The organism is Pandoraea sp. CB10b_02, from assembly GCF_002216225.1.
Classification (GTDB): Bacteria; Pseudomonadota; Gammaproteobacteria; order Burkholderiales; family Burkholderiaceae; genus Pandoraea; species Pandoraea nosoerga.
In genome coordinates this window covers 1-54,735 of sequence record NZ_NJGW02000010.1, presented here as the reverse complement: position 1 = coordinate 54,735, position 54,735 = coordinate 1, and the positions used below count along the sequence as shown (strand labels likewise).

The following is a 54,735-nucleotide window of genomic DNA, read 5'->3' as shown; positions in this document are numbered from 1 at the left end:
TCGCGCTCGCGCTTGCCATGACGATCGTCGGCACGAACGTCGGCATCGGCAAGACGATGGTCGCCGTCATGCCCGTGGCCGCCTTCGGGCTGTGGCGCTTCGTCATTGCCGTGATCGCGCTCTCGCCGCGCTACCGGCCCTCGGCAATGCGTCGCGTCACGCGCACGCAGTGGCTGCACCTGTTCGTGCAGACGTTCTTCGGTACGTTCCTCTTCACGCTGCTCATGCTCTCGGGCGTGCGCATGACGACGGCCACCGCCGCCGGCGTCATCACCGCCACACTGCCCGCCTGCGTGGCGCTGCTCTCGTGGGCCGTGCTGCGCGAGCCTCCGTCGCGACGCGCGCTCGCGAGCATCGCGCTGGCCATCGCCGGCGTGGCGCTGCTCAACGTCTCGCGCGGCGACAGCCACGGCGCCGGCGACACGGCCGACGCGGGCACCGCCTGGCTCGGCAACGCGCTCGTACTGGGCGCCGTCGCGTGTGAGGCGATCTACGTGATCGTCTCGAAGCGCCTCGCGGCCGAACTGCCGGCCATCGACATCTGCGCCTACACGCACCTGCTCGGCGGCGCGATGATGCTGCCGTTCGGCATTGCCGGATTGATGGCGGTCGACTACGCGGCGCTCACACCCGGGCACTGGGCGCTCGTCGTCTGGTACGGGCTCGCCGCGAGCGTCTTCTCGTTCTTTCTCTGGATGCGCGGCATTCGCCACGTGAGCGCCCAGCTCGCCGGCGTCTTCACGGCCATGGTGCCGGTCGCCGCGACCGCCTATGGGGTGATCTTCCTGGGCGAGCGGCTCACCGTGGCGCAGGGCGCCGCCCTCGCGCTGACGATTGCCGGCATCGTCCTCGCCGCGTTGCCGCCCGCCGGCGCGCGCAAGACCGGCAACACGCGCAACACGCTATTGCACGGCCGGGACGGAACGGAACACGGCCCTGGCGGCAAGACGTTGTAAAATGCCGGCCATGCCGGGCACACCGGATCTTGCCGCCCGGAATCCGGGACGCCGGGCGATGCCCCGCGCCATATCGGGTTGGCGTCCGGTCAGTGTTCGGCCGGTATCCGGTTTGCGCGATCTTCGCGTCGCGTTCGTGCATTGAGAGTTTGTGGATTGATAACTACGGCCTGCGGCTTCGGGCGCAGGCTTTTGCCCCCCAACAAGATAGCCATGTCGACTTCCGGTCGTCCGTCTGCCGCGCCGATGCGCCCCCTGCCACGCGTCATCTTCTTTAGCCGCTGGCTGCAATTGCCGCTCTATCTGGGCCTGATCGCCGCCCAGGGCGTCTACGTCTACAAGTTCCTCGTCGAGCTGTATCACCTGGTCACGCACGCCACGACGTTCCACGAGACGCAGATCATGCTCGTCGTGCTCGGCCTCATCGACGTGGTGATGATCTCGAACCTGCTCATCATGGTCATCATCGGCGGCTATGAGACGTTCGTCTCGCGCCTGGGCGTGGAGGGCCATCCCGACGAGCCGGAGTGGCTCGATCACGTAAACGCCGGCGTGCTCAAGGTGAAGCTGTCGATGGCGCTCATCAGCATCTCGTCGATTCATCTGCTCAAGACGTTCATCGACGCGGCCCAGCAAACGCCGCACACGATCATGTGGCAAGTGATCATTCACTGCGCCTTCCTGCTTTCCGCCGTCGTCATGGCCGTGGTCAACAAGATGACCAACGACAGCCATGCGCCGGCGTATGCCAGCCCCCAAGTCATTACAAACACCAGTCCCCACTAAGTCGAGAGCCGTTTCATGTCTACCGTCATTAAAGAAGACGACGTCATCCAGAGCGTCGCCGGCGCCCTGCAGTACATCAGCTACTACCATCCGGACGATTACATCCAGGCCCTGGGCCGCGCCTACGAGGCCGAGCAAAGCCCGGCGGCCAAGGACGCCATCGCGCAGATCCTGACCAACAGCCGCATGTGCGCCGAAGGCCGCCGCCCGCTGTGCCAGGACACCGGTATCGTGACCGTATTCGTGAAGGTCGGCATGAACGTGCGCTGGGACGCCAAGCGCAGCCTCACCGACATGATCAACGAAGGCGTGCGCCAGGCCTACATGCACCCGGACAACGTGCTGCGCGCCTCGATCGTGGCGCCGCCCGAGGCCGGCCGCAAGAACACGAAGGACAACACCCCGGCCGTCATCCACTACGAAATCGTGGAAGGCGACAAGGTCGACATCACGGTCGCGGCCAAGGGCGGCGGCTCGGAGAACAAGTCGAAGTTCGTGATGCTCAACCCCTCCGACTCGATCGTCGACTGGGTCGTGAAGACCGTGCCGACGATGGGCGCCGGCTGGTGCCCGCCGGGCATGCTCGGCATCGGTATCGGCGGCACCGCGGAAAAGGCGATGGTCCTCGCCAAGGAATCGCTCATGGAGCCGATCGACATCCATGACGTGATCAAGCGCGGCCCGCAGAACTGGAACGAAGAACTGCGTATCGAGCTGTTCGAGAAGGTCAACGCGCTGGGCATCGGCGCGCAGGGCCTGGGCGGCCTGGCTACCGTGCTCGACGTGAAGATTCTCGACTATCCGACGCACGCGGCCTCCAAGCCGGTCGCGATGATCCCGAACTGCGCGGCCACGCGTCACGCTCACTTCACGCTCGACGGCTCGGGCCCGTCGTTCCTGGCCGCGCCCTCGCTCGACGCCTGGCCGGACGTGCACTGGGCGCCGAACACCGAGACGAGCAAGCGCGTCGATCTCGACGCGCTCACGCCGGAAGAAGTCGCCAGTTGGAAGCCGGGTCAGACGCTGCTGCTCTCGGGCAAGATGCTCACCGGTCGCGACGCCGCGCACAAGCGCATCGCGGACATGATCGCCAAGGGCGAACCGCTGCCGGTCGACTTCAAGGGCCGCGCGATTTATTACGTCGGCCCGGTCGATCCGGTGCGCGACGAAGTCGTCGGCCCGGCCGGCCCGACCACGTCCACGCGCATGGATAAGTTCACCGACATGATGCTCTCGAAGACGGGCCTTACCGTCATGATCGGCAAGTCCGAGCGTGGCCCGGCCGCGATCGAAGCCATCAAGAAGCACAAGGCTGCGTACCTGATGGCCGTGGGCGGCGCCGCTTACCTCGTCTCGAAGGCGATTCGCGCCGCGCGCGTGCTGGCGTTCGAAGACCTTGGCATGGAAGCGATCTACGAGTTCGACGTCAAGGACATGCCGGTAACAGTGGCCGTCGATTCGACCGGCGTGTCGGTGCACCAGACCGGTCCGAAGGAATGGCAGGCCAGGATCGGCAAGATTCCGGTCGCCGCGGAGTAATTCGCGCGCCGGTTCATTTGCGCGATACCGGCGCCCGCCCGATGGCGCCGCGGCGGGTCATCGTTGCGGCACGCGCCGCGCCGCAACGCCCCGCCCGCTATGGAAAGCCCGGCAACGTCCGGGCTTTTTTTCGTCCGCACGGCGGGGGCATGATCGCGAATGGATCGCGTTACCATTCGCACCTCGGTTCACGAAAAGCCTTGCATGGCTTGGCTTTCCGGGATTTTCCAGCTACATTTCAACCGCTTGCAAACTGCTTAAACAGGGATCCGAAATGAAAGGCGACAAGAAAGTCCTCGAACTCCTCAACGCGCAGCTCACCAACGAGCTCACGGCGATCAACCAGTACTTTCTGCACGCCCGCATGTACAACCACTGGGGCCTCAACAAGCTCGGCAAACACGAGTACGACGAGTCCATCGGTGAGATGAAGCACGCCGACAAGCTGATCGAGCGCATTTTCATGCTCGACGGCCTGCCGAACCTGCAAGACCTCCACAAGCTGCTCATCGGCGAGAACACCGAGGAAATCCTGCAGTGCGACCTGAAGCTCGAATACCTGTCGCAGAAGACCTGCAAGGAAGGCGTGGCGCACTGCGAAAGCGTGAAGGACTTCGTCTCGCGTGAAATCTTCAATGAGATCCTGCACGACACCGAAGAACACATCGACTGGCTGGAAACGCAGATCGAGCTCATCGGCAAGGTCGGTCTCCAGAACTACCAGCAGTCGGGCATGGCGTCGTTCGAAGACTAAGCCCGTCCCACCTGACAACGCATATCACAGGCGCAGCGCCGGCCCCGTCTCGATGAATCGGCCGGCACGGTTTGCGCTAGAATTCCGGGGCCGGCATTTGCCGGCCCTTTTTCATTCGCCATGCCCTCCAACGCGCCGATCGGCGTCTTCGATTCCGGCCTCGGCGGCCTGTCGGTCCTGCAGGCCATCCGCGCCCTGCTCCCTCACGAGTCGCTGCGCTACGTCGCCGACTCGCGCTTCGCTCCCTACGGAGAGCGCTCGGACACGTTCATCGAACAGCGCAGCGTCGCCATCGGTCGATGGCTGCGCGAGCACGGCGCCAAGGCGCTCGTCGTCGCGTGCAACACGGCCACGGCGCATGGCGTGGCGGCACTTCGCGCCGATGCGCCGTGGCCCGTCGTGGGCGTCGAGCCGGGCATCAAGCCGGCCGCGGCCGCCTCCCGCAGCGGCGTGATCGGCGTGCTCGCGACCGCGGCAACCCTGCGCAGCGCGCGCTTCGCCGACCTGCTCGCACGTCACACGGCGCAAGGACAGCGCTTCCTCTGCCAGCCGGGCATCGGGCTGGTCGATCGCATCGAAGCGGGCGACGTCGATTCGCCGCAAGTGATGGCACTGCTCGAGCGGTACGTGGCGCCGATGGTGGCGCAAGGCGCCGACACGCTGGTGCTCGGCTGCACGCATTACCCCTTCCTGATTCCTGCGATCGAACGGCGTTTCGGCACGGCGCTCACGCTCGTCGACACGGGCGCGGCCATCGCCCGCCAGCTCCGGCGCCGGCTCCGGGAGGAAGACCTCGAAGCTCCCGGCGCATGCGCGTCGGCCGGGCAGGCTCCCGCGCGCGGCGACCTGCGCCTCTTCACCACGGCCAACGCCCAGGCGCTGCAAACGATGGCCGATCGCCTGCTCCCCGACTCCGCGCATGTCCAAACGGTGGAGATCGCTTCGGAACGCCCGTCGGCGCTCGACCTGCCGCCAAACCTTCCCATCATTTCTGCCTGAACGACGTCTCTTACTGCGCCATCACGGCCGCGCATACCCGTCCGGTTGCCGTCGAGCGCGGCAACGGTATATCCCTGAGCGGACCATGGGATAGGTCGATGACGCTTGCAAAACGTCCGCACTTAAATAATAATTATTCTCATTAGTGTTACATTTTGACGTTTTCACCATGATCGTCTGCGTCTGCAAATCCGTCTCCGAGCGCCAGATCAAGGCCTGTCTCGACGCCGGCGCCACCACCATGGAAGATCTCCAGATCGACCTCGGCGTGGCCCTGTGCTGCGGCAAGTGCGGTCCCTACGTTCAGGAAATGGTCTCGGGCGCCACGCCGTGCTGCGGCCGCTCGTGCGGCGGTTGCTGCCAGTCGGCCCAGGCGGAAACCCCGGCGGCCGAAGTCGTCAGGCGCGAACTCGCGCTGGCTGCCTGAGCACCGCCCGAAGCGCGCCGGGACTGTCCCGCGCCGCCGGTTGCCGGGCATCATCGATGAGTTTCGCCGTGACGATGCTTCGCGGCGAGAACGGAGCCAGCCATGCGCCAGCCAGCGATTCGTCACCTCCGGAGGTGCCAGATGGAACTCCTGATTGGCTTTGTCTCGACGTTATGTTTGTCGTTTTTCCTGTTTCGAAGGTGAGCCGCAGTCCGGTCTTTGACTCACCGTGTTAGCCGACCGCGCCCCTGGCGCGGTTTTCCTTTGATCGCACGCCCGGCCTATCCGAACCCCGAGCTTCCGCGCACCGCGCTTTACTCACCGTTCATCGCCGCAATCGCAACTAGCGTACTCTTGCCGTTACCATGTCGACTGTGCTTTCCACCGGCCTCGCGAACGTGCCGAGCCGCGATTCCTTAACGTCGCCGCGCGCGATCGCGGTGGCGGCGGCGATCGTGGTCGTTCACCTCGCCGCCCTGATCGGCTTGTCGCATCTGCGCAACGAGCCCGAACAGGCGACGATTGTGCCGACGGTCTTTTCCGCCACCATCATCCCGCCGCAGCCGAAGCCGGCGCCCGTGCAGCCCGCGCCGCCCAAGCCCGCCCCCGAGCCGCCGAAGCCGAAGGTTGCGCCGCCGCCGCCGAAGCCGCGCGTTCAGCCCGACAACGCGATCACGCAGAAGGCCGAACCCGTGGCACCGCCGCAGCAGACGGCCGAGCCCGCGAAGGACACCGCGCCGCCAGCCCCGCCGGCGCCGCCCGCGCCCACACCGGCGGCCGCACCGCCGGGACGCGTGGAAGGCATCAAGGTGGAGTGCCCGGACCCGCCGCTCGTCTACCCGTCGCAGTCGCGTCGCCTGGGCGAGGAAGGCGTGGCCACGGTGCGCGTGGTCATCGGCACGAATGGCCGGGTGACGAGCGCCGAAATCACCAAGTCGAGCGGTTTTCCCCGACTGGACAAGGCCGCCGTCGAATCGGCCTACAAGATGCGCTGCGCGCCCCCGATGAAAGACGGTCGCAATGTGGAGACCACCGCGACCAAACCCTTCGGATTCACCCTGAATAACTAACGTAACGATTCACGAACTGGATCTCCAGAGGAACGCAAAATGCAAGAGTATGGTTTGAGCCACGTCTGGGCGCAGGGCGATTTCGTCACACGCGCCATCGCGATCGTGTTGCTGGTGATGTCGGTGCTGTCGTGGACGGTGATCATCATCAAGGGCACGCAAGTCTTCCGCCTGAGCCGCCTCACGCGCTCCGCCGAGCCCGACTTCTGGCACTCGGAAAACTTCTCCGCCGGTCTGCAGAAGCTGGGCGAATCGGGTCAGAACAACCCGTTCCTCGCGCTGGCGCTCGCCGGCCAGGACGCCGCCGAGCACCACCGCCAGAGCCAGCCGCATCTGCACGACAAGATGGACGTGAGCGACTGGATCACGCGCGCGCTGAAGAACTCGGTGGACGACACGGTCTCGCGCCTGCAAAGCGGCCTGGCCATGCTCGCCTCGATCGGTTCGACCTCGCCGTTCGTGGGCCTGTTCGGCACGGTGTGGGGCATCTATCACGCGCTGCTGGCCATTGGGGCCTCGGGCCAGACGACCATCGACAAGGTGGCCGGCCCCGTGGGCGAAGCGCTCATCATGACGGCCTTCGGCCTGTTCGTCGCCATCCCGGCCGTGCTCGGCTACAACGCGCTCACGCGCGCCAACAAGGGCATCGTCTCGAAGCTCAACCGCTTCGCGCACAGCCTGCACGCCTACTTCCTGACCGGCGCCAGCCTGCATTCGACGCAGTTCGCAAGCAACGTCACGCCGGTGCGCAAGTCCACCTCGGCCAGCGCCAGCTAAGCCGCGGAACGAAACAAGGAGTTCGCTATGGCCATGGGTTCCTACTCCAGCGACGAGAGCGGCGATGACGGCATGATGAGCGAGATCAACATGACGCCGCTCGTCGACGTCATGCTGGTTCTGCTGATCATCTTCATCGTGACGCTGCCGGTGCTCAACCACTCGGTCAAGCTCGACCTGCCGCAAGCAAGCAGTCAGCCCGAAGACACCAAGCCGGCCAAGGTCGACGTGTCGATCCAGGCCGACGGCACAGTCTTCTGGGACAAGCAGCCGGTCGACGAAGCCGCGCTCAAGGCGCGTCTCGCACAGGCTGCCGGCGCGACGCCGCAGCCGGAACTGCATCTGTTCGCCGACAAGAACGTGCGTTACGAGAGCGTCGCGAAGGTGCTCGCCGACGCGCAGACCGCCGGCGTCACCAAGCTCGGCTTCCTCACCGAGCCCGAGACGAAGTAAGCGGCCCGGCGCCGGCCACGGCCGCCCGCCGGACCTGCCACAGCACGGACAGCACGTCCGGGAAAAGCGCGGTGCCGGCCACCGCGCTTTTTTTCGTCCGGACGATCCACGATCCGTCCTGCGGACGCCCATTGCGCCGGCATTGTTCCACTCAGGTAACAATCCTTCCCCGCTTGCGGACTACTCCTCGTGCCGTGCGCCCCGATATAGTGAGGACATGACACCGGACATGCGGGCGCCGCCGGCGCCCCGGTCCCCACAGGAGATATGCCTCATGAGCACCCCCCACGCCCGCCCGGTCGCCCGTGTATTCACCGCCGCGCAAACGCAAGAAGGCGCCGGCTTCCACGTGAATCGCCCCTTCCCGACGCGCATGCTGATGGACTTCGATCCGTTCCTGCTGCTCGACGAAATGGGCCCGATGCAAGTCGCGCCCGGCAACGCCAAGGGCGCCCCCGACCACCCGCACCGCGGCTTCGAGACCGTGACGTATCTGCTCGCGGGCGAGATGGAACATCGCGACTCACAGGGCCACGCCGGCAAGCTCACGCCGGGCGACGTGCAATGGATGACGGCCGGCGCGGGCGTGATTCACTCGGAGATGCCGTCGCAGGCGTTTCAGGCGCGCGGCGGCGAGATGCATGGCTTCCAGCTGTGGGTGAACCTGCCGAGCGTCGACAAGATGATGACGCCGCGCTACCAGGAACTGCCCGCGGCGCGCATTCCGAGCGCATCGAGCGAAGACGGCAAGGTCAGCGTGCGCGTGATTGCCGGTGAGGCCCTGGGCACGCACGCGGCGATCGAGACGCGCACGCCGATCCTCTATCAGCACTTCACGCTCGAGCCGCAGGCGCTGCTCGACCATGCGGTGCCGGCCGATTTCAACGTGTTTGCCTACGTAATCGACGGTGAAGGACGTTTCGGTCCTGAGACGACGCCCGCGAAAGCGCACCAGATGGTCATCTTCGGCAACGATGGCCAAAGCGTGACCGTGCGCAACGACAGCGACACATCGATGTCGTTTCTGCTGATCGGCGGCAAGCCGATCGGTGAACCGGTGGCGCGTTACGGTCCGTTCGTCATGAACACGGAAAGCGAGATCCGTCAGGCGATTCTCGACTTTCAGGCCGGACGCATGGGGCGAATTCCCGCCACCGGTCCGAACGCCTGACGAGCGACGGGCGCCCGCCCCGTATCACGCGTACCGAGCGAGTCAAATTGGGTCACAATGGCACCTGAAGTGCGTTGTGACCCAGTCTTTTTCTAGGTCGGCCGTCTTCGTCATTCCACACAGGAGTCGTCATGGCAGCAGAAGCCACTGTTACCGCCCATCTGGGCGCCGCCGGATACACCACGCATCTCACGGACGGCAAGCATGAATGGATTGCCGACGAACCGGTGTCGCTCGGCGGTGCCGATCTCGCCCCCGCACCGGCGGCCCTGTTGCTGTCGAGCCTCGGCGCGTGCACGTCGATCACGCTGCAGATGTATGCACGGCGCAAGGAGTGGCCGCTAGAGAACGTAAAGGTCACGCTCGAGATGAATCCCGGCGGCAAACCGCCTGCGGGCGCAACGCAGATCACGCGCCGCATCGAGCTGGCAGGCGATCTGTCGGAAGCACAGCGGCAGCGCCTCTTGGAAATCGCCAACGCATGCCCAATTCACAAGGTGCTGTCGGGCACCATCGCCATCGACAGTGCATTGGCAGAGTGACATTCGATGCCCGCCCGCGCGTGGCGACATGGCGCGGGCCGCCATCGGCGGCCGACAGCCGGAGTCGACAGGAAAAGGAAAGGAAAAGGAAACCGTCTTGCAGTACGAACATCTGATCGAGGTCAACGACCTCCTGAATCCGCTGGCTTTTGCACTGTCGCGCGAACAACTGTGGCGCGGTCTCGTGCTGCGCGCCGAACAGCCGGAGACTTTCGTGCTCGGGCTGGACAAATGCATCGTGCATGAGCGCACGGACGACACGCTCACCCGCGAGCTGCGTTTCGGGCAAACCGTCGTGCACGACCGGGTCGTATTCGAAGCGCAGCAGTGCGTGCGCTACGAGACGGCCGCGACCGAGGAGCACGCGGGCGGCACCCTCACCATGCGTATCGAAGAACCGACGCCGACCCATTATTTCGTGCGATTCACGTACAGCACGACCCTGCCGGAAGACGCCGCGACCGCCGATACGCGCTACAGCGAGTTCGTGAAATCCGCCTACCGCGAAGCGGACATCGACACCGTTGCGCAGATCCGAGCCCTCGCCGAACAAGGCGCGCTCGACTGATACGCCGGTCGCGAGGTACAGGCTTGGGCTGTCCCGCGACCCGTCGTTTAGCGAGAAGCTATGCGACGCACTCGCGTTATAGCCAAATTCAAATACAAATGGGAATGATTCTCATTTAATATTCATCTCACAGTCAGCCACACGGATGAGCGAGATGACCGCAAGCCACACCACTGCCCGCCAGACCCCGCCCGCAACTGCACCGCGCCGCACGCTGTCGGTGCCGCGTACGCCGGCGGCGAGCACGGCGGCAGCCAAGCCGGCCGCTCACGCCACGGGCCGTGTCCTGACCAGCGATCATCTGCTGCAAGGCACGCAGTGCGTGAACATCCTGCACAACGGACAGACGTATCAGCTGCGCGCCACGCGTTACGGCAAGTTGATCCTGACGAAGTAAGACACCGAATTTTGACGACGGCATGGCCCCGACCGCGCCGCCGTCTTCACCGAGTTTTGTGGGGACCACCTCGCCCAAGAGGTGTTTGGCAGTAGCCAGCGAACGCAACGCGATCCCATGTAGTTACGGCAAGCCCCTCTCTACCTGCGTTGCGCGCCAGCCAAGCCGCTTTTTTTGTCCAGCCACAAGGATTTCATTGATGTTCTCCTCGTGGTCCAGCCTGCCAAGCCTCAGGTTGCGACCATCCGGCCTGACAAGCCTTTGACCCGTCCCGCAAGGACGGGTTTTTCTTTGGGGCTCGCCCGAGCTCAGGCGCCGGTGACGGCGGCGATGCCCGCGCGCGCGATTTGCGCGTCCTGCGTGGACTTCACGCCCGACACGCCGACGGCGCCGATCACGTTGCCGTCGACGATGATCGGCACGCCGCCCTCGAGCATGGCCGTGTTGGGCGCGCTGAGGAATGCAAAACGGCCGCCATTGATCATCTCTTCGAACGCCCCGCTCTCGCGACGCCCCACGGCCGAGGTCTGCGCCTTGCCCAGCGACATCATGGCCGTGCTGGGCGCTGCGCCGTCCATGCGGTGCAGCGACAACGCGTGGCCGCCGTCATCCACGATGGTGATGCACACATTCCAGCCGTTCGCCGTGGCTTCGGCCACGGCGGCGGCGTTGATCTTCTGCACGTCTTCTGCGGTCAGGACAGCTTTCGTCTTCATACGTCTCTCTCGTGTTTCCAGGGTTGCAAAATGGCAAGCTCGCGACGCCGCGAAGCTCGCCTCGGCATACGCGCCTGTGATGCCGGGCTTGACGACATCGGTAAGGCCGCGTGCGGATCAATGCCCTACGGCCAGCGCCATCCACTCGCGCATGGCGCGGCGCGTATCGCGCAGACCGTCGATGGTGGGCCACCAGCCCGGAATCGCCTCCGGGTCGAGCGCGGCGGCGTTGCAACACGGCGCGGGTACCACCGTGAGTCCGGCACGCTCGAACTGATCGCGAGCACGGCGCATATGCCAGGCGCTCGTGACCAGATAGATGCGCGTGACGCCGACGTTGGCCAGCATGCGCGCACTGAAAATGGCGTTTTGCGCCGTATTGAGCGATTGGCCCTCGGTCCAGCGAACCGGTGTGCCGAATTCTTCCGCGGCGACCCGCGCCATCGATCGCGCCTCCACCGGCTTGCCCGACGGGCTGCCGCCCGAGACCAGCACCGGCAGCGCCGCGTGGCGCGCCAAAAACAAGCCATAGCGCAGGCGGGCGAGCGTTATGTCGCTGAGATCATATCCCGTGTCCCGCCCGTCGCCTCCCCCCCGCCCGAACTCGGGGCTGCCGACGCTCATGCCGCCGCCGAGAATGACGACGGCCTGCGGCAGCTTCGCGGTTGCCGCCGCAGCGGCGGGCGCGGCGGGCGTGGGCGATGTACCCGGGCTGTCGGGGCTGCCGGGGCTGCCGGGGCTGTCGGGGCTGTGGAGGCCGCCGGAGGCGCCGGAAGTCGCGGGCAAGCCCCGGGCGGCCTCGAGCGCGCGGATGTCGACCCGGGTTCCGACTTCGAGCGGGCGCGAGATCTGTCGCGCGAACCATGGCGAGGCCTGCAGCCACAAGCCGAGTGCGGCCAGCACGGCCAGCGTCTTGCCGACACGCGCCCAGCGCCGCCCGCACACGAGCGCAAGCCCTGCGAGCACCAGCACGTTGACCGGCGGCAGGAACACGCTGACGATGAGATTTCGGATGAGCCAATCGATAGGCATCCGGCGAGTGTACTGGACTGCACCGCCGAGTGCATCCTTTCTCTATGACGTTCCCCGCCCGATAGCGCGCGATGCACGTTGCGCAGGCTGCGTCGCCGCCAGGGGCCAACGAAAACGGAAAACGCCCATGCAAGGCATGGGCGTGTGAGAGGCGCGCCCGCCCCGGCGGACGCGGGCGACACGGCTCGGCTGACTCACGCGAGCAGGCTGCGCAGCATCCACGCGTTCTTTTCGTGGATCTGCATGCGCTGCGTGAGCAGGTCGGAGCTCGGCTCGTCGGAGGCCGCCTCGACCGTGGGGAAGATGCCGCGCGCGGTGCGCGTCACCGCCTCCTGACCTTCGACGAGTTGCCGGATCATCTCCTCGGCCGGTGGCACGCCCTCAGCCTCGGGAATCGAGGAGAGCTTCGCGAATTCCTTGTACGTGCCGGGTGCCGGATAACCCAGCGCGCGGATGCGCTCCGCGATCTGGTCGACCGCCTGCGCGAGTTCGTTGTACTGCGCCTCGAACATCAGATGCAGCGTGTTGAACATCGGCCCGGTCACGTTCCAGTGGAAGTTGTGGGTCTTCAGATACAGCGTGTAAGTATCGGCGAGCAGATGGCTCAAACCGTCGACAATGCGCTTGCGGTCCTTGTCGCTGATGCCGATATTCACGCTGGCCACGTTGTTCTTCTTTGCCATAGTCACTCCATTTGCTGTGTGGCTCGCTGCGCCGCCGCTGCCTTGCCGCGAGCGCACCGAATTGAAAATGTCGCCGTCGGAACCGTGTTTCATTGCGGCGTCGACGGCCGGTACGAGTACGAGAATCGCGTGGCGATCGCCGCACCTGCGTATCCGATGGGGCAAATCGCACGAGGTTCCGTGCCGCTCGATCTCGGTACTTTCCTCATGACGTGCGCACCCGCGTTCCGGTTACACTGCGCCCATGCCTGCCGACCCTGCCCGCCACCCGCCGATGTCCGGCCCGCCTTGCGGCGCGTCGCGCGTGACCGATGTCACGAGCGGCGCCCCCGCCGCAGCGCTCCCGCGCCAATTGCTCGTGACGCCCGACGTCACCTCCCGCGCGCAGATCGCCGCGTTTGCCTCGCAGCTCGCGCAGGCGCTGGCGCGCGGCATCCGGCTCGTGCAACTGCGCAACCGCTCGCTCGACGCCGACGGCTATCGCGCACTGGCCGAGAGCGCGCTGGCGCTCACGCACGCGGCCGGCGCGCAGCTCCTGCTGAACCCGCCGCACGAGGTGGCGGATCTCTGGCTCGATGCGCTCGGTGCGCCCGGCGGGGCGCACGCCGGCACCGTTCCCCAGGCCGACGGCTGGCACCTCACCAGCGCCCGCCTGATGGCTTCGCGCGAGCGGCCTGCCGGCTGGAAGCGGGTGAGCGCCGCCTGTCACGACGCCGCGCAGCTCGCGCAGGCCGCGCATCTGGGACTCGACTTCGTGACGCTGTCCCCGGTGTTGGCCACGGCCACGCATCCGGACGCCGCGCCCCTTGGCTGGGCAGCGTTCAGCGCGCTGGCCGCGCGCACGCCATTGCCCGTGTTCGCGCTTGGCGGCATGCGCGCCGACATGCTCGCCAGCGCGCGTAACGCCGGAGCCCATGGGATCGCCGCGATCCGTGCTTTCTGGCCCGCGGCCTGAAGCGCGCGCGGCCATACGGCCCCTTGCGCGTGCCCACGGGCACGCCCGTCAAGCGGCCCGCGCGAGATGGCGGGTTGCCGATACCTCGCCGTCTCGCGAGCCGCTCGGCGCACTACCCGTGCACTGCCCGCGCACTACCCATGCACTACGCGGTGCAATAAGCCATGTACTGCGCGCCATGCACTAAGCCGCCAACGCCTTGCGCGCCGCGATCACCCCTGCCGCGTAAGCCGGATCGATCTTCGCGAAATGATCGATCTGGCGCTGCACCACGTCGTCCGGCACGCCGTTCATCGACGCCGCGATGTTGCCGAACAGACGCGCTTTCTGCCCTTCGTCGAACAGATTGAACAACGCGCGCGGCTGCGAGTAGTCGTCGGCATCCTCGCGATGATCGAAGCGGTCCGCCACACCTCCCAGGCCCAACGGCGGCTCGCGAAACTCCGGCTGCTCGGCAAACGCGCCGTAGCGGTTCGGCTCGTAGTTCGGTGCGCTGCCGAGATTGCCGTCGACACGCATTGCGCCGTCGCGATGGAAGCTGTGGTGGAACGGGCACTTCGGCGCGTTCACCGGAATCGCGCTGTGGTTCACACCGAGGCGATAACGCTGCGTGTCGCCGTAAGAGAACAGGCGCCCCTGCAGCATACGGTCCGGTGAGAAGCCGATGCCCGGCACGACGTTGGCCGGATTGAACGCCGCCTGCTCGACTTCCGCGAAGTAGTTCTCGGGGTTGCGATTGAGCTCCAGCACGCCCACATCGATCAACGGATAGTCCGCGTGCGACCACACCTTCGTGAGATCGAACGGATTGATATGGTACGTCGCGGCCTCAGCCTCGGGCATGACCTGCACCTGCATGCGCCAGCGCGGGAAGTTGCCCGCCTCGATGGCGTCGAACAGATCGCGTTGCGCGCTCTCCCGATCGTGGGCGACGACTTGTGCCGCCTGCTCGTTGGTCAGGTTCTCCACGCCCTGCATCGACTTGAAGTGAAACTTCACCCAGAAGCGTTCGTTCGCGGCGTTGACGAAACTGAACGTGTGCGAGCCGAAACCGTGTTGCTGGCGATAGTTCGCCGGCAAACCGCGATCACTCATGAGGATCGTCACCTGATGCAGCGACTCGGGATGCCGCGACCAGAAGTCCCACACCGCCGTCGGGTTGCGGAGGTTGGTCTTGGGGTCGCGCTTTTGCGTATGGATGAAGTCGGGAAACTTGAGCGGATCGCGCACGAAGAACACGGGCGTGTTGTTGCCCACCAGGTCCCAGTTGCCCTCATCCGTATAGAACTTGATGGCAAAGCCGCGCACGTCGCGCTCGGCGTCGGCGGCGCCGCGCTCGCCGGCCACCGTCGAGAAGCGCAGGAACACCGGCGTTTCCTTGCCGATCGCCTCGAACACGCGGGCGCGGCTGTACTTCGTGATGTCGTGGGTGATGGTCAGCTTGCCGTAGGCGCCCGAGCCCTTGGCGTGCACGCGGCGCTCGGGGATTACTTCGCGATCGAAGTGCGCGAGTTTCTCGAGGAACCACACGTCCTGGAGCAGCGCGGGACCGCGCGGGCCGGCCGTCATCGTGTTCTGGTTGTCGGGCACCGGTGCGCCGGCGGCGGTCGTGAGTTTCTTCGTATCGGACATGTGACGCTCTCCTGTTTGCTGATCGGTGGGTCGACGGCCATCGAAGGCTATCGACGGGAGTCAAAGGAAGTGAAGGAAGCCGGCGGGCTTAGGCGCCCGTCAGGGCGCAGTCAGGGCGCAGTCAGGGCGAAGTCGGCAAGCAAGCGTTCCAGCGTGGTCTCGATGTCGTGCAAATAGGCCTTCAAGTTGGTCATTCGGGCACCTCGAATGCGTCGCGTGCTATGGAGGCCACGGCCGTTGTCCCGCCATGGTTGTGCGCAGCGTCTGATGCCCACCGCCTGAAGGGCCGGCTGTCAAACGCATGGAACGATATTAATTATATTTATTGAATCAGTCGAATTGATCGTTTTTATATATTCGATAGCGAGACGCAATACGTGCCCGGCGAAGGGTTGACGTAACGGCGGGCGAGACGTGCCACCGCCCGTGCAGAGCGATGGGAACGGTGGAGGCGATCCCCCGCGCGCTGATGCGGCCGACGACAGGTGCGATGACTCAGACGCGCACGGGGGATACGGGGGATACGGGGGACAAGCGAATATGGCGGGGGCGGAATGCCCCCGCCGGGGGACGCCTCAGTTGGACGTCGCGGGCAGATCGAGCGGAATCACGCCCGGCAGGTCGCACCGCGCGATGGCCTGCGCCACGGCGTCGATGGCCGGCAAACGTGTAAAGCTCTTGCGCCAGGCCAGCACCACGCGACGGTCGGGCACCGGCGCCGAGAACGGCACGTAACGCAGCAGGCTGTCCGGCGCATGGGTCTGCGGCACCGACGTCTTCGGCAATACCGTGATGCCCACACCGCTCGCGACCATGTGGCGAATCGTCTCGAGCGAAGAGCCTTCGAACGTCTTCTGGATGCCGTCGGCGTTCTGCGAAAAGCGCATGAGTTCCGGGCAGACGCCCAGCACGTGATCGCGGAAGCAGTGGCCGCTGCCGAGCAGCAGCATCGTTTCCTGCTTCAGATCCCCGGCGTCGATCTGCGCGCGCTCGGCCCACGGGTGCGAGCGCGGCAGTGCGACAACGAACGGTTCGTCGTAGAGCGGGCGCACCATCAACCCACTCTCGGGGAATGGCAACGCCATGATGGCCGCGTCGATCTCACCCTGCTTGAGCAACTCGATGAGCTTGAGCGTGTAGTTCTCCTGCAGCATGAGCGGCATTTGCGGCGTGGTCTCGATCATCTCCTTGACGAGCGCAGGCAGCAGATACGGCCCGATGGTGTAGATCACACCCAGGCGCAGCGGGCCGGCGAGCGGGTCGCGCCCCTGCTTGGCGATTTCCTTGATGGCGATGGTCTGCTCGAGCACGCGCTGCGCCTGTGCGACGATCTGCTCGCCGAGCGGCGTGACGCTCACTTCGGCGGCGCCGCGTTCGAAAATCTGAACATTGAGCTCGTCCTCGAGTTTCTTGATGGCCACCGAGAGCGTCGGCTGGCTGACGAAACAGGCTTCCGCCGCGCGACCGAAATGGCGCTCGCGCGCCACCGCCACGATGTACTTGAGTTCCGTGAGGGTCATGTCGTCCTAACCTGTGTCATTAATCGAATCACTGCGACCGATAGATTTTGTTTTTTATAGCACAATCGCGCGGCGATTGCCCGTTTTCGGAAGACGCGCGTGGCGTCTTCCCGGATCGCGGCCATCGCTTCGGCTGCGCCCTGCCCCGGCGGCGAACGCCGCTTCGCGCGGCCCGCACGCGCGGCGCCGGCAAAGCGACGGCATGCGCTCACGCCTTCAGATAGTCCTCTCGCGCGCCCAGCCAGCGCTCCAGATGCGCGGCGACTGCGGCGGGATGCGACTTGAGCAGCAGCTCGGCCGCCTCCTGCGCGCCGGGAATGAGCCAGCCGTCCTCGTTGAGATCGACGAAGCGCAGCATGGCCGCGCCCGACTGCCGCGCGCCGAGAAACTCGCCCGGCCCGCGAATCTCGAGATCGCGCCGTGCGATGACGAAACCGTCGGTCGTCTCGCGCATCGTCTGCAGGCGCGCCTTCGCGCCCATCGACAGCGGCGACGCGTACATCAGCAGACAGACCGATTCGGCCGACCCGCGGCCGACGCGCCCGCGCAACTGGTGCAACTGCGCCAGCCCGAAACGCTCGGCGTGCTCGATCACCATCAACGACGCATTGGGCACATCCACGCCCACTTCGATCACCGTGGTCGCCACCAGCAGATGCGTGTCACCGCGCGTGAAGTCGTCCATCACGGCGGCCTTCTCCGCGGGCGTGAGGCGTCCATGCACGAGACCCACGCGCAGCTCCGGCAGCGCCGCGACCAGTTGCGCGTGCGTATCGACCGCCGTCTGCAGTTGCAGCGCCTCGCTTTCCTCGATGAGCGGACACACCCAGTACACCTGGCGCCCCGCGAGCGCCGCCGCGCGCACGCGGTCGATCACTTCGGGACGGCGCGTGTCGCTCACCAGCTTGGTGACGACCGGGCTGCGACCCGGCGGCAGTTCGTCGATCACGGACACGTCCAGATCGGCATAGTAGGTCATGGCGAGCGTGCGCGGAATCGGCGTGGCGCTCATCATCAACTGGTGCGGCATGGCGTTCTCGCCCATGCCCGCCGTCTGCATCTTGCTGCGAAGCGCGAGACGCTGCGCCACGCCGAAGCGATGCTGCTCGTCGACGACCGCCATGCCGAGCCGCGCAAAGGTCACGGTATCCTGAATGATGGCGTGCGTGCCGATGACCAGTTGCGCCTCGCCGCTGGCCACGCGCGCAAGCGCCTCGCGTTTTTCCCTGGCCTTCATGCTGCCCGCGAGCCAGGCCACCTCCACGCCGAGCGGGGTAAGCCACGCCGAGAGCTTGCGCAGATGCTGTTCGGCCAGGATTTCCGTGGGCGCCATGATCGCCGCCTGGTAGCCGGCGTCGATGGCCTGCGCGGCCGCGAGCGCGGCGATGATCGTCTTGCCGCTGCCCACGTCGCCCTGGAGCAGACGCTGCATCGGATGCGGCTGCGCCAGATCCGCCCGGATCTCCGCCCATACGCGTTGCTGCGCGCCGGTCAGGCGAAACGGCAGCGCCGCCTCGAAGCGCTCCAGCAGCCCGCCGGGCGCCCGGGTGCCGAGCGCGGGCGCCGCGAGACGCCGGCGCGCCGCCTGCGCCCGCTTGAGCGACAACTGCTGCGCCAGCAATTCCTCGCACTTGATGCGCAGCCACGCCGGATGCGAGCGCTCGACGAGCGCCGTCTCCGATACGTTGGGCGGCGGGGCGTGCAACAGTCGCACGGCCTCGGCAAGCGCGGGCAGCGGATGATCCGGGCCGATGGCCCGCTGCAGCAACCCGGGCGGCAGCAACTCGGGCAGTGGCGTGCGCTCCATTGCGTTGTGGATCGCCTTGCGCAGGTACGCCTGCGACAGGCCGGCCACGCTGGGATAAACGGGGGTGAGCGATTCCGGCAGCGGCGCGGCGGCGTCCTGCACCACGCGATAGGCCGGATGCACCATCTCCAGCCCGAAGAAGCCGCCGCGCACTTCGCCACGCACCCGCACGCGCGTGCCGACGGCAAGCTGCTTTTGCTGGCTGCCGTAGAAATTCAGAAACCGCAGCACCAGTTCGTGCCCCTCGTCGGCGATGCGCACGACCCACTGCCGACGCGGCCGGTACGCCACTTCGCTCGACGTGACGACGCCCTCGACCTGCGCCGTCTCGCTCGGCAGCACCTCGCCGATCTTGCGCAGCGTGGTCTCGTCCTCGTAGCGCATCGGCAAATGCAGGATCAGGTCGATGTCGCGCTTCAGGCCAAGCTTGGCGAGCTTGTCGGCGCTGCCCGAGCCGGGCTTGGCTGCGCTCTTGCGCGTCGCTTGCTTCGTGGCTCCCACGAGATCGGCTGGCTCGTTCTCACGCGCGTTGGCGGGCATTGTGCGTTCGGTCATGCAGTCGCGGGTCGGGAGTTGTCCGTCCCGAAGCCTCGCCGTGCCGGCAGGCCTTCGGACGAACCAAGTAAAATGTCGGTCTTTGGGGCCCGCTCACCGTCATTCCGGGAAGTTCGACGGGAGCGCGTCCTGCCGGGCGCCCGGCGCCGCCGCGCCAGCCTTGCGGCCAAACACGTTCACGAACCCGGTACCCAGGTGAACAGACCCTGAGCATTGTAAACGCTGATGTATACCCTTTCCGATTTCGATTTCGACCTGCCGCCCGAGCTCATCGCGCAGACGGCGCTCGCCGAGCGCAGCGCCAGCCGTCTGCTCGAGGTGGACGGCAGCGTCACGCCGCCGCATCTCTATGACCGGCATTTCGCCGACCTGCCCGGCCTGCTCGCCCCCGGCGACCTGCTCGTGTTCAACGACACGCGAGTGATCAAGGCGCGCCTTTTCGGCCAGAAGGCGAGCGGCGGCAAGATCGAAGTGCTCGTCGAGCGCGTGGTGGACGAGCGCACCGCGCTCGCCCAGATCCGCGCGAGCAAGTCGCCCGCACCGGGCACCGTGCTGCGTCTGGCGGATGCGTTCGAAGTGACCGTCGGAGAGCGCGTCGAGCCGTTCTACACGCTGCACTTTCCGCACGACTGCTACACGCTGCTCGAGACATACGGCCGCCTGCCGCTGCCGCCCTACATCACCCACGACGCCGACGCCGCGGACGAGACGCGCTACCAGACCGTCTACGCGCGCAACCCGGGCGCGGTTGCCGCGCCGACGGCCGGGTTGCACTTCGACGAACCCCTCTTCGCCCGGCTCGACGCACTGGGCGTCGAGCGCGCCACGCTGACGCTGCACGTGGGCGCCGGCACGTTCCAGCCGGTGCGCGTGGAGAACATCGGCGAGCACAGGATGCACTCGGAGTGGTACGACATCACGCCCTCACTCGTCGACGCCGTTGCCGCCACGCGCGCCCGTGGCGGACGTGTCATCGCGGTGGGCACCACGTCGATGCGGGCGCTGGAGTCCGGGGCCCAGGCAGCGCTGGCCGCCGGCGGCGCGCCCGGCTCGCTGCGCGCGGGCAGCGCCGAGACGGACATCTTCATCACGCCAGGCTACCGCTTCCTGCTCGTCGACCGTCTGATCACCAACTTCCACCTGCCCAAGTCGACGCTGCTCATGCTGGTCAGCGCGTTCTCGGGCATGGAGACGATTCGCGCCGCGTATCGCCACGCGATCGAACAGCGCTACCGCTTCTTCAGCTACGGCGACGCGATGATCCTCTCGCGCGAAGCGATTCACCACCCGGCGAAAGCCGTCGCCTGAACGGTCATCGCATATCCGGACGGGCCCCCGCGGGGCGCCGCGCGGGATTGCCGGGACTTCCCGGTACAATAGCGGCCTGGCCGCGCATGGGGCGCGGCCGCTCCTTTTGACGTCCCGCGCGGGCGCTGGCTTGTTTTGCCGGTGGTGCCGGGGCGCGCGATACATGCTCAAGTTCGAACTCATCACCACCGACGGGCAGGCCCGCCGGGGGCGCGTCACGCTCAATCATGGCGTGGTCGAGACGCCCATCTTCATGCCCGTGGGCACCTACGGCTCGGTCAAGGCGATGTCGCCCGCCGAGCTCGTCGAGAACAACGCCCAGATCATCCTCGGCAACACCTTCCACCTGTGGCTGCGCCCGGGGCTCGAGACGATCGCCGCCCACGGCGGGCTGCATCGCTTCATGGGCTGGGACCGCCCGATCCTCACCGATTCGGGCGGTTTTCAGGTATTCAGCCTTGGGGAGTTGCGCAAAATCAGCGAAGAAGGCGTGAAGTTCGCGTCGCCCGTCAACGGCGATCGGCTCTTCCTGTCGCCGGAAATCTCGATGCAGATCCAGCGCGTGCTCAATTCGGACATCGTCATGCAGTTCGACGAATGCACGCCCTACGAGATCGGCGGCCGTCCGGCCACGGAAATCGAGGCCGGCCAGTCGATGCGCATGTCGCTGCGCTGGGCCAGGCGCTCCATCGACGAATTCCACCGCCTGGAGAACCCGAATGCGCTGTTCGGCATCGTCCAGGGCGGCATGTACGAGCATTTGCGCGACGAATCGCTCGCAGGCCTCTCGGAGCTGGGCTTCCACGGGTATGCGATCGGCGGGCTGTCGGTCGGCGAGCCCAAGGAAGACATGATGCGCGTGCTCGAGCACGTGGCGCCGCGCCTGCCGGCCGACAAACCGCACTACCTGATGGGCGTGGGCACGCCGGAAGACCTGGTGGCGGGCGTGGCGGCCGGTGTCGACATGTTCGATTGCGTGATGCCCACGCGCAACGCCCGCAACGGCTGGCTGTTCACGCGTTTCGGCGATCTGAAGATCCGCAACGCATCGCACAAGAGCGATACCCGCGCGCTGGACGAAACTTGCGGCTGTTACACCTGTCGAAACTTCTCGCGCGCCTATCTGCACCACCTGCAGCGAGCCGGGGAGATTCTGGGCGCGCGGCTCAACACCATCCACAACCTGCATTACTATCTGACGCTGATGCAGGAAATCCGGGATGCCATCGAAGCACACCGTTTCGACGCGTTCGTCACCCGCTTCCGGGCCGATCGCGCGCGCGGCGTGCAATAACGGCCGGGGCCCGGACTGCGGGCGTCGACGACATGGATTCCTCCCGGGGAACGGGGTCGGGCGGTGGTAAAATGCCGGGCTTGGATCGTGCGTCCTCGCACCGAAACAACATGCCGCGCGCGACCGGGCAACCGGTCGCATGCGGCTTTTACTCGTCTTACACATAAGGAGAACCGAACGTGCTGATTTCCGAAGCCTTCGCTCAGACGGCTGGCGCCGCCAGCCCGACCAGCAACCTGATGAGCTTCCTGCCGCTCGTGCTGATGTTCGTGGTGCTGTACTTCATCATGATCCGTCCGCAGATGAAGCGTCAGAAAGAAGTGCGCAACATGCTGGCCGCGCTTGCCAAGGGCGACGAAGTCGTGACCTCGGGAGGCCTGGCCGGCCGTATCTCGAAGGTCGGCGAAACGTTCGTCACCGTGGAGATCGCCGAGAACGTCGAGATCAACGTGCAGAAGGGCGCCATCACGACCCTGCTGCCGAAGGGCACCATCAAGGCGCTCTGACCTTCGCACAACCGCACGCGGCCGCCCTTCCGGGCGGCCGCAGTGCATGGCGCCGCCGGTCCTCGCGGCCGGCGCTGTCATGCGAGCCGGTCTGCAGCACGGTTTGCCACGAGGCATCACCCTAGCCCGCCGCTATGAATCGCTATCCTCTCTGGAAATACATCATCATTCTGGTGGCGCTCGCCATCGGGGTGCTCTACACGCTGCCGAACCTCTTCGGTGAAACGCCGGCGGTACAGATTTCCAGCGTCAAGGCGACCGTCAAGGTCGACCCCACGACGCTTTCTCGCGCCGAAGACGCGCTGAAGTCCCAGAACATCGCCTACCAGGGCGCCGTGTTCGACAGCACGGGCAACAACCCGAGCGTGCGCATTCGCTTCGCCGACACCGACACGCAACTGCGCGCGAAGGACCTGCTCCAGACGGCGCTGAACGCCGATCCGAGCGACCCGACCTACGTCGTCGCGCTGAACCTGCTCTCGGCTTCGCCGGAATGGCTCGCCAAGATCCACGCGCTGCCGATGTACCTCGGCCTCGATCTGCGCGGCGGCGTGCACTTCCTGCTGCAAGTCGACATGGCTGGCGCCATCACGAAACGTCTGGACGCGGCCGCCGCCGACGCCCGCACGCTCCTGCGCGACAAGAACATCCGCCACAACGGCGTGACGCGCACGGACAACGGCATCGAAGTCGCCTTCTCCAGCCAGGAAGACGCCGAGCGCGCCCGTGGCGCCCTGGGCGACGGCCTGCCCGATCTGTCGTACACCACCCAGGCGGGGCCCAACGGCACGTTCAAGGTCGTGGGCGCCTTTACCGAGGCGGCGCGCCGCGCGGTGCAGGACAACGCCGTCAAGCAGAACATCGTCACGCTGCACAACCGCGTGAACGAACTGGGCGTGGCCGAGCCGGTGATCCAGCAAGAAGGGCCGGACCGCATCGTGGTGCAGCTGCCTGGCGTGCAGGACACGGCCAAGGCGAAGGACATCATCGGCCGCACCGCAACGCTCGAAGCGCGTCTGGCGGACCCGGACGCACCGCGTCTCGTATCGGCCGACACCCCGGTGCCGCCGCAGGATGAACTGTTCCTGCACGGCAATGGGGCGCCGGTGCTGCTCAAGCGTCAGGTCATCTTCAGCGGCGATCGCATCACCAGCGCCGCCGCGGGCTTCGACGACCACCAGCAACCGTCGGTCAACATCAAGCTCGACGCCGCCGGCGGCCGTGTGCTGCGCGACGTCTCGCGCGACAACATCGGCAAGCCGATGGCCATCGTGCTGTTCGAGAAGGGCAAGGGCGAAGTGCTGACGGTGGCGAACATCCGCAGCGAACTCGGCCAGAGTTTCCAGATCACCGGCATGGGCTCGGCGCAGGCGGCCAACGACCTCGCGCTGCTGCTGCGCGCCGGCTCGCTCGCCGCGCCGATGGAAATCATCGAGGAACGCACCATCGGCCCGAGCCTCGGCGCGGACAACGTGCAAAAGGGCGTGGACTCGGTGCTGTACGGCCTGGTCGCCATCGCCGTCTTCATGATGCTGTACTACATGCTGTTCGGGGTGTTCTCGGTGATCGCCCTGCTGGTCAACCTGCTGCTGCTCGTGGCCGTGCTCTCGATGATGCAGGCCACGCTCACGCTGCCGGGTATCGCGGCTATCGCGCTCACCCTCGGTATGGCCATCGACGCGAACGTGCTGATCAACGAGCGTATCCGCGAGGAACTGCGCGCGGGCGCGTCGGCCCAGAAGGCGATTTCGCTCGGCTTCGAGCACGCCTGGGCCACGATTCTGGACTCGAACGTGACCACGCTCATCGCCGGCCTGGCGCTGCTGGCCTTCGGCTCGGGCCCGGTGCGCGCGTTTGCCGTGGTGCACTGCCTGGGCATTCTGACCTCGATGTTCTCGGCCGTGTTCTTCTCGCGCGGTCTGGTCAATCTGTGGTACGGCAGCCGCCGCAAGCTCAAGACGCTCGCGATCGGTCAGGTCTGGCGCCCGGACGGCGCCGCGAACACCCCCGGCGCACGCGACGCAGGCGAGCAATAAGCGCAGGCGCGAGAGGAAACAGTCATGGAATTTTTCCGTATCAAGAAAGACGTGCCGTTCATGCGGCACGCCCTCGTCTTCAACATCATCTCGGCGCTCACATTCGTGGCGGCGGTGTTCTTCCTGCTCACGCGGGGCCTGCACCTGTCGATCGAGTTTACCGGCGGCACGGTCATGGAAGTGGCCTACACGCAGGCGGCCGATCTGGAGAAGATCCGCGGCGAAGTCGGCAAGCTCGGCTACCGCGACGTGCAGGTGCAGAGCTTCGGCACCTCGCGCGACGTGATGATCCGGCTGCCGATTCAGAACGGTCCGGACGGCAAGCAGATCACCAGCGCGCAGCAAAGCGACGCCGTGATGACCGCGCTCAAGGCGGACGCCCCCGACGTGTCGCTGCGTCGCGTGGAATTCGTCGGCCCGCAGATCGGGCATGAGCTGTTCACCGACGGCTTGCTGGCGCTCACGTTCGTGGTGGTCGGCATCATCATCTACCTGTCGTTTCGCTTCGAATGGAAGTTCGCCGTGGCCGGCGTGATCGCCAACCTGCATGACGTGGTGATCATTCTCGGCTTCTTCGCCTACTTCCAGTGGGAGTTCTCGCTGGCGGTGCTCGCGGGGGTGCTGGCGGTGCTGGGCTACTCCGTGAACGAATCGGTCGTGATTTTCGACCGGATTCGCGAGACGTTCCGCAAGATGCGCAAGGCGAGCGTGCAGGAAGTGATCGACCACGCCATTACCACGACCATGTCGCGCACGATCATCACGCACGCGAGCACGGAAATGATGGTGCTGTCGATGTTCTTCTTCGGCGGCCAGACGCTGCACTACTTCGCGCTGGCGCTGACCGTGGGTATTCTGTTCGGCATCTACTCGTCGGTGTTCGTGGCCGCCGCACTCGCCATGTGGTTCGGCGTGAAGCGCGATGACCTCATCAAGCACACTAGCAAGGACGGCGAGGAAGGGATGGATCGCAACGATCCGAACTTCGGCGCGCGGGTCTGATCGCTGCGGGCACCGGTCCGAAGCCGATCCCAAGCCAATCTGAAAAAACCGCCGGCGCGTCCGGCGGTTTTTTTGTCCGCGCGCACGAGTCTCGCGCGGGTCTTTCGCACCCGTCTGTACGGCACGGCGACTTGGTAATCCAGCGAACAGGCCAGCATCGCTGTCTGCCGCGTGCACGACGCACGGGCTTGCGGTAATCTCGCGGGATTCGCCCATTCCGACACGTCTTGCCATGAAGCCGATCCGCATCTGGGACCTGCCCACCCGTCTGTTCCACTGGTCGTTCGTCGTGATCGCCGTCGCGGCCTATGTGACGGCCAAAACCGGTGGCAACGCGATGGTCTACCACTTCTGGTGCGGCTACGCGATTCTCGCCTTGCTGATTTTCCGCGTGGTGTGGGGCCTTGCGGGCCCGCGCTACGCGCGCTTCAGCGCCTTCCTGACCGGCCCGCTCACGTTCGTTCGGTCGCTGCGCGACGCCGCGGCCACCGACGCGCGTTTTGCCGGGCACACGCCGCTGGGCGGCCTGTCGGTCATCGCCATGCTGCTCTTCTTCGGCATCCAGGCCGTGCTCGGCCTGTTTTCGAACGACGATATCTTCAACGACGGGCCCCTCGTCAAATTCATCGACAAGGACCTGAGCGACGCCCTGACCGGCTGGCATCAGCGCAATCAATGGGTGCTCGTGGCGCTCGTGGCGCTGCACGTGCTGGCGATCGTCTATTACCGCGTGGCGCGCAAGAAGGATCTGATCACCCCGATGATCGGCGGCGACAAGCATCTGGCCACGCCGGCGCACCCGGCGCGTGACGATTGGCGCGTGCGTGCCGGCGCGCTGGTGCTGATCGCGCTGGCCTCGGCGCTCGTGTACCGCATCGTCCATCTGACGCCGGCCGTCGCGTCGCTCCCGTCGTATTGACGCGTCGGGCGCAACGTCGGGCCCCGAATGCAAAAAGCCGGTCGCGTTGCACGCGGCCGGCTTTCCTGTTTTCCCGTGGCGAGAACAGCCCGGGAGCGATTTACTTCGCGCGGAAGTTGTCGTGGCAGCTCTTGCAGGTCTGCGCCGCTTCGCCGAAGGCCGTCTTGATCGAGGCGAGGTCGCCGCCCTTGGCCACGGTGTTGAGCTTGGCAACCGCGGTTTCCATTTTCTCGGCCGCTTGCTGGAACTTCGCCTTGTCGGAGAAGACCTCCGGCTTGGCCTTGCTCTTTGCCGTCGTCTGGCCGCCCTCGAAGGCGGGCCACGGCAGCTTCGAGAGCGTGGCGACGAGTTCCGCGTTCTTCGCCACGTCGTCCTTGTTGAACGGGGCGTCGCCCTTGACGACGGCGCCGATGCGGCCAAAGTGGTTGCCGAGCAGGAAGAGTGCGGACTGGCGGTATTCCACGGCGTCCTCGGGCTTGGCGAACTGGGCTTGTGCGAGGGCCGGCACGACGGCGGCGGCGAGAGCGGCTACGGCGAAAGTCAGCTTCATCGAGGGGATTCTCCTTATAGATTGTGCGGCTATGATACACAGCAACCCGACGATGTGTGTGACACCTCGCGGCGCCCGGCGCGCCAGGGTCGCGCCCATGAAAAACGGGCCGCACCGGCGGCCCGTTCACTGTCCCCGACAGAATGCCTTCGCGCGTCAGACGCGCTTGGCGAGCGACTCGGCGATACCGACGTAGTTCGCCGGCGTCATCTCCAGCAGGCGCGCCTTGGCGTCTTCCGGAATGGCCAGTTGCTTGATGAAGGCCTGTAGCGCTTCACGGGTAATGCCCTTGCCGCGCGTGAGTTCCTTGAGTTGCTCGTAAGGATTGGGCACGCCAAAGCGGCGCATCACCGTCTGCACCGGCTCGGCCAGCACTTCCCACGTGTTGTCGAGGTCTTCGTCCAGACGCTGCGGGTTCACCTCGAGCTTGCCCAGACCGCGCAGGCACGAGTCATACGCCAGCAGGCTGTACCCGAAGGCCACGCCGATGTTGCGCAACACGGTGGAGTCCGTCAGGTCGCGTTGCCAGCGTGAGACCGGCAGCTTGTCGGCCAGGTGACGCAGCACGGCGTTGGCCAGCCCCAGATTGCCCTCCGAGTTTTCGAAGTCGATCGGGTTGACCTTGTGCGGCATGGTCGACGAGCCGATCTCGCCGGCCTTCGTCTTCTGCTTGAAGTAGCCGACCGAGATGTAACCCCAGATGTCGCGGTTCAGGTCGAGCAGGATCGTGTTGGCACGCGCCACGGCGTCGAAAAGCTCGGCCATGTAGTCGTGCGGCTCGATCTGGATGGTATACGGATTGAACGTCAGGCCCAGACGCTGCTCGATGACCGCCTTCGAGAACGACTCCCAGTCGTACTCCGGATAGGCCGAGAGGTGGGCGTTGTAGTTGCCGACCGCGCCGTTCATCTTGGCGAGCAGCTCCACACGGCGAATGCGCTCGAGCGCACGGGCCAGACGCACGGCCACGTTGGCGAGTTCCTTGCCGAGCGTGGTCGGCGAGGCGGGCTGGCCGTGGGTGCGCGAGAGCATCGGCTGGGCGGCGTGTTCGCGTGCGAGCTCGCCGAGCTTGGCCACCAGCGATTCGAGCGCCGGCACGAGCACCTTGTCGCGCGCGCCCTTGATCATCAGGCCGTGAGACGTGTTGTTGATGTCTTCCGACGTGCACGCGAAGTGGATGAATTCGCTCGCCTTTTCGAGTTCCGCCTGACCCTGGACCTTTTCCTTGAGCCAGTACTCGACGGCCTTCACGTCGTGATTTGTGACTTTCTCGATGTCCTTGATGCGCTGGGCGTCGGCGTTCGAGAAGTTGGCGGCCAGCTCGAGCAGGAACGTCTCCGCCGCCGCCGAGAACGGCGCGATCTCGGCGAAACCGGCCTTCGACAGCGCGATCAGCCAATGGATTTCGACCGTCACGCGGTGACGCATGAATGCCGCCTCGGACAGCCACGGGCGCAAGGCGTCGGTCTTGCTGGCATAACGGCCGTCGAGCGGGGAAAGCGCGGTCAGGGGGGAGAATTCGTCAGACATGGCACTGGGCACCGAAAAAGAAAACCGGGGGAGCCGGCGTGGCGCCAACTCGGAAAGACCGCCATTTTACCATTCCCGGCCCCCGGGCATCCGCACGCCGGCCCGCCGCCGTTGCCTGGGCGATGTCCGCGGCCCTGCCCTGGCGGGCGCTTCCTGCTTCCCGGGCGCGCCGCCTTCCTCCATGCTTTCCCCGCGCCGCTCGCGGCACTGCTCGGCCGCCTCGGGCCGCACGTTATACTCTCCCCCGCGCTACAGCGATTTATGAAGGAAACACATGAAGTTGATCGGTGCCCTCGCCAGTCCCTACGTTCGCAAAGTCCGCATCGTGCTGGCGGAAAAAAAGCTCGACTACAAGCTCGAGCTGGAGAATGTCTGGGGCGACGACAGCCGCGTCCACGAGTCCAACCCGCTGGGCAAGGTGCCTTGCCTGGTGATGGAAGACGGCGAAGCGGTGTTCGACTCGCGCGTGATCTGCGAATACCTCGACACGCTCTCGCCCGTGGGCAAGCTGCTGCCGCCGTCCGGGCGCGAGCGCGCCGAAGTGCGCTGCTGGGAAGCGCTTGCCGACGGGCTGACGGACGCCGCCGTGCAGATTCGCGTCGAAACGATGTTCCATGACGAGGCGTCGCGCTCGCAACGGCTCATCGACCGGCAACTGCGCAAGATCACCGAGGGGCTGCGCGCCATGGAGCTCGGACTGGCCGAGCGTCAATGGTGCGCCGGCAATCGCCTGACGCTGGCCGACGTGGCCGTGACCTGCTCGCTGGGCTATCTCGACTTCCGTTTCCCGGAAGTGCCGTGGCGCGACGCGCATCCCAACCTGGCCCGTCACTTCGAGCGCATGTCCGCGCGCCCGTCCGTGGCCGACACCGTGCCGGTGGCCTGATCGGCGTCATCCGCCCTGACGAGGCGGCATCACGACGGCCGGCCGATCGCGATCGTCCATGCGCGCCGACGGGCTGCGCGTCATCCATTCCCCCAGACCCCGCAGCAGGCGCCAGGCGCGCTCGGCCGCCGCGTCCGCGGTGGCACGCGGCGACGGGGTGCGTGCGTCAGTCGGGTCCCGGTCCGGCTCCCGCGACGACCCCGCACCCGCACGGCTCGGGGCGACGGCCGCGCGCGCCACGGACGCCCCGGCCTGAACGGCATGCGCGCCTTCGCCCGGCTCGCGCAGGATATCCGCGAGATCGCTGCCGGCAGGCGGCCTCGTCGCGACGCCTGCGGCGGCTGCTCGCACCCTGAGCGATTCGCGTCGAAGGGGGCGTTGTGCCGGCGACGCCCGCTCGCGACGCCATGCATCCTGATCGTGCGACGGGTCCGCATCGGCCAGACGCGAATATCCCGCCATCACTTTGCGCACGTAGTTCTGCGTCTCGGGGAATGGTGGAATCCGGCGGCCGTGTCGCAACACGGCCCCCTCGCCGGCGTTGTAGGCGGCGAGCGCAAGAACGAGTTCGCCGTCGAAACGCTCGAGCAGCCAGCGCAGGTACGCCGCGCCGGCGCGCAGGTTCTCCGCCGGGTCCTCGAGACGGCGCACGCCGAAGCGCGCACCGGTGCGCGGCAGCACCTGCATAAGACCGATGGCGCCGCGCGGCGACACCGCCAGCGGATCGTAGCCCGACTCGGTCTCGATGATGGCGTGAAGCAGGGCCGCCTCCAGCGACGCCGCACGAGCCGCGTGCCGGACGAGGGCATCAAAGGGCCGTGCATCAAAGGGCCGTGCTTGCGAAATCGACGAGGCCGCCGCGCTCGTGTCGGAGACGATTCGTTCCGGGACACGCGCCTGCGAAGCCGCCTCGGCGCGCGGGACGACGCGGGGCGCGGGCACCGCCAGCTGCGCGTCGGCAACGCGCGGGTGACGCGGCAGCAGTCCCGGTGTCGAAGCCGTTGCCGACAGCGACACCAGCCCCGCGCCAACGGTCAACGTCCATGCCGCGAACCGGCCGGCCCGGCGCCGCGGCGCGGTCATGTCGCGCCTCCCGGTCCGGCGACGTTCCTTCCCGTTTGCGCCCCACCCTCACGTCGACCGCCTGGCGCGTCCGCCGCTGCGCCGTGCAGCGCGTCATCCGCGGCGCCGTCCACTTCGTAAGGCAGGTCGAGCGCGAGACGCAAAATCGCGGCCACGGCGTCGAACAGATCGGCGGGAATCGGCGCGTCGACGTCGACGTCGTCCATCAGTCGCCGCGCGACCGGAATGTGCTCGATCACCGGCACCCCTTCGCGCTGCGCGAGCTCGACGATACGCCGTGCGCGCGCATTGCGACCCTTCTCGATCACCAGCGGCACGGCAGTCTCTCCGGGCACGTAGCGCAGGCACACTGCAATACGCGTCGGATTGCGCACGACGGCCGTCGTGCGCCGGACGTTGTCCGACAGGCTGCCGCTCTCGATCGTCTCCCGGTGAATGTCGCGACGCTTGTTCTTGATTTCGCGGTTGCCCTCGACTTCCTTGAGCTCGCGCTTGATCTCCTCGTGAGACATCATCAGTTGCTTGCGCAGTTGATACTTCTGGTACGCGTAATCGAGGCCGCCGAACACCACGTAGGCCGCCACGAGCGCCGACATCAGCCAGAACAGCAGGCGCGCGGTGAGCGCCAGCCCGCACGAGGGTCCGCACATCGGCAACACCGCGAGCGAAGGCGTGTACTGCCGCACGAGATAGAAGAACACCACGCCGAGCACCGCCACCTTCATGAGTGATTTGCCGAACTCGAAGAGCGACTGCATCGAGAACAGTTGCTTCGCCTTGGCGACGGGATCGATGCGCTCGTATTTCGGACGGAGCACGTCGGGCGCCACCAGCGCGCCGATCTGCAGAATCACGACGAGCCAGGTCGTGACGACCAGCAGCAGCGCGAGTCCGCCCGCGAAGCGCAGAAACAGCAGCAGCGAAGGGGCCAGCATGCCGCGCACCGCCTCGTCGACCGGCTCGCGCAGCACGAGCAGCATGCGCGCGACGAGCGCCTCGAGCGCGGCATACAGCGCGGGCCCCTCGAACACCAGCCATGCCAGCACCGCGCCGAGCTGCACGCATACGCTGAGATCGGCGCTCTTGGCGACGCGCCCCTTCTTGCGCTGGTCCTGGATCTTCTTGGGTGTGGGCGGCTGATTCCTTTCGCTCATGTCAGCCTCACGGTGCCGGCAACGCCAGTGCCTGCCACGCGCGAAACATCTCGGGCAGCCGATACCAACTGGCCAGTGGCACGCCGATCGCGAACGGCAGACTCGCGACCGTCACGAGCAGCGCCATGGCGCTCTTGACGGGCATCGCGAGAAAGAACACGTTGAGCTGCTGCGCCGCGCGGTTGATGAAGCCCATCGCCAGGTCGACGAGCACCATCACCACGATCGCCGGCAGGGCGACGGCCAGGCACATGAGCTGCATTGCCTGCCACAACGACAACAGCCAGGCCGCGCTGTCGTCGCTCCAATGCCAGGCCGCGCCCACGGGCAGCGCGGTGTACGAGTCGTACAGCGCACCGAGCAACGCATGCGCGGCCGGGGTGATGAAGAACAGCACGCACAGCATTTGCGTGAGCGCGATGCCAAAGACCGAGGATTGCGCGCCCATGAGCGGGTTGAGCACGCTTGCCATTGACGCGCCCCGCAGGGTGTCGATCACGTAACCGGTCATGTCCATCGCCCAGAACGGCAGCGCGGCGGCGAACCCGAGCAGCCCGCCGACCCCCAGCTCGCGCAGGACCAGCATGGCCCAGCCGGTCCATTGCGCCGGCATCTCGGGTGCGGCATGGACGAGCGGCACCGCCGGCAGCGCCAACGCGAGCACCAGGGCGTTGCGCAACAGGCCCGCCCCCAGCATGCCTACGGAGAACACCGGCAGCAGCATGGCAATGCCCAGCGGGCGCAGCATCGCCACGCCCCAGGCGAGCGCCCAGTCATGGAGCCCGGTCCAGACGGGCGGGAGCAGCGCATCGGCGGCGGGCGCCAGGCCCGGGAGCAGCGTGGGAGTCATTGGCGCTCACCGCATCCGGCTGATCTGTTCGAACGCGCCGCCCGCATAGTTGAGCAGGACATGGCCCATCCACGCGTAGGTTGCAGCGAGCGTGACCGATACGGCGACGAGCTTGATGAGAAACTGCACGGTCTGGTCCTGCACCTGCGTGAGCGCCTGCACGAGCGAGACGAGCACGCCGACGACGGCGGCCACCACGACCGTGGGCAGCGACATCAGCAGCGTGAGCCACAGCATTTCGCTGGTGAGTTTGACGACGATGGCTTCACTCATGCACACACTCCCGAAGCCGTCATGCGTAGGAGAGCATGAGCTGACGCACCAGTTGCTCCCAGCCGTTCATCATCACGAAGATCAACAGCTTGAACGGCAACGCGATGGTCATGGGCGAGACCATCATCATTCCCATCGCGAGCAGGATGTTCGAGATCACCAGATCGATCACGACGAATGGCAGGTACAGCAGCAGGCCGATCCTGAACGCCTCGGCGAGCTGGCTGAGCGCAAACGCGGGCATGAGCACGAGCAGCGAATCGGCGCCCAGGCGCCCGCGATGCGCCTCCGGCCACGTCCGGCCGGCGATACCGGCGAAGAACTCGCGCTGTCGCACGTCACTGTGGCGCGAGAGAAAGGCACGGTAAGGCGCGAGCACGGCGGCGTCGACGTCGGCCACGAAACTGGGCGAGGACATCGCGACGGGGCGACGCGCGAGATTCGTTTCGATATCGAAGGCGACGGGCGCCATGATGAAGCAGGTGAGCACGAGCGACAGGCCGTAGATGGCGATGTTCGGGGGAATCTGCTGCGTACCGAGCGCGTTACGCAGCAGCGCGAACACCACGGCAAGCTTCAGGAATGCAGTGCCCAGCACCACCAGCAGCGGCATGATCGACAGCAGCGAGAGCACAACGACAAGCTGCACCGGGTGGTCGAGCAGGGACATGCGAACTCCAATGGGCGTCGTGGGCGGGCGGCGCGGCAAACGACGTCGACAAGACGGCACAAGCGAGGGGCTTGCGAAGGAATGCCGCGACACCGTGCCGGCGGTGTGTCGGGCGTCGGGCGATGTTAGGAATGCCGCGCGCGCATGCCCATCCGGTCACCACCCGAGATTGCGGAGAGCACGGCGACTTGCGTACCCACATCGGGTCAGGGGCGGATTTCCGTGGCTTCGGTGGCTTCGGTGGCTTCGGTGGCTTGGGCGGCTTGGGCGGCTTCGGCAGCGTTGGCCGCGTCGGTGGGCTCGTCGCCCGCCGCGGCGAGCGCGCCATGCGCGGCGCCGAGGCGTGCGGCCCATGCGCCGCAGCCAAAGCGCAATAAGCGCGCCGCGGCCCACGGCATGCCATCTCGCCACAACACGACGTGCGAGGTGGACAACGTATGGACCTCGGAGACGGGCGGCCGGGCGTCGACGCGTCCGGCGCGCCAGGCCATCAGCAGGGGGACAGGAAAAGGCCGCTCCCCGATGACGGCGATCAGGCGGGTCATGGAAGACGCGGGCGGTGCGGCGTTCGGTCGGTCGGCGCGGGCGGGGCCGATGTCGGGAGGACCGTCGATAGGGTCGCTGCCGTTGATGGGAGGGATGGGGTCGATGGGGGCGAGCACGACGCTTCGCCCGAGCGGCGCAGCGTCGCGGATCGCAATCGCGAAGTCGCCGTCCAGCAGCCATGCTTCGCCATGCTCGACGTCCGCGGCCACGTCCAGCAGCACGGCATCGCCTTCGCGCAACGCATCGCATTGCCGGCTCGCGAGCGTCGTCCATCCCGCAGCGAGTGTGCAGCGGCGCTGCGGGAGCCCTGCCGGATCGAGCGGTGCGTCGCTCTGGCGCGCCGCCTGACAGCGTGCGGACAGCCACGACGTTGCGCCGTCGAGATAGCTCAGCGCCAACCGGCGGCCGTCGCGCTCGAGGACCATGCCGACGCGCCACGCCGCCGCCGCGCAGCCCGGCGCCACGTTCGTCACGTGCGGCCATGTGGCGAGAGCCGCGGCGCTCGCCACGGGGTCGCCATCACCGCCACCGTCCTCATCATCGCCATCGCCGGCAATGGCGGGAGCCAGGGTCAGCGACGCGGCAATCTCCGCCCAGTCCGACGCAAGTGCCTCGTGCAGCGGCACCGGCAAGCGCGGCGCGAGCCAATCGTGCCATTGCTGCGCGTCGCACCAGAAACGCACCGGGGCCATGACGCCGTCATCGACGCGGGCGCTCACCACGAGGCCCTCGCCGCCCGAGCGAAGCCACCCGACGCTTACGTCGATGTCCTGCACCGCGAACGCGACGCAGCCCGAAGCCCCCGTCAGCACACCGTCGAGCGGCCCCGCGGCGATCGGCAACGCCCCCGGCTCAAGGTACATATCGCGCCTGCACTTCGACGGTCACCGCCAATCCGAGGCGCGACGTCAGCGCGCGCGACAGTTCTCCACGATGCGCGAGCAGCCGCCGGTACAGCGCCAGGCGCACGCAGATCAGCGAGACGGTGATGCCCAGCCGCCCTCGCCGCGCTTCCACGACCAGACCGTCGAGCGCCCCGCCGTGCACCGCGACGCGCAGCGAACTCACGCCCTCCCAATTCTCGCTTTGGCGCTCGCGCCACACGCGCAGCCACCGCAGCACGTCGACAGGGCCGCTCACCCGCACCACCCGCTCGCGCGCCAACGTGAACGGGCGTTCGTCGGACTCGTCGCGATACCCCGAGCGGCGGGCCCCGGCGTCGTGATGCGACTTCACCCGTTCGCCGGACAGGCCGGCGAAAGGATCGGCGGAAACGGCACTGCGTGGGACGGTACTCATGGTGTGCTCCTCATGGTGACGAAGGGGTTGCTGCATCGGGGGCGCGCCAGCCGTCGCGCGGCTTGCAAGGCGCGGGCGGCCAGAGAGCGTGCGGCATGGCGTCAACGCCGTTGCGCGAGCAACGCGCGCAACTTCTCCTGCTTGCGCGCGTTGGCATACAGCCGTTCGCGCTGCTCCTGCAATTGCGCCTGCACCTGCTGCCACTGCGCGTGCGCCGCCTGTGCTCGCGCACGGGCATGCGCGAGCGCTGCGCGCGCCTGCTCGACCTCGCGTGAGACCTGCGCCGCCTCCCGCCGCGCGTACACGCCGCCGCGCGCCAGGGCTTGCTGCCAGACCTCGCGCAGCCGGGCGTGCTCGCGCTCGCTGGCCGCGAGTGCGTCGCCGGCCTCGCGCGCGGCTGCCGTCAGACGCGCCAGGGCGGCCCGCAGACCGGCTTCGCGCCGCGCCGCCAGCGACGTTAGTGACACGAGTGACGTTAGCGATGCTGGAGACGTCAGCGCGAGGGCGCCGTCCCGATCGCTCATGCCACCAGTTGCGCGAGCCAGTCGCGCGTATCGTCGAAGGGCGCCACTTCGCCTTGCGGCTGGCACAGGAACGCACGGATGTCGGGCGCGCGCGCCAGGGCGTCGTCGGTCTCGGGATCGTTGCCCGGCTGGTATTCACCCACGCGCACGAGCAACTCGACCTCGGCGGCCAGCGCCAGCGCGCGCCGCACTCGCGCCGCGCACTCGACGTGCTCGGCGTCCGCGACCTGCGTCATCACGCGCGACAGGCTCCTCGATACGTCGATGGGCGGATAGTGGCTCTCCTGCGCCAGACGCCGCGACAATACGATGTGCCCGTCGACAATCGAGCGCACTTCGTCGGCCAGCGGCTCGTCGAGGTTATCGCCCTCGACCAGCACGGTATAGAACGCGGTAATGCTGCCGACGGCGCCGGTGCCCGCGCGCTCCAGCAGCCGCGGCAAGCGCGCGTAGAAGCTGGGCGGCAGCCCGCTTGTCGCGCCGAGCGGCTCGCCCGCGGCCATGCCGATGTCGCGAACGGCGCGCCCGAAGCGGGTGAGCGAATCCATCAGCAGCAGCACGTCCTTGCCCTCGTCGCGGAACGCCTCGGCGATCGCCGTCGCCGTGTACGCCGCCTTCATGCGCTCCAGCGCGGGACGGTCCGACGTGGCGACAACGCACACGGTGCGCGCCCTCGCCTCGGGCGCGAGGGAGTGCTCGAGAAACTCGCGCACCTCGCGGCCGCGCTCGCCGATGAGCGCGAGTACGATGACGTCGGCCTGCGCGCCCTGGCACATCATCGCGAGCAGGGTGCTCTTGCCGCCGCCCGCCGCCGCGAAGATGCCCAGACGCTGCCCCCTGCCGCAGGTGAGCATGCCGTCGATGGCGCGCACGCCGACGGGCAGCGGCGTGGTGACGGGTGCGCGTACCATCGCCGGCGGGGGCGGCGCGTCGAGGGCGCGCCACGCCGCATCGGGCGTAGCGGCGACGGTGTCGCGCGCGTGCTCGCCGCCTGTCGTCCCGGACGCGAGCGGCCTGCCGAGCCCGTCGAGCACGCGGCCGACCAGATGGGGGCCGACCGCTACGCGCGACGCCGTGCCCAGCGCCTGCACCAGCGCTCCGCTGGCCACGCCGTTCGGCTGCGCATACGGCGCGAGCCATACGTGACGTCCCTCCACCGCGATGACCTCGGCGTCGAGCGCGGGCGAGAGCACCCGGCACTGCTCGCCGAGCGCGGCGCCGGGCAGTCGCGCCCGCATGGCATTCGGCGTGATCTTGTCGATGCGTCCGTAGCGCGCCGGCTGCGCGGATTCGCGTTGCCAGGCTTCGCACGCGCCGCGGCGGGAGTCCAGCGTCCGTGCGAGCGCGTGGGCGATGCGGGTCTCGTCGGGCCGGCGCATGTCAGTAGGCGGCCTGCAGGTCGATGGTGCCGAGCACGCGCAGATGCGGCTCGTCGGCCACTTCCTGGAATGACAGCACCGGCAGGTCGGCGCGCTCGCGCTCGATCAGCTTGCGCAAGAAGCGCCGCACGTCCATCGCGGTAAACAGCACGGCGGGCGTGCCGTCGTGTGCGAGCCATGCCGCGTCGATCGCGTTGAGGATGGCGTCCGTCTGTGCGGGGTCGAGATCGGCGTAGGAGCCCGACGACGTCTGACGCACCGCTGCCCGCACCGTGTCCTCGATGCCGCGCCCTACGTTCCACCCGGCGATGTGCGCCATGCCGCGCCGGAAGCGGCGCGTGATATGGCGGCGCAGGCTGAGGCGCACGTACTCGGTGAGCATGATCTGGTCGCGCTCCTTGGGCGCCCACTCGATCAGTGCCTCGAAAACGCGTCGCAGATCGCGGATCGACACGCCCTCCGCCACCAGCCGCTGCAGAACCTCGGCCGTGCGGCTGATCGGCAACTGCCGCTGCAACTCCTTGACGAGTTCGCCATAGCGGTCTTCCATGGCGTCCATCAGGAAACGCGCTTCCTGCACGCCCAGGAAGTCGGCGGCATGCGCGTCGATAACCAGCGAGACGCAGTGCGCAACGCGCTCGGCCCCCTCGATCACCGTCCCGCCAAGCGCGCGCCACTCCTCAGCCTGCGGGCCATCGAGCCAGAACAATGTCTGTCCGCCAAACGGCAGCGGCATCTCGCGCGGAGCCCCGGCCGAGAGCGCGCGCAGCGCGGGCAGCGGGTGCGCCGCGTCGTGATGCGCCAACGCCTCGAGCGGCGCGACGTCGATGGACATCACGCTTTCGTGGTACAGCGCGATATCCAGCCGGTGCTCGCCCAGCGTCTTGTCGACGACGATTTCCGCTTGCGGCATCGGCACGCCAAACTGCTCGAACTTCCGGCTGCGCAGGGCATCGACGCACGCCGCAAGCGCCGTCGGCCCGCCGCACGCCTGCGCGAGCGCTTCGCTCACGCGGGCCTGCAACGGCTGCGCCCCTGGGCGCCCCTCCAGGGATTTGGCGGATCCGGCGGTCGTCGCGCTCTCGCCCGTGGCCCCGTCGTCGCCGGCCTTCGTGCCCGCCTCGCGCGCGAGCCGCGCGACCCACCACGCCGCGCCGCCCGCCAGTGCGCCGAGCAAGGCGAAGTAATGCATCGGGAAGCCGGGAATCAGCCCGAAGAGCAGAAGCACCACGGCGGCAAGCATGAGCGAGCGCGGCTGGGCGGCCAACTGATCGGTCAGTTCGCGCGCCAGGTTGCGGCGCTGCTCGCCGGGCACACGCGTTACGATGATGCCAGCCGTCACGGAGATGAGCAGCGCGGGAATTTGCGACACGAGACCGTCGCCAATCGAGAGAATGGCGTAGATGGCGGCCGCGTCGCCCGCGCTCATGCCGTGCATGAAGACCCCCACGCCAATGCCGCCGAGCAGGTTCACCACGATGATCACGAGCCCCGCAATGGCGTCGCCCTTGACGAATTTCATCGCGCCGTCCATTGCGCCGTAGAACCGACTCTCTTTCTGCACCGTGCGACGCAGCCGCCGGGCTTCGGCCGCGTCGATCGCCCCCGCGCGCAGGTCCCCGTCGATGCTCATCTGCTTGCCGGGCATGCCGTCGAGCGAGAAGCGCGCCCCCACCTCGGCCACCCGTTCCGAGCCCTTGGTGATCACGATGAAGTTGACGACCGTGATGATGAGAAACACGATCATTCCCACCACGATGTTGCCGCCGGCCGCGAAGTCGCCGAACGTGTAGACGATGTCTCCCGCATCGGCGCGCAGCAGAATCAGCCGGCTGGTGCTGATGGTGAGGCCGAGCCGGAACAGCGTGGTCATGAGCAGCACGGAAGGGAACGCCGAGAAGTCGAGCGGCTCGTTGATGTAGAGGGCGACCATGAGCAGCAGCAGCGACACGCCGAGATTGAGCGCGATGAGCAGATCCATCACCGACGGCGGCATCGGGATGATGATCATCAGCACCGTCACGAGCAGCAGGCTCGCCAGCACGATGTCCTGGCGCCCCGCGGCGATGCGCAGCCATGTCAGCGGGCGGCTCACGCCCGGGCCTCCGGCGTCTCGCGTTGCCGTCGCGCGTCGATGTGCTCGAGCACACGGCGCATGCGCGTCACGCAGGCCAGCCAATCGGTGGCCTGGGCGTTACCGCTCGCGGGCGGCGTGGCGATCAGCATGGGACGGCCCTGCGCCACGCAGGCCCGCACCGGAATGCCGGGACTCCACTCCGGCACGCAGACCTGCAACATGTGCAGGAGCCAGCGGTACGCGCCCGGGCCGGGGCGGCGCAGCGTCATGACGAGCGTCACGCCGTCCGTGCCGGCGTCGGTCATCAACACGCACGAGACGCCCAGCGCAAGGCGCATGCGCGGCGCCACCCGCTGCGCGGGCAGCGCCAGCAGTTCGAACAAATGCTCCAGTTTGCGTTGCGTCTGAGTGTCCATCGACGGGCGCCGCGCCGGCTTGGAGCCGGCGGTGCGGGAGAGGAGACAAAAAGTAGCGGCGATGGTCACCCAGGCATGCGCCGCGCGCCTATCCGGCGCGGACCTGAGTTTTCGCAACCGGCGCGCGTGCGCCGCCGCCGCGGTGCCGGGACATGTCACATCATCATGCCGAGCCGGTGCGCCCAGTTCACGACGTCCGCCACGTTGTGCGCGTCGAGCTTGCGCATCATGTTCAGGCGATGCGTCTCGACCGTCTTCACGCTGATCGATAGCACCTGGGCGATGTCCCGGTTGCGTTGCCCTTCGGCCACGAGCTTGAGTACCTGCCGCTCGCGCAGCGTCAGCGACTGTTCGGGGGTCTCGACGTCGCACGCGCGTGTCGCGCGAGGCGTGTGCGGCTTGCGCACCGTCTCGAGCGCGCCGCCGAAGACGGCCGGATCGACGAAACGGTGGCCGCGCATGACCTGTTGGGCGGCGTGAACGAGCGTTCGGCGCGGGCTGCTCTTGAGCACGAACGCGCGAGCACCTGCGTCGAGCGACTGCCGCGCGCGCTCGCTGTCGTCGCTGGCCGAGTTCACGAGAATGCGCAGGTCAGGCCAGCGCTGCATGCATTGATGAATCACATCGACGCCGTCCATGCCGGGCAGGCCCAGATCCAGCAGCATCAACGCAGGACGATGGACCTGGCAGGCCCGGTACACGTCGAGACCGTTGGCAACCCTGGTGAGGACTCGCCAGCCGAGATCGCACTCGACCAGCCGGCACAGGCCGTCCGCGAGCAGTTCGTGATCCTCGACGACGATGACACCGACGCACCCCGTCATTCGTATCTCCTCGATAGTTAGTAGTTCAAATCCATAGGGATTCTTGATCACTCTCTTTCGAAATTTGTCCAGGCGGCCGATTCTTGTGCCATCGCCCCGCGCCCGGTGTAGGAAAACTCGGGAAAGTGGCGTCGCACGACGTCAGTTCAGGTCAGGGCCCGATGGCGTGACGTAACGTTCGCCGGATAATTTCCGTCTTCACCGCGACGCCCCGTCGACGTGTCGGCGCGGGTGGATTTCGAAAACGCATGTTTTCCCGGCGCCCCGGTGCCGCCTCCTTCCGATACTTATGCGTTTGCCATTTGCGCTTGCCGCACTCGACTGGATTTCCCCGCGAGACGTACAAGGCGCCCGCATCGCGCTCGAGCTCGACGGCCAGCCGGGCTGGACGTGCCCGGCCGGCGACGGCTTCTGCGTGGCAACGGCCGTGCCGTGGCCGGGCGCACTCATCACTGCGCACGGGGCTTGCCCGCGCCCCCCCGGCACGCGCGCGCTCGATGCGGCACTGCGCGACGACACGCCGCTCTCGCGTTGGCTGATGCACCTCGCGCTCGTGCTGGCAGCCTCGCACGAGCTGCGTGACGACAGCCTGTGCATTGCGAGCGACACCGTCTGGTGGCTGCATCGATTCGACGCCAAAGCGCCCGTTGCGTGCGTAGAGGCGCAACTTCGCCGTCAGTTGCTGGCATGTGCGATGCTCGCCTCACGGGACGCACGCCCGGCGGCGCCGAACGCAGCCCCGCCGCGAATCCACGGCAGCGCGCGACTGCCGGATGCGCGACGTTGCTGATCGTGTCAGCGCTGCGCTCGCGCCGGATCGCCTCACTGCTCGCCGCGCCCGTGCTGCGCGCGACGGGTGCGGCGATCGCCGCCGTTGCGGCGATGCCGGCGGTGTCGGCAGCCGCGCCGGCGCCAACCCCATCGAACGCACTGACCGCAACCATGGCGTCGAGCGCAACGAATGCGGCGAACCCAACGAATGCGGCGAACGTACCCTCCACGTCCCCCGGTGCGAACCCTGTGTGGCGCGGCGGCCCGTTCGTCTTCCAGAGCGCGGGCACACCGCTTGCGGAGCTGCTGCGCGACTTCGGCGCGCATCATGGCATTCCGACGGTCGTCAGCGCACGGGTCGACGACCGCTTCATCGGCACACTGCCGCCGGGCGCCGCGCAGACCACGCTCGACGCGCTTTCGGAACGTTATCGGCTTTCGTGGTACTTCAACGGCCAGACGCTGAACATCTATAAGGCCAGCGAAGCGACCCGGCGCGTCGTGCCGTTGCGCTACGCGCCGCCCGACGATCTGCTCGCGCACCTGCGCGGGGCCGGCGTCCTCCATGCGAGACACTGTGTAGCACGGGCGATTCCGGCAACCCGTGCGCTGGAGATCGCGGGCGTGCCGGCGTGCATCGACACCGTGACGATGCTCGCCCGATACGTCGAGCGCGACGCCCGCGAACAGCAAGAGAGCGAAGAGACCATCAAGATATTTCCCCTGAAATTCGCGACCGCCGACGACACAAGGTACTTTTATCGCGGGCAGGAGGTCGTCGTGCCAGGCGTTGTCAGCGTACTCAAGGACCTGATCCTCGGCGCCGGCCCACTGGTCGCCACCGCGGCGAGCGCGTCTGTCGACGGGAGCGAGGCCGACTCGGCCGCCGCCGTCGCGACGGCCGCTCGCGCCGGCACGCCGCGCTTTTCGGCGGACCCTCGCCGCAATGCGGTCATCGTGCGCGAGCGCCGCCGCAACCTGCCGATCTACGGCGACCTGATCGCGCAGCTCGACGTGCGGCCGCGTCTGGTCGACATTTCGGTGGCCATCATCGACGTGAACGCAAGCGACATCGCCGAGCTGGGCGTGGATCTTTCCGGCAGCGCGCGGCTCGGCGGCTTCGGCAGCGTCGCCCTCAACGGACCGACGCAGGAGGGCGAATCGGGCACGTTCACCACGGTGATCGGCGACACCAACAGGTTCATGCTCAATCTGAACGCGCTGGAGCGCAATTCGAAGGCGCGGGTGCTGTCGCGGCCATCGATCGTCACGCTCGACAACATGCAGGCCGTGCTCGATCGCAGTGTCACGTTCTACACGAAGGTTGCCGGCGAAAAGGTGGCCAAACTGGAGAGCGTGACGACGGGATCATTGCTGCGCGTCACGCCGCGGCTCGTCCCCGGCGAAGAGAAAGGGCGCGAGCAGGTGATGCTCACGCTCAACATCGAAGACGGCGGCGAGGCGCGCAATGAACGCGCCTCGCGCAGTGAGGTGCCGTCGATCCGCAACTCGTCGATCGCCACGCACGCCACGTTGCAGGCCGGGCAGAGTCTGCTGCTCGGCGGCTTCGTGCAGGACGCGCAGCACGAACACGAACGCAAGATCCCTCTGCTCGGCGACCTGCCGTTCATCGGCCGGCTGTTCAGTTCCACGAGCCATCGCAACGACAGCGTGATGCGGCTGTTTCTCATCAAGGCGGAGCCGGCCGCCGGCCTGCCGGGTGCGTGATCATGCTGACGCTGACGTTGCTAGAAGGCCCCCTCGCGGGACGCCCGCTGCCGATGCCGCCCGGGACATTCACGCTTGGCGACGGCGACTCGGACATTGCCGTGGCGCTCGAAAATGGCGTGCGCATTGCGTTGCACGTGGACGCACAGGGCGTAGCGCTGACCGGTGAGCCGCCCGTGTGGATCGACGGACGCGCGCTGTGCCTCGCGAACGAGCCGACCGGTTTGGAAGCCAGCGCCGAAGCGGAGGTCTGCCCACCCCCGGCGCATCGGCTCCCGCTCCACACCCCCATCGACCTCGCCGGACTCGGCGTCTGGTTCAGCGACGGCAGCAAACCGCTGCCCGTGCCGCTGCCGCGCCGCCCGGCGCGCCAGCCGGAAGCGTCGCAAACGTCATCGCCCTCGCCGCGCGGCGCCGCCGCGAGCCCCCACGGGCCGGCGCCCGAGCGCGGAAAAAGACGCAGGCGGCAACGCTCCCGCGCCGCGTGGATCGCCATCTCGTGTCTCACGCTGATGATCGCCTCGGCGGGTGTGGCGGTCTGGCGCACCGGCACGGCCAACGTCATCTCGGTCCCGCCGCAACCCGACAGCCTGAGGCTCCTGGCCGCCCGGATCGCTCCGGGCGCCACGCTTCGCATCGCCGGCGACGCCGTGCATCTGGGCGGCGGGTGCTTCGACGAGAGCGTGCTCGCCCGTCTGCGTGCCGAAGCACGCTGGCTCGGCAAGGCGCTCAACGATGAGACGTGGTGCCCCGAGCATGCCGCGCAATCGGCCGCCACACTGCTGCGGCTGCACGGCTATGGCGCAGCGCAGGTGAGCGTGGCCTCGGACGGCGCTGTCGTCGTCGGCGGCGTGTTGGTGGCCGACGCGCGCTGGCGTGCGGTATCCGACGCGCTGGACGCGCTGGCGCTCCCGCATGGCTGGCGTGTGGCCGACGGCACATCGCACGGCTTCGACGCGCTGGTCCGGACGTTGCGCGACGCCCGCCAACTGCATGGCATCGACATCTCGCGCGATCGCCACGGCTGGCGCCTCACCGGCGCGATGACGGCGGGCCGGCAAGCGTCGCTCAAAGGCATCGCCGACGCGTGGAGCGCTGCGGCGCGGGGCCTGCCCGTGCGCATCGAACCGTTGCCGCCGCCGATCCCGACGCTTGCCGAAACGGGCTTTTCCGCGCCGCTGGTCAGTATCGGCGGCGCGCCCGACTCGCCGCAGCTCACGCTCGCCGACGGCACGCGCCTCGCCCAGGGTGTTCGTCTGCCCGGCGGCACGCGCGTGGTCGAGATCCATCCCGACGGGGTCTCGATCGGCGCGCACGACCGGCTCTTTTACCTGCCATTGACCCCGGAGATTCGCCATGACGACCCGTCTGACGCACCTTGAAGACCGGCTCGCCGCGTCCCCCGACACCGTCGCCCGGGAGCTCGGCGCCCGCCTGGACGCGGCCGACGCGTCGTTGCAGCACGCGTTGCGAAAGCCCCTCGCGCCAGCGCAGCATGCCGCGCTGATCGCGCAATCCCAGGCGCTGCGGGCGGCGCGCACGATCCTCATGCGCATGGCAAACCGCTACGGCACGTCTTATGGCGCGTCGTCAAAGCGCTCCGGGTAATGCGCGTGCGCGGAAGCGACAACCGGGCTCAGACGACGAAAGCCCCGCTTCGCCGGCCATGGCAAGCTTGCGTGTCTTGCCTCGCACACATCGTCGTCCCAGTCTTCGTCTGCCTCGCCGAATGGCCTACACGCGGGACACGGTACCGACTTCCTCCACGCTTGCACCCACATCATGCCAAGTCACGACCTAGCTCAAACTCTTGTCGAAGCGCTGAAGTTGATCGGCTGCGATCCGAGCCGGATCGACGCCGTCGACAATCATTCCCCCATCGAACTGACGTTTACGGCCTCGCCGACGATCGTCGTCGAGACGCTCGAGAACCGGGCGTGCGGCATCCACGCGGTCGTGGCGAGCGACGAAGCCGCACGCCTGCACCGCGCCAACAGCGAACGCCTGCTTCAGTTTCTCATCGAGCCCGCGGACTGGGCTGTCACGGGCCACGTTCAGTTGCGCGAGCGCGGCAACCAACTCGTATTGCACGCCCAGATGAAGGAGGAGACGACGGCCGATCCCGAGCCTTTCGCCGTGGCACTCACCGATTTCTACGATCGCATCAAGATCTGTCAGGAACACCTGCGCGCCTGAGTCGCAACGGCGACGTCCATTCTTGCGCATGCGCCGTGCCCCGATGTGAGCCGATGTGAGCCGATGTGCACCGGCGCCCGCCCGTTCCTGCTCCCGCCCCCCGCCCCCCCGAACCTCCGACCTCAAGCGTTTCCGTCCTCGCGTCGCGCGAGCGCGTGCATCTCGCCCCGGGCTCATGCGCCCACCGCCCCGCCCTCCTCCGCCAGCCCCGAGCGCCATTCGTCCAGCGCTTCACTGATCGCCTCCCGTTGTGTCTCGTCGCGAAAGCACCCCTCGTGCGCTGATTGCACCAGCCACGTCAGTTCGCGGGCATACGCATAGCGCGCTCCTGCCGACGGAATGCCCAGATGTGCCGCGCGCTGCACCAGCCATTCGACGCCAACCCAAGGTTGATCCAGCAGCGTCAGCACCTCGACGATCATCTTGTCCGCATCGCAAGCGCGCCATCCTGCGGCATGGACCGCATGTGCGGATTGCGCGCAGCCTGACTCCAGCGTGAGAAACAGCACCACGCGCCGAACGTCGTCGATCACAGCCGCAAGACGCGCCATGTCGGCGTCGGCGCGCTGCGCGCCCAGCTCGAGGCCCAATGCCTGCAGCAGCGCTCGCAGGCGAGCTCGTCGTTCCGGAAGCCGGCGACACTGGTCGAACCATTGCGCGAGGGACCGTTGCGTCGTGCGCGCCTGGCGAAACAGCGTCCTGAGTTGCTGCAACAATTGAGGACTGACCGCCCCTGCGCCGCCACACTCCAGCGCGGCGAACGCCTCGATCGCCCAGTCCTCGCCCGCCGTCAGCGTCTCCAGGGTTTGATTGAGACGCTTGCGCGCGCCGGCGTCGAGCGCGTCCGGCGCGTCTTGCGCAAGCCACGCCGCGACGATCAACGCCGCATGCCCGGCCGACAGTCCCGCCTGCCGGAGCAGTTGCAGCGGATCGGGAACGAACGGCAGGTCGCGCATCTGTTCGCGCAGCGTTTCGAATTGCACGCCGCTCACGCGCGCGAGCCGATAGATCTGCTGTTCAAAGAGCGCACGCGCGCGGTCCTTGTCGTCGCGCACGCTGTGCTCGCCGCCGCGGCGGAATCGAACGCCAAGCGCAAAGCCGAGATTCTCCTGCGACTCGGCAACAGCCGCTTCCTCGCTCTGCGCGATCGCCGCCTCGATCAGGGCGAGATGGCCGCCCGGCGCCACGCACGACGCGCTTGCGCTCGCGCGTGACGATGGCGCGCCGTCACCGTCGAGCCCCTCCCATTCGTCATCCGGAGCGCGCGCCGGCGCGGTATTCTCCCGCGGCGCCGCGCCGACACTCCCCAGTGCGCCAGATCCCGGCAGACGGTCAACCATTGGCGACCTCCAGACTCGGACCGTTACGCTGCAGGCGCTCGACGACGGCGGCCAGATCGGCCTCCAGATCGAGGCACACGGTGACCCATTCGCTCTCGAGGCGTGCCTGATGCCCGGCGAGGGTCTCGTCGGGCTCGCAGGCGAGGACGATGTTGGCGCCTCGCAACGCCGCGGCAACGGCCTCCCTCTGCGCCGGCGGCACGCGCAGGACGAGCGCCCCTTCGCGCACGAGCGAGGGCAACGCGCGCGCTACGCGCTGGGCGATGCGCGCGCCGACATCCTGCGACTCGACGAAGTTCGTCAGCGCCTGCGTCAGCGTCTGTGCAATGCGGCGCTCGAGCGAGCACACGATCTTGCGCTCGAGCAGCGCCTCGTCGACGAGCCAGTCGACGGCTTGCATTACCGCCGCCTGGCGAGCGGCTTGCGCGTTCGCCGCGGCTTCCCGCCGGGCAAGCTCACGCGCCTGGGCCAATGTGGTTTCGCGCAGCGTTCGCGCATCGCGCTCCGCCCGGGCCCGCGTTTCGAGCGCGCTGTCGCGTTCGGCCCGCGCTTGCTCCAGCCATGCGGTGCGCTGGCGCGTCTCGTCGCGCAGGCGCACCAGTGCCTCGCGCAAAACGACTGGCCCCGCCGGAGCGGGGCCGTCCATCCGCTCGATGGCGGTCAAGGCAAAGTCGACGACATACATAACATCTTCTCCAGCGCGGCGAAGCGTTGCCAGATTCCGTCAACGTCCGCCTGCGCGACGCTCGCGCGCGCCGCAACAGGCGCCGGCGGCAACAGAATGCGCGCGGCAGCCCCTACGGTGGCGACATCGTCACGCGACGCAGCGGCAGCAGCGTCCAGGCACGCTCCCGCGGTCGCCAACGCTTCAGCGACCAGCGCCTCCGGAACAACCGACGAGCGCGCCGGCCACTCGCTGCGCGTGAGCAGCAGACGATCGCATTGCCAGGCATCCAGCCACGGCGACAGCGCCCGTCGGAAGCTGCCAAGCAGCAGGTAGTCCGGGCAGCCCAGCACGCGCAGACCGTAAGCCAGCGCAACGCGGCGAAGGCCGGGCACGAGGCGCAGCATCGCGCGCGCCGCGTCGCTGTGCGGCGGCACGCAGCAAGGCGCCCGCGCCGAGGACGGCCAGCCGCGCCGCGCGACCAACATCGCGTCGATGCGGGGCCGGCACGCCGGATGGCGGCGATAGGCGTCGCGCCACGGCGCCATCTCGAAGGTGCGCCACCAACCCTCGTCCATGCACGCGCCGGGCTGCCAGATCAGCCGGCCGAGCCTGGTGAGCCCGGCGCCCGTCGTTTGCCTCATGGCGTGTCGTCCGTGCGCCGCCTCCGCCGCAGCACACGCGTGAGCCACGCGCCGCGCCGGTGCAGGATTACGGCGCCGCCGCCCAGCAGCGCCGCGGCGGCGCCGGTCAGCGCCACCCACGACCAGCCGTCCGTAACGAAGCGCCGGCCTTGCCGCGCCTGTTGCGCATCGAGCGCCGCGCGCGGCAGACGATAGTCGGCAGGCTGCAGCACGATGCTGATGCGCTCTGGCGTCACGCCCGGCACGCTGTCATGCACGAGGCTGCGGATATCGGTCATGCGCTGCGTCATGTTGATCTCCGGGCTGTACTTCAGGAACACCGCGACGCCCGGCGGCAGCGTCGCCCGTCCCGCCGAATCGGTCGGAACCTGCGCGATCGACACTTCCGCGGCCATCACGCCGTCGAGCGACGCGAGCATGCGCTCCAGTCGCTGCTCCTTGAGGAACGCCAGCTTCGCCTGCTCCTGCACGGGTGAACTAACGAGCTGCCCGGCGGGAAAAACGTCGGCCACCGAGGCGCGCTTTTCTCGCGGCAATCCGTGCTGGCGAAGCACCTCCACGCCGCGCACGAAATCGCCCCGCTCGATGCGCACCGTCACGCCATTCGCATCGGCGCGCTTGTCGGCCTGCAGCCCGGAGACGAGCAGGAGTGCCAGCATCTGATTCGCTTCCGTCTCACTGAGCGATCGGTGCAGTTCCACCTTGCAGCCCGCGAGCGTCAACGTCAGCACGACGGCGAGAAGCCGTCGCCCCAGTCTTTGCGGCGCACCGCGCACGCCGTGCCGCGCACGCGCCGTCGCCCGCAGCGGGCAGGCGCGGGTCGTCATTGCATGTGCACCAGCTTGTTGATGCCCTGTGTGCTCGCACCCGCGACCTTCGCGACGAACTCGAGCGCCAGCACCCGCTCGGTCAGATGGCGCTGCATGGCGAGCAGATGCACGGGATCGCCCACGGCGCTGTCGTCGGCCGTCACGCGCTGCACGAGATGTTGGGATTGGCCCGCGAGCTTTCCCGCCGCGCTCAGCAGATGATGTTCGGGCAGCGCCGGTGCACTCGCCAGCGCATGCCCGAAACGGGCGGCGTCCGTCGGCCCTGGGGGCGCAGCCTTGGGGGCCGGAACGGCGGGCGCCGCTGTGGCGGCAGCGTGTACGGCAACGTAGGAAGCGGAAGCAATCGTCATGATGGAGACCGGGGAGAGAAGAACAAGGGGGACGATGGAGACGATGGAGACGATGAGAACGAGGAAGGCGAGGCGGCGGGAGAGACGGCGGAAGCGGCGACGGAAGAGGCGGCGGAAGCGGCGACGGAAGCCGCGGCGGAAGAGACGAAGGAGCCGTTCGCGTCGACCTGGGCCGGCGCCGCCTCGGCAAGCCACCGGGCGAGCACCGCGACGCTCGGCGTCACGCGCCCGTCTGCGGCCTCGAAGCGCGCGAGGCAGGCCCGTGCCGCGTGCGTGTCGCCGAGCGCGATGAGCAGCGCGGCGTGCAGCCACTCGCGCGTCTCGCGCTCGGGTACCAATGCGGGGAGCGCGTCCAGAATCGTGCGCGCCTCGCCGTGCATGCCGTGCTGCGCGCCGGCGAACGCCAGTTCCACCACGGTCTGCCGCGTGACGGCGTCCAGGGACAGCTCGGGCGCCGTCGTGCCAATGCCCCGCACGCGCTTCATGCGATCTTCCCGATGATTCCCATCACCGTGTCCTTGATGAGCTTGATGGACGCGCTGTGCAGCCCGACCATCGTCGAGAATTGCTGCAGCTTGAACTGCACCTCGAGCATATGGCGCGGATCGTTGGCTTCGCCCGAGCGAAGCGCCTGTGTGGCCTCGTCGGACATGCGCCGCACGCCCTCGGACATGCCGCGATGCACTTCTTCGACGTTCATTGCACACCTCCATCGGCCGCGACCCCGTGGCCGCCCACGAGGTCGGCGCGCATCGCGGCGTAGGCATCGGCGCGCGGCATCGCTATCCTTCGCCCGCCGCGCTGCGGCGGCGTGCCGAGCCGGATTTCCGTCGGCGCACAATCGAAGCGCTTGCGGAACGTATCGGTGAAATGGGCGTGATTGGTGAAGCCGCACTCGAGCGCGATGTCGAGCACCTTGTGGCGAGTGGAGAGCAGCAAATCGCGCGCGAGTCGCAGCCGCCGCTCCAGCAACCACTGCTTCGCGGGCATGCCGTAGGTCTGCTGGAACAGATAGCGAAACTTGCGCAGCGGCATGCCGAACTCCTCGGCAAGACGCCCCACCGGCCACGGACGATGAAAGTTCGCTTCGACGAAGTCGAACAGCGAGTGGCTGCCCGCAATGCTCTGGCGCAGCATGGCCGAGTAATACCGCTGATCGCGGCACAGGCAGTAGACGTAGAAGAAGCGAAGCATCGCCATGCGATCGACCTGCTGCAGTGTCATGGCGACGTCGACCATGGTCGGCTCGAGGATGAGCGTGCGCGCCGCCTGCCGGTGAAAGACGCCGAGCGGGCGGCGGTCGAGCAGATCGACCACGTCCGGGTACAGCGCCTGCAGATCGCAGGCATGGAAGTCGTGCGACACCACGGGGCCCGCGCATTCGACCGTGGCGTCCGGACTGGTCGCGGTCATGCTTCCGGCTGGCAGCGTTTGCACAAGGCCGTTCACTTTCAGCTTGATGTCGTAGCGGCTGATCAGAAATCGCACTGTACTCATAGGCTCCTCCTCTCACGACAATCCGTCGGCGGGATGACAAAGTCGAAGGCCACAAGATAGGCGAGCACGCTCGCGAGCATCATCGGGTGGACACCTTAATGTGAGGCGCGTCCCCGCGAGGTTTTGGTTTTTGGGAGAAAAACTATCGCGAAAATAAAAAACCCGACGCAACGACGCGTCGGGTTCGGGGCGGTGATGGCCCGGCAGTGCGCCGCTCAGGCGAGCGCGGCGGGCGAAAAGCTGTCGGCGCGCGCCATCGGCCAGTACTTTTCGTAGAGCTGATAGCGGAATTGCCCGCGCAGCAAATCGCCCGGCTCCAGATACTTGAGCGATTCGGACATGAGACGAATCTCATTGGACGACACGCGTTTGACGATGTGATGGGCGCGCAACTCCGAAGGATGCGACAGCCCGGCCGCCTGAATCAGCTCCTGCAACGCGTGCAGCGTATGTGCGTGGAACTGCTGGACACGTTGCGCCTTGTCCGGCACGACGAGCGCGCGCTGACGCAGCGGATCCTGCGTGGCCACCCCGGTCGGACAACGATCGGTATGGCACTTCTGCGACTGGATGCAGCCGATCGCGAACATGAAACCGCGCGCCGAGTTGCACCAGTCCGCGCCAATGGCGAGCGTGCGCGCAATGTCGAACGCCGTGATGATCTTGCCCGACGCCCCGATGCGAATTTTCTCGCGCAGGCCCGCGCCGACGAGCGTGTTGTGCACGAGCAGCAGCCCTTCCTGCAGCGGCGCGCCCACGTGATCGGTGAACTCCAGCGGCGCGGCGCCGGTGCCGCCTTCCGAGCCGTCCACGACGATGAAATCGGGCAGGATGCCGCTCTCGAGCATGGCCTTGACAATGCCGAAGAACTCCCACGGATGGCCGATGCACAGCTTGAAGCCCGTTGGCTTGCCGCCCGACAGGTTGCGTAGCCGATCGACGAACTGGAGCAAGCCGAGCGGCGTGGAGAACTCGCTGTGACGCGACGGCGAGATGCAGTCCTGCCCCATCGGCACGCCGCGCGTGGCCGAAATCTCGGGGGTGATCTTCGCGGCGGGGAGCACGCCGCCATGGCCGGGTTTCGCGCCTTGCGAGAGCTTCACCTCGATCATCCTGACCTGCGGCGTGGTGGCCTGCGCCGCGAATTTCTCGGCGTTGAACGTGCCGTCGTCGTTACGGCAGCCGAAGTAGCCCGAGGCCACCTCCCAGATCAGGTCGCCGCCCTGCTCGCGATGATGCGCGGAGATGGAGCCCTCGCCCGTGTCGTGAATGAAGTTGCCGAGCTTGGCGCCGCGATTGAGCGCGCGGATCGCGTTGGCCGATAACGCACCGAAGCTCATCGCCGAAATATTGAAGATCGACGCGGAGTACGGCTGCGCGCGGTCCGGGCCGATGATGATGCGAAAGTCGTGGTCCTTGAGCACCGTCGGCGCGAGCGAATGCGCGATCCACTCGTAGCCGGTGGCCTTGACGTCGAGCTCCGTGCCGAACGGACGGCTGTCGACGTCTCCCTTCGCACGCTGGTAGACGATACTGCGCTGCGCTCGCGAGAACGGCGTCTCGGAGGTGTCGTCCTCCACGAAATACTGGCGAATTTCCGGGCGGATGAATTCGAACAGAAACCGGAAGTGGCCCCACAGCGGATAATTGCGCAGCACGGCATGACGCTGCTGCACCACGTCCCACGCCCCGAGCGCTGCCAGCGCCGCGAACGGCAACGGCCAGAACGGGTGCCAACCGTCGAGAAGCACCAGCGCAAGCGTTGCGACGAGCAACGCCACGGCGAGCCAGAGAGCCAGGAATCGGCGCGAAAACATGGAACCTCCTTGCTTGTGGGGGGGACACGCGCCGGCACGCCGCCGGGTGTCCGCCCGGCAAGCGCCGGCGGCTTCAGTGCGTGTTGAGAATGGTGCGCTTGCCGGCAGCGCCCGTGCCGGCAGTCTTGCCGGCGTCCGGGACCTGCGCGGCCGTGGTCGAGGCGATGATGCCTCCGCCCAGGCAGATCTCGCCGTCGTAGAGCACGGCCGACTGCCCCGGCGTGACGGCCCACTGCGGCTCGGCGAACGACAGCGTGAGCGCCTGCGCGTCGGCGCGCGCGACCTCGCAGGCGGCGTCGGCCTGACGGTAGCGTGTCTTGGCGCCGACGCGCGCACCCGCGGCGGGCGGCTCGCCCGCGACCCAGGACAGGTCCTCGGCGTCGAGCGCGGCCGAGAGCAGCCACGGGTGGTCGTGCCCCTGGACCACGTACAGCGTGTTGCTGGCCATGTCCTTGCGCGCGACGAACCACGGCTCGCCAGAGCCCTCGCGGCTGCCGCCCAGACCAATGCCCTTGCGCTGGCCCAGCGTATAGAACGCGAGCCCGACGTGCTCGCCCACGACGGCGCCATCGGGCGTCTTCATCGGCCCCGGACTGGTGGGCAGATAGCGATTGAGGAAGTCGCGAAACGGCCGCTCACCGATGAAGCAGATCCCTGTCGAGTCCTTCTTCTTCGCGTTCGGCAAGCCGATCTGTGCGGCGATCTCGCGCACCCTGGTCTTCGGAATCTCACCGAGCGGGAACATGGTGCGCGACAGTTGCTTCTGGTTCAGGCGATGCAGGAAGTAGCTCTGATCCTTGGTGTGGTCGAACGCCTTGAGCAGTTCGAACCGTCCGTCGCGTTCGCGCACGCGCGCGTAGTGACCGGTGGCGATCGTCTCGCCGCCGAGCGCCACGGCGTGGTCGAGGAATGCCTTGAACTTGATTTCCGCGTTGCACAGCACGTCCGGGTTTGGCGTGCGCCCGGCCGAATACTCGCGCAGGAACTCGGCGAACACGCGGTCCTTGTATTCGGCGGCGAAATTGACGGCTTCGACGTCGATGCCGATCAGATCGGCGACCGAAACCACGTCGATCCAGTCCTGCCGGGTCGAACAATATTCGCTGTCGTCATCGTCTTCCCAGTTCTTCATGAACAGGCCGACGACGTCGTAACCTTGCTGTTTGAGCAGCCATGCGGTGACCGACGAATCCACGCCGCCCGACATGCCCACCACTACGCGCTTTTGACTCATGTGTTGCCTTGCCCGCCGGCCAGTGCCGGATGGGTCTGAAGTATGGCGAGGTCGTACCGCACGCCCCGCAGGTAATCGTCCACGCACTGCTCGAGAATCGGCGAACGATGCCGTGCGCGCTGCGCGCGCATCTCCTGCGGCGTGAGCCACAGCGTGCCGACGATCCCCTCGTCGAGCGGCCGCGTCGGATCGTGCGCCCCCAGGGCGCCCGCGAAGGTGAAGCGCAGATACGCAATGTCCTCCGGGCCGGGCGCGAGGTAGATGCCCAGCAGATGCTGGGGCTCGAACCCATAACCGGTCTCTTCGAGGACTTCGCGACGCACGGCGGCAAGGATCGACTCGCCGCGCTCCAGATGTCCGGCGGGCTGGTTGATCAGCAGGCCCGCAGGCTTTCGCTCTTCGACAAACAGAAAACGGCCGTCCCGTTCGACGACCGCCGCTACCGTCACGTTGGGCTTCCAGCGTGCATTCATGGCACATCCTTGCGGGGTGCGGGACGGACGACGCCGCTGCGCCCCCCTCGCCGCCAACCGGGCGCGAAACCCGGACCTCACCCGATGGAAAAGCGCCATTTTACCGTCTGGCGGGCTTTGGCGCAGGAGACTGCGCCGATCCGTCGACCGACCGGCCGGTCGGCGCCTGGCATGCGCATTCCCCCTGGTTTCGGACATATCCATATGCGGTTTCGCGCAATAGGCGCGTTTGTCATCTTCGGGTAAGCTTCGACGAGCACCCGTCACGTGCAGCCAGCAGTCGCAGTACCCGCATCACCGGTTTATGCAGAAGTTCGTTTGCAGTGTTTTGTGCAGGACTCATGTCATCAGCGGCGAATCAGGTAGTGCGCCTTGCCCCCGGCAGCGTGAGGCTACGGCTCCTTGGCCGCTGACGAGATCAGTTCACAAACCCAAGGAGAGACGCAATGAGAATCGGCATTCCCGCCGAGACGCTTGCCGGCGAAACCCGTGTCGCGGCCACGCCCGAGACGGTGAAAAAGCTGGTCGCATCGGGACATCAGGTGGTGGTCGGGCGCGGCGCGGGAGACGCCGCCAGCGTTCCGGATACGGCTTTCGAGGCCGCGGGCGCATCGCTCGGCAGCGCGGGCGACGCCCTGGGCGCCGAACTGGTGCTCAAGGTGCGGGCGCCGTCGGTAGCGGAGATCGCGCAGATCCCGCGCGGCACGGTCGTGGTCGGCATGCTCA

At 67.3% G+C, this 54,735-nt stretch carries 57 protein-coding genes and 1 pseudogene (1 of these 58 only partly in view); 27 read left to right on the top strand and 31 right to left on the bottom strand.

The annotated features are described in order from the left end of the window. The 13 genes from CDN36_RS12595 to hemP form a co-directional block, all read left to right on the top strand. On the top strand, window positions 1-956 hold the 3' portion of the coding sequence (locus CDN36_RS12595; RefSeq protein ID WP_353846863.1) for a DMT family transporter. The gene continues 97 nt to the left of window position 1, outside the view; 956 of the gene's 1,053 nt are visible here — the last part of the coding sequence; its start codon lies beyond the left edge, outside the window; the stop codon is at window positions 954-956. 213 nt (window positions 957-1,169) lie between these two features. After that, a complete protein-coding gene (locus CDN36_RS12590; protein ID WP_287496872.1) occupies window positions 1,170-1,742 on the top strand; it encodes a TIGR00645 family protein in 573 nt (190 codons plus the stop codon). Between the two features lie 15 nt (window positions 1,743-1,757). Continuing rightward, complete coding sequence (locus tag CDN36_RS12585) at window positions 1,758-3,281, top strand: fumarate hydratase (RefSeq protein WP_287496871.1); 1,524 nt, start codon at window positions 1,758-1,760, stop codon at window positions 3,279-3,281. 274 nt (window positions 3,282-3,555) lie between these two features. After that, window positions 3,556-4,035 carry a bacterioferritin gene (gene bfr / locus CDN36_RS12580; RefSeq protein ID WP_150557121.1) on the top strand — a complete coding sequence of 160 codons (480 nt, stop codon included), beginning with the start codon at window positions 3,556-3,558 and terminating at the stop codon, window positions 4,033-4,035. Between the two features lie 120 nt (window positions 4,036-4,155). Beyond that, entirely contained in the window at window positions 4,156-5,034 is an 879-nt protein-coding gene (gene murI, locus CDN36_RS12575; RefSeq protein ID WP_287496870.1) for a glutamate racemase, read from the top strand. Window positions 5,035-5,203: 169 nt separating this feature from the next. Beyond that, the gene (locus tag CDN36_RS12570; RefSeq protein ID WP_150557119.1) at window positions 5,204-5,461 is read left to right on the top strand and encodes a (2Fe-2S)-binding protein; all 258 of its coding nucleotides are present in this window, start codon (window positions 5,204-5,206) and stop codon (window positions 5,459-5,461) included. Between the two features lie 365 nt (window positions 5,462-5,826). Beyond that, the gene (locus tag CDN36_RS12565; RefSeq protein WP_287496869.1) at window positions 5,827-6,531 is read left to right on the top strand and encodes an energy transducer TonB; all 705 of its coding nucleotides are present in this window, start codon (window positions 5,827-5,829) and stop codon (window positions 6,529-6,531) included. A gap of 39 nt (window positions 6,532-6,570) precedes the next feature. Next, window positions 6,571-7,308, top strand: a complete 738-nt coding sequence (locus tag CDN36_RS12560) for a MotA/TolQ/ExbB proton channel family protein (protein ID WP_150557117.1) — start codon at window positions 6,571-6,573, stop codon at window positions 7,306-7,308. Window positions 7,309-7,335: 27 nt separating this feature from the next. Beyond that, window positions 7,336-7,761 carry an ExbD/TolR family protein gene (locus CDN36_RS12555; protein WP_150557116.1) on the top strand — a complete coding sequence of 142 codons (426 nt, stop codon included), beginning with the start codon at window positions 7,336-7,338 and terminating at the stop codon, window positions 7,759-7,761. A gap of 274 nt (window positions 7,762-8,035) precedes the next feature. Continuing rightward, window positions 8,036-8,932: a pirin family protein gene (locus CDN36_RS12550; RefSeq protein ID WP_287496868.1), complete on the top strand. Its 897-nt coding sequence runs from the start codon at window positions 8,036-8,038 to the stop codon at window positions 8,930-8,932. 131 nt (window positions 8,933-9,063) lie between these two features. Next, a complete protein-coding gene (locus CDN36_RS12545; RefSeq protein ID WP_150557114.1) occupies window positions 9,064-9,474 on the top strand; it encodes an OsmC family protein in 411 nt (136 codons plus the stop codon). 97 nt (window positions 9,475-9,571) lie between these two features. After that, complete coding sequence (locus tag CDN36_RS12540) at window positions 9,572-10,042, top strand: SRPBCC family protein (protein WP_150557113.1); 471 nt, start codon at window positions 9,572-9,574, stop codon at window positions 10,040-10,042. 145 nt (window positions 10,043-10,187) lie between these two features. Beyond that, window positions 10,188-10,439 (top strand): hemin uptake protein HemP, encoded by a 252-nt coding sequence (gene hemP / locus CDN36_RS12535; RefSeq protein ID WP_150557112.1) that lies wholly within the window; start codon window positions 10,188-10,190, stop codon window positions 10,437-10,439. Window positions 10,440-10,747: 308 nt separating this feature from the next. Here hemP and CDN36_RS12530 read toward each other — a convergent pair whose 3' ends face one another. The 3 genes from CDN36_RS12530 to CDN36_RS12520 form a co-directional block, all read right to left on the bottom strand. After that, window positions 10,748-11,155, bottom strand: a complete 408-nt coding sequence (locus CDN36_RS12530; protein WP_150557111.1) for a GlcG/HbpS family heme-binding protein — start codon at window positions 11,153-11,155, stop codon at window positions 10,748-10,750. 117 nt (window positions 11,156-11,272) lie between these two features. Next, window positions 11,273-12,187 carry a YdcF family protein gene (locus CDN36_RS12525; protein ID WP_287496867.1) on the bottom strand — a complete coding sequence of 305 codons (915 nt, stop codon included), beginning with the start codon at window positions 12,185-12,187 and terminating at the stop codon, window positions 11,273-11,275. 194 nt (window positions 12,188-12,381) lie between these two features. After that, entirely contained in the window at window positions 12,382-12,870 is a 489-nt protein-coding gene (locus CDN36_RS12520) for a Dps family protein (protein ID WP_150557109.1), read from the bottom strand. A gap of 274 nt (window positions 12,871-13,144) precedes the next feature. Between CDN36_RS12520 and CDN36_RS12515 the strand changes: the two genes are divergently transcribed. After that, a complete protein-coding gene (locus tag CDN36_RS12515; RefSeq protein ID WP_150557144.1) occupies window positions 13,145-13,825 on the top strand; it encodes a thiamine phosphate synthase in 681 nt (226 codons plus the stop codon). A gap of 183 nt (window positions 13,826-14,008) precedes the next feature. On the opposite strand, the gene CDN36_RS12510 is transcribed toward CDN36_RS12515, so the two are convergent. From CDN36_RS12510 to recG, 3 genes are all read right to left on the bottom strand, one after another. Continuing rightward, window positions 14,009-15,457 carry a catalase gene (locus tag CDN36_RS12510; protein ID WP_287496866.1) on the bottom strand — a complete coding sequence of 483 codons (1,449 nt, stop codon included), beginning with the start codon at window positions 15,455-15,457 and terminating at the stop codon, window positions 14,009-14,011. A gap of 575 nt (window positions 15,458-16,032) precedes the next feature. Further along, window positions 16,033-16,977 (bottom strand): LysR substrate-binding domain-containing protein, encoded by a 945-nt coding sequence (locus tag CDN36_RS12505; protein ID WP_150557107.1) that lies wholly within the window; start codon window positions 16,975-16,977, stop codon window positions 16,033-16,035. Window positions 16,978-17,185: 208 nt separating this feature from the next. Next, window positions 17,186-19,339 (bottom strand): ATP-dependent DNA helicase RecG, encoded by a 2,154-nt coding sequence (gene recG, locus CDN36_RS12500; RefSeq protein WP_287496865.1) that lies wholly within the window; start codon window positions 19,337-19,339, stop codon window positions 17,186-17,188. 225 nt (window positions 19,340-19,564) lie between these two features. Between recG and queA the strand changes: the two genes are divergently transcribed. The 6 genes from queA to CDN36_RS12470 all read left to right on the top strand — a co-directional run bounded on the left by queA (window position 19,565) and on the right by CDN36_RS12470 (window position 26,404). Next, on the top strand, window positions 19,565-20,647 hold the full coding sequence (queA, locus tag CDN36_RS12495) for a tRNA preQ1(34) S-adenosylmethionine ribosyltransferase-isomerase QueA (RefSeq protein ID WP_150557105.1): 1,083 nt from the start codon (window positions 19,565-19,567) through the stop codon (window positions 20,645-20,647). 163 nt (window positions 20,648-20,810) lie between these two features. Beyond that, window positions 20,811-21,941: a tRNA guanosine(34) transglycosylase Tgt gene (gene tgt / locus CDN36_RS12490; RefSeq protein ID WP_150557104.1), complete on the top strand. Its 1,131-nt coding sequence runs from the start codon at window positions 20,811-20,813 to the stop codon at window positions 21,939-21,941. 239 nt (window positions 21,942-22,180) lie between these two features. Then, complete coding sequence (gene yajC, locus CDN36_RS12485) at window positions 22,181-22,447, top strand: preprotein translocase subunit YajC (RefSeq protein ID WP_241014253.1); 267 nt, start codon at window positions 22,181-22,183, stop codon at window positions 22,445-22,447. A 134-nt stretch (window positions 22,448-22,581) separates the two neighbouring features. Next, window positions 22,582-24,483, top strand: a complete 1,902-nt coding sequence (secD, locus tag CDN36_RS12480; protein WP_150557102.1) for a protein translocase subunit SecD — start codon at window positions 22,582-22,584, stop codon at window positions 24,481-24,483. A gap of 24 nt (window positions 24,484-24,507) precedes the next feature. Further along, window positions 24,508-25,485, top strand: coding sequence for a protein translocase subunit SecF (secF, locus tag CDN36_RS12475; protein ID WP_150557101.1), 978 nt, complete (start codon window positions 24,508-24,510; stop codon window positions 25,483-25,485). A 232-nt stretch (window positions 25,486-25,717) separates the two neighbouring features. Continuing rightward, window positions 25,718-26,404 (top strand): cytochrome b/b6 domain-containing protein, encoded by a 687-nt coding sequence (locus CDN36_RS12470; protein WP_150557100.1) that lies wholly within the window; start codon window positions 25,718-25,720, stop codon window positions 26,402-26,404. A 100-nt stretch (window positions 26,405-26,504) separates the two neighbouring features. On the opposite strand, the gene CDN36_RS12465 is transcribed toward CDN36_RS12470, so the two are convergent. Together CDN36_RS12465 and purB are read right to left on the bottom strand one after the other, a co-directional pair. Continuing rightward, a complete protein-coding gene (locus CDN36_RS12465) occupies window positions 26,505-26,954 on the bottom strand; it encodes a c-type cytochrome (protein ID WP_150557099.1) in 450 nt (149 codons plus the stop codon). Window positions 26,955-27,110: 156 nt separating this feature from the next. Beyond that, the gene (purB, locus tag CDN36_RS12460) at window positions 27,111-28,484 is read right to left on the bottom strand and encodes an adenylosuccinate lyase (RefSeq protein ID WP_150557098.1); all 1,374 of its coding nucleotides are present in this window, start codon (window positions 28,482-28,484) and stop codon (window positions 27,111-27,113) included. 274 nt (window positions 28,485-28,758) lie between these two features. Between purB and CDN36_RS12455 the strand changes: the two genes are divergently transcribed. Beyond that, window positions 28,759-29,370, top strand: coding sequence for a glutathione S-transferase family protein (locus tag CDN36_RS12455; RefSeq protein WP_150557097.1), 612 nt, complete (start codon window positions 28,759-28,761; stop codon window positions 29,368-29,370). Between the two features lie 6 nt (window positions 29,371-29,376). On the opposite strand, the gene CDN36_RS12450 is transcribed toward CDN36_RS12455, so the two are convergent. The 12 genes from CDN36_RS12450 to CDN36_RS12395 all read right to left on the bottom strand — a co-directional run bounded on the left by CDN36_RS12450 (window position 29,377) and on the right by CDN36_RS12395 (window position 40,465). Next, window positions 29,377-30,453, bottom strand: coding sequence for a lytic transglycosylase domain-containing protein (locus tag CDN36_RS12450; RefSeq protein WP_287496864.1), 1,077 nt, complete (start codon window positions 30,451-30,453; stop codon window positions 29,377-29,379). Beyond that, on the bottom strand, window positions 30,450-31,607 hold the full coding sequence (locus CDN36_RS12445) for an EscU/YscU/HrcU family type III secretion system export apparatus switch protein (RefSeq protein ID WP_287496863.1): 1,158 nt from the start codon (window positions 31,605-31,607) through the stop codon (window positions 30,450-30,452). Before CDN36_RS12445 ends, CDN36_RS12450 begins: the two co-directional genes overlap by 4 nt. Before the next feature lie 7 nt (window positions 31,608-31,614). Next, window positions 31,615-32,457 (bottom strand): type III secretion system export apparatus subunit SctT, encoded by an 843-nt coding sequence (gene sctT, locus CDN36_RS12440; protein WP_287496862.1) that lies wholly within the window; start codon window positions 32,455-32,457, stop codon window positions 31,615-31,617. 6 nt (window positions 32,458-32,463) lie between these two features. After that, window positions 32,464-32,730 carry a type III secretion system export apparatus subunit SctS gene (sctS, locus tag CDN36_RS12435; RefSeq protein ID WP_150557094.1) on the bottom strand — a complete coding sequence of 89 codons (267 nt, stop codon included), beginning with the start codon at window positions 32,728-32,730 and terminating at the stop codon, window positions 32,464-32,466. A gap of 19 nt (window positions 32,731-32,749) precedes the next feature. Next, window positions 32,750-33,400, bottom strand: a complete 651-nt coding sequence (sctR, locus tag CDN36_RS12430) for a type III secretion system export apparatus subunit SctR (RefSeq protein ID WP_287496861.1) — start codon at window positions 33,398-33,400, stop codon at window positions 32,750-32,752. Between the two features lie 206 nt (window positions 33,401-33,606). Continuing rightward, the gene (locus CDN36_RS12425; RefSeq protein WP_287496860.1) at window positions 33,607-34,809 is read right to left on the bottom strand and encodes a type III secretion system protein SepQ; all 1,203 of its coding nucleotides are present in this window, start codon (window positions 34,807-34,809) and stop codon (window positions 33,607-33,609) included. After that, a complete protein-coding gene (locus CDN36_RS12420; protein ID WP_150557091.1) occupies window positions 34,799-35,245 on the bottom strand; it encodes a hypothetical protein in 447 nt (148 codons plus the stop codon). Before CDN36_RS12420 ends, CDN36_RS12425 begins: the two co-directional genes overlap by 11 nt. A gap of 101 nt (window positions 35,246-35,346) precedes the next feature. Beyond that, window positions 35,347-35,769 carry a hypothetical protein gene (locus tag CDN36_RS12415; RefSeq protein ID WP_287496859.1) on the bottom strand — a complete coding sequence of 141 codons (423 nt, stop codon included), beginning with the start codon at window positions 35,767-35,769 and terminating at the stop codon, window positions 35,347-35,349. Further along, window positions 35,766-37,148 (bottom strand): FliI/YscN family ATPase, encoded by a 1,383-nt coding sequence (locus CDN36_RS12410; protein ID WP_287496858.1) that lies wholly within the window; start codon window positions 37,146-37,148, stop codon window positions 35,766-35,768. The genes CDN36_RS12415 and CDN36_RS12410 overlap by 4 nt, the downstream gene beginning before the upstream one ends. A gap of 1 nt (window position 37,149) precedes the next feature. Continuing rightward, window positions 37,150-39,243, bottom strand: a complete 2,094-nt coding sequence (gene sctV / locus CDN36_RS12405) for a type III secretion system export apparatus subunit SctV (RefSeq protein WP_287496857.1) — start codon at window positions 39,241-39,243, stop codon at window positions 37,150-37,152. After that, a complete protein-coding gene (locus tag CDN36_RS12400) occupies window positions 39,240-39,641 on the bottom strand; it encodes a hypothetical protein (RefSeq protein WP_287496856.1) in 402 nt (133 codons plus the stop codon). The genes sctV and CDN36_RS12400 overlap by 4 nt, the downstream gene beginning before the upstream one ends. A 155-nt stretch (window positions 39,642-39,796) precedes the next feature. Beyond that, a complete protein-coding gene (locus CDN36_RS12395) occupies window positions 39,797-40,465 on the bottom strand; it encodes a two component system response regulator (protein ID WP_150557086.1) in 669 nt (222 codons plus the stop codon). 289 nt (window positions 40,466-40,754) lie between these two features. Between CDN36_RS12395 and CDN36_RS12390 the strand changes: the two genes are divergently transcribed. The 5 genes from CDN36_RS12390 to CDN36_RS12370 all read left to right on the top strand — a co-directional run bounded on the left by CDN36_RS12390 (window position 40,755) and on the right by CDN36_RS12370 (window position 45,160). Beyond that, complete coding sequence (locus CDN36_RS12390) at window positions 40,755-41,255, top strand: hypothetical protein (protein WP_287496855.1); 501 nt, start codon at window positions 40,755-40,757, stop codon at window positions 41,253-41,255. Window positions 41,256-41,257: 2 nt separating this feature from the next. Beyond that, a complete protein-coding gene (locus tag CDN36_RS12385; protein WP_287496969.1) occupies window positions 41,258-42,964 on the top strand; it encodes an EscC/YscC/HrcC family type III secretion system outer membrane ring protein in 1,707 nt (568 codons plus the stop codon). Between the two features lie 2 nt (window positions 42,965-42,966). Then, on the top strand, window positions 42,967-44,346 hold the full coding sequence (sctD, locus tag CDN36_RS12380; RefSeq protein ID WP_287496854.1) for a type III secretion system inner membrane ring subunit SctD: 1,380 nt from the start codon (window positions 42,967-42,969) through the stop codon (window positions 44,344-44,346). Then, window positions 44,321-44,572, top strand: a complete 252-nt coding sequence (locus tag CDN36_RS12375) for an EscE/YscE/SsaE family type III secretion system needle protein co-chaperone (RefSeq protein ID WP_287496853.1) — start codon at window positions 44,321-44,323, stop codon at window positions 44,570-44,572. Before sctD ends, CDN36_RS12375 begins: the two co-directional genes overlap by 26 nt. A gap of 174 nt (window positions 44,573-44,746) precedes the next feature. Then, window positions 44,747-45,160, top strand: coding sequence for an InvB/SpaK family type III secretion system chaperone (locus CDN36_RS12370; RefSeq protein ID WP_150557082.1), 414 nt, complete (start codon window positions 44,747-44,749; stop codon window positions 45,158-45,160). Window positions 45,161-45,333: 173 nt separating this feature from the next. Here the strand turns inward: CDN36_RS12370 and CDN36_RS12365 are convergent, their stop codons facing one another. From CDN36_RS12365 to CDN36_RS12315, 11 genes are all read right to left on the bottom strand, one after another. Beyond that, window positions 45,334-46,500 (bottom strand): TyeA family type III secretion system gatekeeper subunit, encoded by a 1,167-nt coding sequence (locus CDN36_RS12365; protein WP_287496852.1) that lies wholly within the window; start codon window positions 46,498-46,500, stop codon window positions 45,334-45,336. Then, entirely contained in the window at window positions 46,493-47,185 is a 693-nt protein-coding gene (locus CDN36_RS12360) for a hypothetical protein (RefSeq protein ID WP_287496851.1), read from the bottom strand. The genes CDN36_RS12365 and CDN36_RS12360 overlap by 8 nt, the downstream gene beginning before the upstream one ends. Continuing rightward, window positions 47,161-47,808 (bottom strand): type III secretion system domain-containing protein, encoded by a 648-nt coding sequence (locus CDN36_RS12355; protein WP_150557079.1) that lies wholly within the window; start codon window positions 47,806-47,808, stop codon window positions 47,161-47,163. Before CDN36_RS12355 ends, CDN36_RS12360 begins: the two co-directional genes overlap by 25 nt. Further along, window positions 47,805-48,635, bottom strand: coding sequence for a type III secretion system inner membrane ring lipoprotein SctJ (sctJ, locus tag CDN36_RS12350; protein ID WP_287496850.1), 831 nt, complete (start codon window positions 48,633-48,635; stop codon window positions 47,805-47,807). Before sctJ ends, CDN36_RS12355 begins: the two co-directional genes overlap by 4 nt. Beyond that, window positions 48,632-48,988: a type III secretion system inner rod subunit SctI gene (gene sctI / locus CDN36_RS12345; protein ID WP_287496849.1), complete on the bottom strand. Its 357-nt coding sequence runs from the start codon at window positions 48,986-48,988 to the stop codon at window positions 48,632-48,634. Before sctI ends, sctJ begins: the two co-directional genes overlap by 4 nt. Further along, window positions 48,985-49,473, bottom strand: coding sequence for a DUF1039 domain-containing protein (locus CDN36_RS12340; RefSeq protein ID WP_287496848.1), 489 nt, complete (start codon window positions 49,471-49,473; stop codon window positions 48,985-48,987). The genes sctI and CDN36_RS12340 overlap by 4 nt, the downstream gene beginning before the upstream one ends. Next, the gene (sctF, locus tag CDN36_RS12335) at window positions 49,470-49,688 is read right to left on the bottom strand and encodes a type III secretion system needle filament subunit SctF (protein ID WP_150557075.1); all 219 of its coding nucleotides are present in this window, start codon (window positions 49,686-49,688) and stop codon (window positions 49,470-49,472) included. The genes CDN36_RS12340 and sctF overlap by 4 nt, the downstream gene beginning before the upstream one ends. Further along, on the bottom strand, window positions 49,685-50,485 hold the full coding sequence (locus CDN36_RS12330; protein ID WP_150557074.1) for a helix-turn-helix transcriptional regulator: 801 nt from the start codon (window positions 50,483-50,485) through the stop codon (window positions 49,685-49,687). The genes sctF and CDN36_RS12330 overlap by 4 nt, the downstream gene beginning before the upstream one ends. Before the next feature lie 215 nt (window positions 50,486-50,700). After that, window positions 50,701-52,302: an FMN-binding glutamate synthase family protein gene (locus CDN36_RS12325; RefSeq protein WP_287496847.1), complete on the bottom strand. Its 1,602-nt coding sequence runs from the start codon at window positions 52,300-52,302 to the stop codon at window positions 50,701-50,703. A gap of 73 nt (window positions 52,303-52,375) precedes the next feature. Further along, window positions 52,376-53,536 (bottom strand): tRNA 2-thiouridine(34) synthase MnmA, encoded by a 1,161-nt coding sequence (mnmA, locus tag CDN36_RS12320; RefSeq protein WP_174966477.1) that lies wholly within the window; start codon window positions 53,534-53,536, stop codon window positions 52,376-52,378. Further along, window positions 53,533-54,009, bottom strand: coding sequence for an NUDIX hydrolase (locus tag CDN36_RS12315; RefSeq protein ID WP_287496846.1), 477 nt, complete (start codon window positions 54,007-54,009; stop codon window positions 53,533-53,535). Before CDN36_RS12315 ends, mnmA begins: the two co-directional genes overlap by 4 nt. 446 nt (window positions 54,010-54,455) lie before the next feature. Between CDN36_RS12315 and CDN36_RS12310 the strand changes: the two are divergent. After that, window positions 54,456-54,735 (top strand): annotated as a pseudogene (locus CDN36_RS12310) (NAD(P)(+) transhydrogenase (Re/Si-specific) subunit alpha); the annotation flags it as partial.

Excerpts from the sequence above, each read along its gene's own strand:
- CDN36_RS12590 (WP_287496872.1), top strand. The coding sequence starts at position 1,170 with ATGTCGACTTCCGGTCGTCCGTCTGCCGCGCCGATGCGCCCCCTGCCA.
- CDN36_RS12585 (WP_287496871.1), top strand. The coding sequence starts at position 1,758 with ATGTCTACCGTCATTAAAGAAGACGACGTCATCCAGAGCGTCGCCGGC.
- bfr (WP_150557121.1), top strand. The coding sequence starts at position 3,556 with ATGAAAGGCGACAAGAAAGTCCTCGAACTCCTCAACGCGCAGCTCACC.
- murI (WP_287496870.1), top strand. The coding sequence starts at position 4,156 with ATGCCCTCCAACGCGCCGATCGGCGTCTTCGATTCCGGCCTCGGCGGC.
- CDN36_RS12570 (WP_150557119.1), top strand. The coding sequence starts at position 5,204 with ATGATCGTCTGCGTCTGCAAATCCGTCTCCGAGCGCCAGATCAAGGCC.
- CDN36_RS12565 (WP_287496869.1), top strand. The coding sequence starts at position 5,827 with ATGTCGACTGTGCTTTCCACCGGCCTCGCGAACGTGCCGAGCCGCGAT.
- CDN36_RS12560 (WP_150557117.1), top strand. The coding sequence starts at position 6,571 with ATGCAAGAGTATGGTTTGAGCCACGTCTGGGCGCAGGGCGATTTCGTC.
- CDN36_RS12555 (WP_150557116.1), top strand. The coding sequence starts at position 7,336 with ATGGCCATGGGTTCCTACTCCAGCGACGAGAGCGGCGATGACGGCATG.
- CDN36_RS12550 (WP_287496868.1), top strand. The coding sequence starts at position 8,036 with ATGAGCACCCCCCACGCCCGCCCGGTCGCCCGTGTATTCACCGCCGCG.
- CDN36_RS12545 (WP_150557114.1), top strand. The coding sequence starts at position 9,064 with ATGGCAGCAGAAGCCACTGTTACCGCCCATCTGGGCGCCGCCGGATAC.
- hemP (WP_150557112.1), top strand. The coding sequence starts at position 10,188 with ATGAGCGAGATGACCGCAAGCCACACCACTGCCCGCCAGACCCCGCCC.
- CDN36_RS12530 (WP_150557111.1), bottom strand. The coding sequence starts at position 11,155 with ATGAAGACGAAAGCTGTCCTGACCGCAGAAGACGTGCAGAAGATCAAC.
- CDN36_RS12525 (WP_287496867.1), bottom strand. The coding sequence starts at position 12,187 with ATGCCTATCGATTGGCTCATCCGAAATCTCATCGTCAGCGTGTTCCTG.
- CDN36_RS12520 (WP_150557109.1), bottom strand. The coding sequence starts at position 12,870 with ATGGCAAAGAAGAACAACGTGGCCAGCGTGAATATCGGCATCAGCGAC.
- CDN36_RS12515 (WP_150557144.1), top strand. The coding sequence starts at position 13,145 with ATGTCCGGCCCGCCTTGCGGCGCGTCGCGCGTGACCGATGTCACGAGC.
- CDN36_RS12510 (WP_287496866.1), bottom strand. The coding sequence starts at position 15,457 with ATGTCCGATACGAAGAAACTCACGACCGCCGCCGGCGCACCGGTGCCC.
- CDN36_RS12505 (WP_150557107.1), bottom strand. The coding sequence starts at position 16,977 with ATGACCCTCACGGAACTCAAGTACATCGTGGCGGTGGCGCGCGAGCGC.
- recG (WP_287496865.1), bottom strand. The coding sequence starts at position 19,339 with ATGACCGAACGCACAATGCCCGCCAACGCGCGTGAGAACGAGCCAGCC.
- queA (WP_150557105.1), top strand. The coding sequence starts at position 19,565 with ATGTATACCCTTTCCGATTTCGATTTCGACCTGCCGCCCGAGCTCATC.
- tgt (WP_150557104.1), top strand. The coding sequence starts at position 20,811 with ATGCTCAAGTTCGAACTCATCACCACCGACGGGCAGGCCCGCCGGGGG.
- yajC (WP_241014253.1), top strand. The coding sequence starts at position 22,181 with ATGAGCTTCCTGCCGCTCGTGCTGATGTTCGTGGTGCTGTACTTCATC.
- secD (WP_150557102.1), top strand. The coding sequence starts at position 22,582 with ATGAATCGCTATCCTCTCTGGAAATACATCATCATTCTGGTGGCGCTC.
- secF (WP_150557101.1), top strand. The coding sequence starts at position 24,508 with ATGGAATTTTTCCGTATCAAGAAAGACGTGCCGTTCATGCGGCACGCC.
- CDN36_RS12470 (WP_150557100.1), top strand. The coding sequence starts at position 25,718 with ATGAAGCCGATCCGCATCTGGGACCTGCCCACCCGTCTGTTCCACTGG.
- CDN36_RS12465 (WP_150557099.1), bottom strand. The coding sequence starts at position 26,954 with ATGAAGCTGACTTTCGCCGTAGCCGCTCTCGCCGCCGCCGTCGTGCCG.
- purB (WP_150557098.1), bottom strand. The coding sequence starts at position 28,484 with ATGTCTGACGAATTCTCCCCCCTGACCGCGCTTTCCCCGCTCGACGGC.
- CDN36_RS12455 (WP_150557097.1), top strand. The coding sequence starts at position 28,759 with ATGAAGTTGATCGGTGCCCTCGCCAGTCCCTACGTTCGCAAAGTCCGC.
- CDN36_RS12450 (WP_287496864.1), bottom strand. The coding sequence starts at position 30,453 with ATGACCGCGCCGCGGCGCCGGGCCGGCCGGTTCGCGGCATGGACGTTG.
- CDN36_RS12445 (WP_287496863.1), bottom strand. The coding sequence starts at position 31,607 with ATGAGCGAAAGGAATCAGCCGCCCACACCCAAGAAGATCCAGGACCAG.
- sctT (WP_287496862.1), bottom strand. The coding sequence starts at position 32,457 with ATGACTCCCACGCTGCTCCCGGGCCTGGCGCCCGCCGCCGATGCGCTG.
- sctS (WP_150557094.1), bottom strand. The coding sequence starts at position 32,730 with ATGAGTGAAGCCATCGTCGTCAAACTCACCAGCGAAATGCTGTGGCTC.
- sctR (WP_287496861.1), bottom strand. The coding sequence starts at position 33,400 with ATGTCCCTGCTCGACCACCCGGTGCAGCTTGTCGTTGTGCTCTCGCTG.
- CDN36_RS12425 (WP_287496860.1), bottom strand. The coding sequence starts at position 34,809 with ATGTACCTTGAGCCGGGGGCGTTGCCGATCGCCGCGGGGCCGCTCGAC.
- CDN36_RS12420 (WP_150557091.1), bottom strand. The coding sequence starts at position 35,245 with ATGAGTACCGTCCCACGCAGTGCCGTTTCCGCCGATCCTTTCGCCGGC.
- CDN36_RS12415 (WP_287496859.1), bottom strand. The coding sequence starts at position 35,769 with ATGAGCGATCGGGACGGCGCCCTCGCGCTGACGTCTCCAGCATCGCTA.
- CDN36_RS12410 (WP_287496858.1), bottom strand. The coding sequence starts at position 37,148 with ATGCGCCGGCCCGACGAGACCCGCATCGCCCACGCGCTCGCACGGACG.
- CDN36_RS12400 (WP_287496856.1), bottom strand. The coding sequence starts at position 39,641 with ATGGACACTCAGACGCAACGCAAACTGGAGCATTTGTTCGAACTGCTG.
- CDN36_RS12395 (WP_150557086.1), bottom strand. The coding sequence starts at position 40,465 with ATGACGGGGTGCGTCGGTGTCATCGTCGTCGAGGATCACGAACTGCTC.
- CDN36_RS12390 (WP_287496855.1), top strand. The coding sequence starts at position 40,755 with ATGCGTTTGCCATTTGCGCTTGCCGCACTCGACTGGATTTCCCCGCGA.
- sctD (WP_287496854.1), top strand. The coding sequence starts at position 42,967 with ATGCTGACGCTGACGTTGCTAGAAGGCCCCCTCGCGGGACGCCCGCTG.
- CDN36_RS12375 (WP_287496853.1), top strand. The coding sequence starts at position 44,321 with ATGACGACCCGTCTGACGCACCTTGAAGACCGGCTCGCCGCGTCCCCC.
- CDN36_RS12370 (WP_150557082.1), top strand. The coding sequence starts at position 44,747 with ATGCCAAGTCACGACCTAGCTCAAACTCTTGTCGAAGCGCTGAAGTTG.
- CDN36_RS12365 (WP_287496852.1), bottom strand. The coding sequence starts at position 46,500 with ATGGTTGACCGTCTGCCGGGATCTGGCGCACTGGGGAGTGTCGGCGCG.
- CDN36_RS12360 (WP_287496851.1), bottom strand. The coding sequence starts at position 47,185 with ATGTATGTCGTCGACTTTGCCTTGACCGCCATCGAGCGGATGGACGGC.
- CDN36_RS12355 (WP_150557079.1), bottom strand. The coding sequence starts at position 47,808 with ATGAGGCAAACGACGGGCGCCGGGCTCACCAGGCTCGGCCGGCTGATC.
- sctJ (WP_287496850.1), bottom strand. The coding sequence starts at position 48,635 with ATGACGACCCGCGCCTGCCCGCTGCGGGCGACGGCGCGTGCGCGGCAC.
- sctI (WP_287496849.1), bottom strand. The coding sequence starts at position 48,988 with ATGACGATTGCTTCCGCTTCCTACGTTGCCGTACACGCTGCCGCCACA.
- CDN36_RS12340 (WP_287496848.1), bottom strand. The coding sequence starts at position 49,473 with ATGAAGCGCGTGCGGGGCATTGGCACGACGGCGCCCGAGCTGTCCCTG.
- sctF (WP_150557075.1), bottom strand. The coding sequence starts at position 49,688 with ATGAACGTCGAAGAAGTGCATCGCGGCATGTCCGAGGGCGTGCGGCGC.
- CDN36_RS12330 (WP_150557074.1), bottom strand. The coding sequence starts at position 50,485 with ATGAGTACAGTGCGATTTCTGATCAGCCGCTACGACATCAAGCTGAAA.
- CDN36_RS12325 (WP_287496847.1), bottom strand. The coding sequence starts at position 52,302 with ATGTTTTCGCGCCGATTCCTGGCTCTCTGGCTCGCCGTGGCGTTGCTC.
- mnmA (WP_174966477.1), bottom strand. The coding sequence starts at position 53,536 with ATGAGTCAAAAGCGCGTAGTGGTGGGCATGTCGGGCGGCGTGGATTCG.
- CDN36_RS12315 (WP_287496846.1), bottom strand. The coding sequence starts at position 54,009 with ATGAATGCACGCTGGAAGCCCAACGTGACGGTAGCGGCGGTCGTCGAA.